The following is a 57,671-nucleotide window of genomic DNA, read 5'->3' on the forward strand; positions in this document are numbered from 1 at the left end:
ATTATTACCATTTGTAAGAAGTCAGAAGATATTACTGCCCAAGATCCTCCTATTACTGATATAATCATTACAACTAGACCGGTTATAATAATAGTACTAGACATAGAGATACCGGTTACAGCACTTGCAAATACAGCTAGTCCATTTAACCATACACCTGCTTGTAAAACGCTTGATGGTACACTTGCCCAAGTAAATATCTGTTCATTTACTTTACCGAATCTCATTCGTATACCTTCCATTGGTGTTATTACTCTCATTTGTCTTGCTCTTGAAGCAGTAAAAAAGTAGTTACAAAGATAACCTACTGCATTTCCTAAAAAGAGAATTACGACTGCCATACCATCTTGAAATGCTTTTCCAGCAGCTCCTGTAAAGGACCAAGCACTAAATTGAGTCATAAATGCTGTAGAACCAACCATCCACCACAGCATTTTTCCTCCACCTCTAAAATAATCACTAGTAGAAGAAGTAAATTTTCTAAATAGCCATCCAACAACTATTAAGATTGCAAAATAAACAAATACCACAAGTAAATCCATATATTTACACTCCTTATTTTAAATAATTCTTATATAGCAATTAGAAATTATGATGATAAATATGTTTCACTTTTTCTGATATAATACATCCCTCCTATTTTTATAAATTAAAATTTAATGTAAGTATAAATTTTAAGGTATGTCTTATAATTAAATTGGGAAAAGATAAATTATACTTTTGATCTTCTAAATAATAAAATAGTAAAAACTTATTTTGCCTAATAATTGATTAATCAACTGTTTTTCTGTTAAAATTATTTATAGAAATATAGAAAAATATTTTTATAGGAGATATACTTCACTATTGTCATTAAATTTATTGTGGTAAATGATTTATACAATTAAATGTGAAGTGTATCTCTATTTTTTTAATGAAAACCTTATTAATTTAAAGTATGTTTTATTTCTTTTCTCAATCATGTTAATAGTTTACAACATTTAATTTTTTTAGTCAATAGTTATTGTTTCATAATTCAAAATGATATTTTAAATAATTATATAAATTGAGATATAAAAACGAATTACATTGAAAATTTTTCATATGATTAGTAGATTACATGAAATAGTGTCTTGACATACGAAACAATGATTTATATAATGGAACATATAAGAGGCATGTTCAATATTCTTTAAACGGGGAGATATATTATGATTGAGAAAATTGAAACGTTAAAAAAAATTGAAGAAGTTGGAGTTGTGGCTGTTGTAAGAGCTGAGAATTCAGAAGTTGCAGAAAAAATTTCTAAAGCATGTATAGATGGAGGTATTCCTGCAATAGAAGTTACATTTACAGTTCCAGGAGCCGATAAAGTAATAAATTCACTAAAAAATAAATTTTCAAAAAAAGAATTGATAGTTGGAGCAGGGACTGTACTAGATAGTGAAACAGCTAGAATAGCTATACTTGCAGGTGCAAAGTATATAGTAAGTCCTGATTTCGATTTAGATACAGCAAAATTGTGTAATAGGTATCAAGTACCTTATATGGCTGGTTGTATGACTATAACAGAAATGGTAAAGGCCATGGAAGCTGGTACTGATGTTATAAAATTATTTCCAGGAAGTGCATATGGTCCAAGTGTTGTAAAAGCAATAAAGGGTCCACTTCCTCAAGTTCCTATAATGCCAACTGGAGGAGTAAGTTTGGATAATGTAGATCAGTGGATAAAAAATGGATGTATTGCAGTAGGAGTAGGAGGAAAGTTAACAGATGGAGCAAAAACTGGTGACTATAATAAGATAACTAAAACTGCAATGGAATTTGTTCGCAAAGTAAAAGAAGCCAGAAATTAATATAAATATAGAAAATGTACAAATATTAATAAATAGGAGTAGTGAAAATGGTAAAGAGAAAATATTTATTTATTTCTCATGATATTGATGTATTAAGAGAAGAAATAAAAACAATACGAAAACCTTTTTTTAAGCGTTTATATGACATGTGCCGTGTTTATGCAAATGAGCAATTACCAGAAAAACATCCATCACAAAGTACAACATTTATGGGAATTGCTTCTCTTAATTTAAGTTTAGCTTATCTTTTAACTAATCAAAAACATTATTTAGATGAAGCAAAAAGATGGATTTTTACAGCTGTTAAATATCCACATTGGGGAAATGCACATTTAGTAGATGTAGATTTAAGTGCAGCATGGTTGCTGTTTGGTCTTGGATTATCCTATGATTGGCTAAAAGATGAATTGACACCAGAAGAGAGAACAATGCTTAAAGATAAATTAATTTTACAATCAGATAGAATGTATGATTTTAAATTAAAAACAGAAGGAGAAGGTTGGTCCACAGCATTTTGGCAAAATCATAACTGGATTAATTTAACTGGTTTAGCAGCATCGGCATATGCTTTAAGAGGAGAATATGAAAGGTCACAAGAAATTATTGACACATCAAAAGCAAATTTTCATATTGTATATAATGCTTTAGCTGATGATGGAAGTGATTATGAGGGTGTCGTATATTGGCGTTATGGTGTCATATGGTTGTTTATATATGCACATTTATTAAAAGATACTGAAAATATTGATTATTTTAAAAAGTGTAATTTTATGAGAAATACTTTTTATTATAGACTCTATCAAGCGGCTCCAAATTTAGAAGAAATTATTAATTTTGGAGATTGCCATGATAGAAGAAGTGGTCATTCTTGTGCTATGTATTATAAAATTGCTTCTGAATATAATAATGGACATGCACAGTATTTAGGAAATTTAGTTAGAGAAAATTTCTTGTATAGAGAACAATATGAAAGTGGTGTTAAGCCAGGTATTTTACCAGAGGCGGGTTTAGAGTTGCTTTGGTATGATCCTAAAGTAAAAGAAAAAACATTTGAAGATTTACCTTTAGTAAAATATTTTGATGATTTAGGATTAATTGTAATTAGATCTAGCTGGAAAAGAGATGCTATTCATTTTTCATTTAAATCAGGTTATCCAGGTGGTAAAAAACAATGGAAAAAATCTTTTGATTTGTTCAGAAAAAAAGGTTGGAAAACTAGAGGATTATCACACCAACATCCAGACAATAACAGTTTTATTATAAATGCTTATGATGCTTATTTGGCAATAGATGAAGGATATAATAGGACAGTTAAGGCTTGCGAACACAATGTTATTACTGTAGATGGATTAGGGTATCCTAATGAAGGTCAAAATAATATTTGGAAAGAAACAAAGGAAGATAATGTTGCTGAAATTGAAGAGTTTGTAAATGAAAAGGGTATAGTTTATTTTGTAGGTGAAGCACATAAGATGTATGAACCTAGTTTACAATTAACTCGTTTTGCTAGAAATGTGTTTTATACTGGAAAAGAATATTTTGTAATGATAGATGAATTAGAAAGTAACTTAGATCATACTTATACATGGACTATGCATGCTGATACAAAGCCTAATGTAAATGATAATAGAGTATTTGAATATGAAAATGGTCCAGCGAAAATGAACTTATATTCAATTATGCCAGAGAAAATAAATTGGAATTTAAAAAATACTAATGTACGAGCTATTATGACAACTCAAGAACCAGATAAATTTAGAGAAACTAATATGAAAACTATAAATATTGAAAATGAAACTAAAGCAAAAGATATGTGTTTTATAAATGTTTTTTCAATAAGAAATGCTTTTGATGAAGAAAAAATTAAAGTTAAACAAATTAAAAATAATAATACACAAGGTGTTATTGTTGAAAAAGATGAAAATAGAGAAGTATATCTATTCTCAAAATTAAAAAATATTGAGTTTGATACAGTAAAAGCTGATGCCAAAATAGTATTGTTACAATATAAAAATGATAACTTAATTAAGTTTATGGCTAAAGAGTGCAATAAACTCACAGTTGATGGACATGAATTATTAAATAATGGTTTTTATAAAAGGATAATTGAGGAGGTATAAAATTGGACTATTTTAGTGACTTAGACCTTACTAAGAAGTTATGTCAGCCTGGAGAAAAGTATTATTCTATGATAAATAAGATGGATGAAGAAGTCACTGAATTTGCTTGTAATTTTAAAGATGATTCTAGCAAAATGAGTGAATGGGGTCATAACTATTTTTGTGAACAAGATGGGGGAAGACTTATATTTGATTTAAATAAGCCACATTCTCATGTGTGTGAAATATGTGGAAAAGAATATAAGAGTAAAACTCTTGATAATGTATGGGTATATTTTTATAGAAATACTGCTATTGTTACATTACTAAAATCTGCTGCCCTCTATAACATTAGGGGAGAAGAAAGATATTTAGATTACATAAAAAAGATATTATCATTTTATGCAGATCATTATGAAGAATTTGTTATACATGCTAAAGACAAAATTGTAAAAGACTTAACGTATGATGTTGGTGGCGGTGCAAGGATAATGCCACAAGCATTAAATGAAGCAATAATGTTAGTGCGTATTATCAATGCCTTAGAAATGGTAAAAGATAAAATAGGGGAAGATTTTTTAGATAGAGTAAATAAAGAATTATTTATTCCTGCAACAAAATTACTTGAAGTTCAATTAATAAGAATTCACAATATTCCATGTTGGATAAATAGTGCTTTAGGAATGATTGGATTATTTACAAAAAATGAAGAATTATTGGACAGAATTTTTCATGGGGAATTTGGGATCAGAAATCAGCTAAAAAAAGGAGTTACAGAAGATGGATTCTGGTATGAAGGATCTATTCATTACAATTTCTTTTTGTTAGAAGGAGTAACAAATTTACTGTTATTTACTAAACTTTATGATTATGATTTTGGAAAAGAAGAAAATATTGTAAAAAAGATGTTTATTTCTGCATATTATTATGCTTTTGATAATGATGTATTACCTAATCCTAACGATGGGTGGCCAAATGTTAATTTAAAAACATATAGTTATATTTATAATACAGCAACTAAAATTTTTGGTGAAGATAGTGAAGTAGGGAATTTATTGAAAAATATTGAAAATGGTAAATTAGAACGTGGAATTATTCCTCTATCAAGACCATATTATTTTGATAATAAAATACCACTGGAGAGATTAATTTTCAATCCAAACTTAAATCTTGATAATGCAAAACCAATCAAACGTAAATCAAATAATTATCCATCATCTTATTATGGCATTCTTAGGAATAATAAGATAAATGTGTTTTATAAATATGGACACAAAGGTCCTTCACATGCACATCCAGATAAAATGAATATTGAAGTCATGGTAGGAAACTCAATATTAACAAGGGATTTATCAAATGCAGGTTATGCTTCACGTTTGTGTAATCAATGGCATCGAATGTCTGTATCTCATAATACGGTAGTTGTTGATGGAAAGAATCATGTTTCTAGTGCTGGTGGTAAAGTCTTGAAATTTACAGATACAAGTTTACATGCAACTTCAGAAAATGTTTATGATGGTGTAGATTATACAAGAAAGATAGATATACTTCCAGCTGGATTTAAAGATGAGTTCGATGTAAATTCATCAGATATTCACACATATGATTGGTTCTTTCACAGTCAAGCTAAGCTTTTATCAGAACTAAAATATGAAAAAGCTGAGTTAGGCTTTACAGAAAATGGATATCAACACATACAGGATATAAAAAGAGTAATTACTGATAATGATAGTGTAGTACTAAAATGGGATTTGAATGGAAAAATTATAAAAAGTGAGATAGACACTAAAGATAAAGAAATTTATATAGCTAAAACCTATGATAATCCAGCATCTCTTTTGCGTACTTCAATTATTTTAAGAGAGAAGAATAATAATTCTACATTTAGAATTATATGGACATTAGATTAAATATAAAATAGGAGGTAAGTTTTAATGAAGGAACAGTACTTTTTTCATAACAAAGATATTAAATTAGAGAAGTTAGAGGATAAAATCCAAAGAAAAATTGTAGCACATGGTGGAAAAATGATGATAGCAGAGGTTCATTTTAAAGAAGGAGCTGTAGGGTCACTTCATAAGCATTTTCATGAACAAGTTACTTATTGCGTAAAGGGAAAGTTAGAATTCTATGTTGAAGGTGAGAAAACTATTATTGAAGCAGGAGATTCAATATATATGCCACCTAATAGTATGCATGGATGCAAGGTATTACAAGATGATACTGTTTTACTAGATATATTTACACCTCAAAGAGAAGATTTTCTAAATAAGAGTAATAAATAAGTATTTAATATTAAGATTTAATTTTGTTAAATTTTATTACTAAATTATATAAAAATATAAGGAGGAAATTCAAATGTCAAAAATTGCATTAATTACAGGAGCTACTTCAGGTATAGGACTTGCAACTGCAAAGGAGCTTGGAAAATCTGGTTATGATATTCTTATAAATGGAATTGTTGAAAAAGAAGCAGAAAAAGCAGTAAAAGATTTAAAAGCAGAAGGTATAAATGTTGAGTTTTTCAAAGCTGATGTAACAGATGAAAATTGCGTAAATGATATGTTTAAGAAAATTGGAGAAAAGTATGATAAACTTGATGTATTAGTAAATTGTGCTGGAGGATTAGGTGGAAGATCTCGTTTTGAAAATATGACTACTGAATTCTATAGAAAAGTTATGGGATTAAACCTAGATAGTGTATTCTTTGTATCCCGTGCAGCTATACCATTTTTAAAGAAAGGTGAAAATCCTTCTATAATTAATTTTGCATCTATTGCATCTTATAATGCAGGTGGTCCAGGAGCAGGAATATATGGTACTGCAAAAGCTGGAGTTTTAACTATGACTCGTGCTTTAGCTAAGGATTTAGTTGAATACGGTATAAGAGTAAATGCTGTTTCACCTGGAACTATAGATACACCATTCCATGCAGCTACAAAGAGAGAAATAATGGAAACTTGGAAAAATGGAATTTTAATGAAGAGATTTGGAGAAGCTTCAGAAGTTGCTACAGTCATCGAATTTCTAGTTTCTGATAAAGCATCATATTTGACTGGTGAAGTTATTCAAATAAATGGTGGACAAGATTTTAGATAAATTGAAAAATGATTAGTTAAACATAAATTATTATAACCACAGGAATCCTGTGGTTATAATAATTTAATATTGATGTCTAATATTATCTATAAAATGCTAGTAAATTATAAAATACTAGTAAAAAGGAGTGTTATTATGAGTGAATTTTTGACTATTGGAGAGCCGCTAACTTTATTCGGAGCCAGTGGAGAAAGTGAAATGGATAAGGAATTAAAAGATGTAAAATTTTTTGAGAAATTTTTAGCAGGTGCTGAAGTAAATATTTGTGTAGGGTTGTCAAGGCTAGGACATTCAACACAATATATTACAAAACTTGGTAGTGACCCTTTTGGAGATTTTATAAAGGAAAGTTTGCATAAAAATAATATAGGTATTGATTATGTAAGTTCAACTGAAGAGTATTTCACTGGATATGAATTGAAGTCTAAAGTTAGCTCAGGAGATCCTAAAATTTACTATTTTAGAAAGAATTCTGCTGCTTCACATTTTTCAAAACATGATCTAAACAAATTGAATTTGGATCAAGTTAAATATGCTCATTTAACAGGTATATTTCCTGCTTTATCTAAGGAATGTAGAGAGGCTGTATATGAACTCATAAAATTATTGAAAGAAAAGAATATAAATATTACTTTTGACCCTAATTTGCGCCCTCAACTTTGGGAATCAAAAGAAAAGATGATAAGTGTAATTAATGATATTGCATTTAAAAGTGATATTGTACTTCCGGGTATAAGTGAAGGATTAATTTTAACTGGAAGTGAAGATCCAAATAAAATTGCAGATTTTTATTTAGATAAAGGCGTTAAAATTGTAATTGTAAAGTTGGGAAGCAAAGGAGCTTTTGTTAAATCAAAAGAAACATCTTATGAAGTTAAAGGTTTTAAAGTTGATAAGGTTGAAGATACTGTTGGTGCAGGAGATGGGTTTGCAGTAGGAGTTATAAGTGGACTTTTAGAAGGGTTATCAGTTAAGGATTCAGTAAAAAGAGGTACTGCAATAGGGGCACTTGCTGTAATGTCTGCAGGAGATAGCGATGGATATCCAAATAGACAGGAACTTGAAAGATTTATGAATGGAAAAGTTGATGCTAATATTATATGAAATATTTATATAATTTGAATATTTCATAATATTATTAATTTATTTTAACATAATTTTTATATATGTCATTAGATAGTTAAATTATGTAAAATATATATCATGGGAGATGTTTTTTGCATCTCCCTTTATTAGTAATACCTTATTTACTAAAATATTAAGTTATAAAGTTATGTTATTTTTGAGTAACTGTTGTTTTATCTTTAGGTATAGATTTTACTAACACAATTCCAATAAGAGAAACTATAGCACTTACTGCAACAAATATTAATCTTCCAGACAGGTTGTTAGGTATTAATGTGAGAGTAAATATGCATATTCCAACAACTATAATAAGTTTTCCTAATATTTTTCTTTGGTGATTATCTGTTGCTACCTCGTTTTCATGATCAGCTATTACCTTAGTGGATACATTATTAAAGAATAAATTAACTTCTTTTTCTCTCTCTTCTGAATATCCTTTGTAAAATAATTGTGAAATTAAGTAGAATGGAAGAGTTATTGTAAGATGAAGAATTATTGGTAAAGTCATGGAATGCATATCACCCCATTCTCTATCTGTAAGTGGATTAGGAAGTCCTAATAAATGTTGAATCATCTGAGGATTAGCTATAAATGCAACAAAATAAGACACACAAGCACCAACTAATATAGTTCCCCAACCTGCCCAATCTGGAGTTTTTTTCACAAAGAAACCTAGCAGAGAAGGAATTAATACTGGGAATGTAACCAAAGTACCAACCATCATCATTTTATTAAATAAGCTTGTATTTTGCATTGAATTCAATAATAAACCTGAAAAAATTATTAAAGATCCAAAAACTAATGTTGAGATTTTACTTACAATCATCAATCTTTTTTCATTAGCAGTAGTATTTATAATAGCTTTATAAAAACTTCTAACAAATATTCCCGTATTTGTATTAAGACCTGTATCCATAGATGGCATTGTTGAAGCAAACATAGCTGCAAGCATTAAGCCTACCATACCATTTGGCAATTCATTTCTAACAAATACAAAGTAAGTTGCATCTTTAATATTTTTCCCAAGTGTGTTAAGTCCCCAAGTCGATGGATTTGGAAAATTACCTGCAACAAACCAATCTGGAATAAACCATATAACTGGACCTATAAGCATTAAAATGCAGGCTAATAAGGCAGCCTTTTTGGCATTTTTACTATCTTTTGCACTTATGTATCTATAAGAAGTTGTAATACTGTTTGTACTAAAGAATTGTTTTGCAAATACAGCTAAAGTCCAAGCAACGAATAAGAACATGTAATTAATATCATGACCTGCAATAGGCATAGGAGGTAATCCTTTTTGAAACAGTGGAACAACACCACCGGATTTCCAAATGGCTATAATACTTGCAATAATAGATACGGACATAACTATGACCATTTGCAAAAAATTAGATGATATTATTGCCCAAGAACCACCGCTTACTGCTATAAGAATAACAATTATTCCAGTTACAATAATAGTAGTAGACATAGGTATATTAGTGACAGCACTAACAAAAATAGCTAATGCATTTAGAGCTATTCCCGATGATAAAATACTTGATGGTACAGTTGCCCAAGTAAATACTTGTTCATTTAATTTTCCATATCTTAGCCTTATGCCTTCCATTGGGGTTACTACTCTCATTTGTCTTGCTTTTTCAGCAAAAAACAAATAGTTACCAAAATAACCTATAGCATTTCCTAAAAATATAATTAGAACTGCTAGTCCATCCGTGAAAGCCTTTCCAGCAGCTCCTGTAAAGGACCATGCACTAAATTGTGTCATAAATGCAGTTGCCCCTACCATCCACCATAGCATTTTACCACTTCCTCTAAAATAATCACTAGTAGAAGATGTGAATTTTCTAAAAAACCATCCAATTAATATTAGAAAGGTAAAATAAACAATTACTATAAAAATATCCATATATTTACACTTCCCTGTTTTAAATATTTAATGTATAGTAAAGAAAAGTTGATTTATATTTTAGTTGATTTTTGTGACGATAAATTATATATAAATATGATAGAAATTTTTTATAAAGAAATAAAATATGGAGAAAAACTCAATTAATAAAAATTGATTTATCCATAATTTTTTTGTTAAAATATTTTTATGAAAGATATTTTTCACTATTTTTATTAAAGTTGTTCTGGTAAATGGTTTGTTATACAATTAAAAGTTAATTTTATCTATATTTTTATGAAATTTTATTGTAAACTTTTCTCAACTATATTGATAGTTTACAGCATTTTATTTTTTTAGTCAATAATATTGTTTCACAATATAAAACTATATTTTGTTTAAGTAAATAGGATAAAGTGATATAATTAACTTAAAATTATATTTTAAAATTGGAGGATAGCGCTATAATTATGAATAATAATTCAGAAAACTCAAATTTCGTACAATCAGTGGATAAAGCATTAGAAATATTAAATGCTTTAGCTGAATATCCAAAAGGATGTGGAATTGCAGAACTTTCAAAACAGCTGGGATTGAATAAAAGTACTATACATAGAATACTTTCTACTTTAAAAAATAAAGAATATGTAATAAAAAATGATGAGAACAGCAAATATATGTTAGGTACTCAAATATTATACCTTGCATCCAGCTTAAAAAGTGGAATTGATCTAGTAAATATAGCTAAACCATACATAACTAAATTAGTTAATAAAATTGGTGAAGTTGCTCACTTGTGTATTCCAGAGGAATCATTTAAAAATATTATTTACATAGATAAAATAACACCTAATTACGAAAATAGAGGTATAAATATGGCATCAAAAATAGGTAAAAAGGCACCTATTTATTGTACAGCATCGGGGAAATTGCTTCTTTCTCAATTTTCTGATGAAAAAATAGAGGGTATACTTGAAGGAATTAATTTTATAAAGCGTACTAAAAATACAATTGTAGATAAAGAGAGTATGCTCGAAGAAATAAAAAAAATTCGCATTAATAAGTATGCACTTGATAGAATTGAAAATGAGGATGGAATAATATGTATTGCAGTTCCTATTTTTAATTCAAAGGGGGAGATGTGTGCAACTATAAGTATATCATCAGTAATATTATTTAATTCTATTGAAGATTTGTTAGGTTATAAAGATGAACTATTTAAAATTTCTAGTACGATAAGTAAGCTGCTTGGATTTATGCCTTAACATATGAAATTATATTTTGCATAGCGAAATATATATAAAATTCTTTGAGTGAATTATTAAGTTTGGAGATGGTTAAATATGGCTAACGCTAATAAAAAATTGATGGGATATATCGGAACATATACAACAGGAGAAAGTAAAGGCATATATAAGTTTAAATTAAACGTAAGCAATGGAAAAATAGAAGATGTGGATTTAGCAGCGCATATTGAAAATCCTACATATCTCTGTATTGATAATGATAATAAATATCTGTATTCTGTAGCAAAATCATGTAAAAGAGGTGGAGTTGCATCATTTTTAATTGAAAATTCTACAGGAAAACTTAAATTTTTAAACTCTCAACTATCAACTGGTAAACCTCCTTGTTATGTAAGTATTGATAATAATAGAAAATATCTGTTTTCTGCAAACTATCATAAAGGGAATATTGAAACTTTTCCAATAGATGAAGATGGAAGCCTCAAATTAAGAACATCTGTTGTAATCCATAAGGGATCAGGACCACATAAAAATCAAGAAAGTGCACATTTGCATTATGTTTCACCTACTCCAGATCAAAAGAATTTATATGCAATTGACCTTGGATGTGATACTTTATCCGTATATAACATAGAAAATGGTATTTTAAAAGAAAATAGAAAAGCCTTGTTTAAATTTCAGCCTGGCTCAGGTCCTAGACACTTGGTAGTTCATCCAAAACTTAATTACATATATGTAATAACTGAGTTAACATCTGAAATAGTGGTATTAAAATATAATGAAATAAATAGTGAATTTGAATTTATTCAAAAAGTATCAACTCTTCCCGAAAATTATACTGAAAGTAGTGCAGGTGGTGCTATACATATATCATATGATGGTAAATATTTGTATGCTTCAAATAGGGGACATGACAGTATAGCAGTATTTGAAATTAATACTTGCTCAGGTAAAGTGAAACCTATTCAATATATTTCAACATATGGAAGTTTTCCAAGAGATTTTGAGATTGATCCTACAGGAGAATTTATAGTGGCAGCAAATCAAAATTCTAATAATATAGTACTATTTAAAAGAGATGTGGAAAATGGAAAACTTGACTTAATTGATAAAAATATAAGTGTGCCTAATCCTGTGTGTATAAAATTTATATATGAGTAGATGGCCAAAGTAATAAAAGATATATGGAGTACGGTGGATAAATTCCAAATCTTTGACATTGCATTTATATGGAGTTAAAATTAATAATTAAATATATGAAACATTAGGGGGCTAAAAATGTCGTATACAAGAGTTAAATATGATGGGTTAAAAAAGATGTGTGACCTTGTTTTTGAAAAGTTTGGATTCAGCAGTGAAGATAGTAAAACAATAACAGATGTTTTACTTCTTTCAGACTTATTTGGGATAGAATCTCATGGAATTCAAAGACTTGTAAAATACTATAGTGAAATAAAAAAAGGACTTATATTAGTAGATTCAAAACCTAAGATAGTTAAAGAAACACCAGTATCTGTAACTTTAGATGGACAAGCTGGTATGGGGCAACTAATAGGAAGAGAAGCTATGAATATGGCAATTAAAAAAGCTAAAACTGTAGGAATAGGAATGGTAACTGTTAGAAATTCAAATCATTATGGAATAGCTGGATACTATGCAAGAATGGCTGAAAAGCAAGGACTAATTGGAATATCAATGACAAATTCACCAGCAGTTATAGTTCCTACTTTTGGGAAAGAAGCTATGTTAGGTACAAATCCTATTGCTATATCCATACCTGCAGAACCTTATCCATTTTTGATGGACATGGCTACAAGTGTTGTTACAAGAGGAAAGGTAGAGGTTTACAATAAGAGAGGAGAGCCTCTTCCAGAAGGCTGGGCCTTAAATGCTGATGGACAGGATACTACAGATCCACAAGATATTTTGTATAATGTGCCAAGACATCTTGGAGGTGGAATAGTTCCACTTGGAGGTTCTAAAGAACTTACAGGAGGACATAAGGGATATGGCTTCGCTCTTGCAGTAGAAATATTTACTGCAATTTTATCTGGTGGACTTACAGGAAACTATGTTCATTTAGATGGAAAAAATGGATCCGGTACTTGTCATTATTTTTGTGCTATAGATCATAGCATATTTGGAGATAAAAAATCTATAGAGAAGGGACTTTCTAAATATTTAAATGAATTGAGAAATTCTAAAAAAGCAAAAGATGCTGTTAGAATATATACTCATGGAGAAAAAGAAGTTGAAGCTTATAATGACAAGATGAAAAATGGAATTCCAATGAATGATAATACACTTAATGAAATATATGATATATGTAAGTATTTTGATATAAATCCTAAAGATTATATAATAAAATTAGATTAATTATGTGTTGACAATATAAGATTCATATTTTATCATAAAATGTGAATCTTATATTAATAAAATACTAAGAAGAGGACTAGTAAAAATATATGCTTTTTTAGAGAGGAAACTATTTGGTGAAAAGTTTCTATGGCAATTATTTTGAACCTACCTTGGAGTTCTGTAATTAAAGTTACAGCGGCATACGTCGTTAAAATAAAGAGTGAATGTGTTTAGTAATATATTAATCAGGGTGGCACCGCCGATATAACCTCGGTCCCAGTATTGGGATGGGGGAGTTTTTATTTAGTAAAAAATAGGAGGAAAGTTGTAATGACAAAATCAAAAAAAAGAGTTAAAGAGATAACATCTAGAGATGAGGATTTTGCTCAGTGGTACACTGATATAGTAAAAAAAGCTGAATTAGCTGATTATTCAAGTGTAAAAGGATGTATGATAATAAGGCCATATGCATATGCAATGTGGGAGAGAATACAGAGATATCTTGATGATAGATTTAAAGAAACAGGACATGAAAATGTATATATGCCAATATTTATACCAGAGAGTCTTCTTCAAAAAGAGAAGGATCATGTTGAAGGATTTGCACCAGAAGTTGCATGGGTTACCCATGGTGGAGAGGAAGAGTTAACTGAGAAGCTTTGTGTAAGGCCTACTTCAGAAACTTTATTTTGTGAACACTATGCTAAGATAATTCAATCCTACAAAGATCTTCCTAAGCTATATAATCAATGGTGTTCCGTAGTTAGGTGGGAGAAAACAACTCGTCCATTTTTAAGAACTACAGAATTTTTGTGGCAAGAAGGTCATACTATACACGAAACAAAAGAAGAAGCGGAAAATGAAACTATAAGAATGCTTAACATATATGCTGAATTATGTGAGGATATACTTGCAATACCTGTTTTAAAGGGTAAAAAAACAGAAAAGGAGAAATTTGCAGGAGGAGATAGTACTTATACAATAGAAGCTCTTATGCATGATGGAAAAGCACTTCAAGCAGGTACATCTCATTTCTTGGGACAAAATTTTGCTAAATCCTTTGGAATACAGTACTCAGATAGAGAAGGAAAGCTTCAATACATATATCAGACTTCATGGGGAGTAACAACTCGTCTTATAGGTGCTATTATAATGGTACATGGAGATGACAATGGACTTGTAATTCCACCTAAAATAGCTCCAATTCAAGTAGTTGTTGTACCTATAGCACAACATAAAGAGGGAGTACTTGAAAAGGCAAATGAACTTAAAGAAAGAATTGCAAAAGTTGCTAGAGTAAAATTAGATGACAGCGATAAAATGCCAGGATGGAAATTCAGTGAATATGAAATGAAGGGAATTCCAATTCGTCTTGAAGTTGGTCCTAAAGATATTGAAAAGAATCAAGTTGTACTTGCAAGAAGAGATACAGGAGAAAAGATATTTGTTCCAATGGATGAATTGGAAGAAAAGATACCTGAACTTTTAGATGATATCCACAAGAATATGCTTCAGACTGCAAGAGAATCTGTTAAAAATAAAACTCATGAAGCTCGTAATATGGATGAATTTAAGGATATAGTAGAAAATAAGACCGGATTTGTAAAGGCAATGTGGTGTGGTGATAGAGCTTGTGAGGATAAGATAAGAGAAGAAACAGGAGCTACTTCAAGATGTATACCATTTGAGCAAGATCATATTTCAGATACATGTGTATGTTGTGGTAAAAAGGCAAAACATCTTGTATACTGGGGTAGAGCATATTAATTATTTTTTAATATAGGAGGTTCATTATGGAAATAAATAAAAGAGCAGATGAGCTTAAAGATGATATGATAAAATCTATTCAAGAAGTTGTAAAGATAAAAAGTGTATTAGACGAGCCAAAGCCAGGAAAACCTTTTGGCGAAGGAGTTAATAAGGCCCTTGAAAAAGCTCTTGAAATTGCAGAAGAATTAGGATTTAAAACTGTTAATCTAGATGGTTATATGGGATACGCAGAGTACGGAGAAGGAGAAGATTATGTTGGAGTACTTGGACACCTCGATGTTGTACCTGAAGGGGAAGGATGGAAATTTCCACCTTATGGAGCTGAAATACATGATGGTAAAATGTATGGAAGAGGTACAATGGATGACAAAGGACCTATTATTACAACACTTTATTCTCTGAAAATATTAAAGGATTTAAAATTGCCACTTTCAAAAAAAGTTAGAATTATATTTGGTACAAATGAAGAAAGTGGATGTTCTGAAGTAGAGTATTACAACAACAGAGAAAAGCCTCCTGTATATGGATTTACTCCAGATGGAGAATATCCTATTATATATGGAGAAAAGGGAATAACTGTATTTAATTTAGTAAAAGATATTAACATAAATCATAATGGAAATATTGTTGTAGAATATATAAAAGGCGGAGAGAGAGCAAATGTAGTTCCAAACTATTGTGAAGCTGGTCTAAAAGCTAAAAATGTAAGTGAGGTTGTGAAATCATTAAAAGAACTAGCTAGTAAAAATGGATTTGATTCAGATATAGAATTGAAAGATGAAACGATTGTAGTAAAGGTCAAGGGACTTGCAGCTCATGGCAGCACACCTGAACTTGGCAAAAATGCGGTTATGCAGATGTTTAAACTACTAGGAGATATTAATGCTGATAAGTCAGATATAATGGATGTAGTAAACTTCTTTAATAAGTATGTAGGATTTGAAACTGATGGAAAATCTTTTGGAGTAGCTCTTGAAGATAAGGAGTCTGGAAAACTTACATTTAATGTAGGAGCTGTAAATACTGAATCAAATAAGATATCAATAGCACTTAATTTAAGATATCCTGTAACTTGTAAGTACGATGATATGATGAATCCATTTAAGGCAAGAATAGATGGAAAGGGATTTAGAATTGAAGATATGATGCATCAAAAACCACTATTTTTCCCAGAAGATCATCCACTTATAAAGATTCTTCAGAAAGTATATACTGAACAAACTGGAGAAAAAGCTGAGCTTCTTGCAATTGGAGGAGGAACTTATGCAAAAGATATGCCTAATATGGTAGCTTTTGGTCCAATGGTTCCAGGTGAACCTGAAACAATTCACAATGCCAACGAATATATAAAGATTGATCAGATAGTGAGAAATGCTAAAATATATGCACATGCCATATATGAATTAGCTAAGTAATATAAATTATTCATCTGATATTAAAATCTCTGAGGGCCTTATTAATTTGTTGATAAGACTTTTGGAGATTTTATTTTAGTTATATGTATTAAAATAATATGAAAAATTTTATTTAGGTATTAGGAAAAATCATATTTATTGTTATAATATTAAGTATAGATGAATAAGATGGAGGACAGATATGTTCAATAATAAAAAGCTCAACAAGAAAAAAACTAGTAATAGAAGGTTTAAAAATAATAAATTCAATGATAATAAGTGGAAGTACACTATATACTATGTTTTACTTATAATTATGATAATGTTTTTCTTTAATGATTATCTAACCGAATTAAAGTCAAAGCATATAGAATATAGTGAATTTATAAATTATATCAATGAAAATAAAATTTCTCAAGTTGATATAGGCAAAGATAAATTAGTTATAGTACCAAAAGAAAATAGTGATGGAAAAGTTCTATATACTGAGAAAATTGATGATCCTAATTTGGTAGAACGATTAAATGAAGCTAAAGTAAAATATGGAGGAGTACCTCAGGAAAGTCCATTAATAAAAAACTTGTTTACAATACTAATTTCTACTATAATACTTATACTGGTATGGAAGTTTCTATTTGGAATATTTGGTAAAAAAATGGGCGGAGGAGTTATGTCCTTTGGCAAAAATACAGCAAAGATATATGCAGAAAATGAAACAGGAGTTAATTTTACAGATGTGGCAGGACAGGAAGAAGCAAAAGAATCACTAGTTGAAATAGTGGATTTTTTACATAATTCTCAAAGATATGTGGATATAGGAGCAAGACTGCCTAAAGGAGCTCTTTTAGTTGGCCCTCCTGGAACAGGAAAAACCCTTCTTGCAAAAGCAGTAGCAGGAGAAGCTAAAGTACCTTTTTTTTCTATATCAGGATCGGCTTTTGTAGAGATGTTTGTAGGTATGGGTGCAGCTAGAGTTAGAGATTTATTTAAACAGGCTCAAGAAAAAGCACCTTGTATAGTATTTATTGATGAAATAGATGCTATAGGAAAAAGTAGAGATGGAAATATATCTGGAAATGATGAAAGAGAACAGACATTAAATCAATTGCTTGCAGAGATGGATGGTTTTGATTCTTCAAAAGGAGTTGTTATACTTGCAGCTACAAACAGACCAGAAGTTTTAGATAAGGCACTTTTAAGACCTGGACGTTTTGATAGAAGAGTTATAGTTGATAGACCTGATTTAAAGGGAAGAGAAGAAATACTTAAAGTTCATATAAAAGGAGTTAAAGTTTCAGAAGATGTAGATTTAAATTCAATAGCTAAATCTACTCCTGGTGCAGTAGGTGCAGATCTTGCAAATATAATAAATGAGGCTGCTCTAAGAGCTGTAAAAAATGGGAGAAGTTCTGTAAAACAAGAGGACTTAGAAGAAGCAGTTGAAGTAATTATTGCCGGTAAAGAAAAGAAAGATAGGATACTTTCTCCAGAGGAAAAAAGACAAGTGGCATTTCATGAAGTTGGTCATGCGTTAATAGCTGCTCTTTTAAAACACACGGATCCGGTTCATAAAATAACTATAGTGCCAAGAACAATGGGAGCACTTGGATATACAATGCAGCTTCCAGAAGAAGAAAAATACCTTAATACAAAAGAAGAAATGTTAGATCAGATTTGTGTAATGTTAGGTGGAAGGTCAGCTGAAGAAGTAAAGTTCAACAGCATATCAACAGGAGCAGCAAATGATATAGAAAGGGCTACTCAAACAGCTAGAAACATGGTTACTATTTATGGCATGACAGATAGGTTTGATATGATGGGACTTGAATCTATGCAAAATAGATATTTGAATGGAAAACCAGTTAAAAATTGTAGTATTGAAACAGAAACTATAATTGACCAGGAAATATTGAATATAATAAAGAAAGCTCATAATAGAGCTAAAAATATACTTTTGAATAATATAGATCTTTTAAATTATATATCAAATACTCTTGTTGAGAAAGAAACACTTATGGGAAGTGAATTTATGGATATGATACATGAGTATAATAATAAAAAAAATAAACAAAATAATGAAAAAGTAGAAGATAAATCTGATAATAAAGAAAATAATTTTGTGAATGATTAATATATAATACAATGATTTTATAAAAATGGAGATAATTTTATGGAGAATGAGGAACTTAAAAAAGAGCTTTTAAAAGAAATTGAATTAAATAAGGAAAAAGATAAATTAAAACAAGTGATTCGTGAAATAAATAATCAAATGCTTTACTTCGTGGATGAGAGAAAAAAGGTAATAGATTTTATTTTGAAGTACCGAGAAAAAAATCTAGAAGAGTATAGAGATGACGAAGATAAAGGTATTGAGTATTTTAATCATGAGCTTTATGTAAAAGAAGAACAGTTTAAACTTATAGAAAAAAGACTTAGAGAATTTACTATACTTAAAAAATCACCTTACTTTGGAAAGGTATGTTTTGAGGATAGATATGGAGAAATGAATATATATATAGGGAGATTTGGACTCACAAATAAGGAAGAATATGAACCTCTAATTGTGGATTGGAGATCTCCTGTAAGTTCCCTTTTTTATCAAGGTAAGTTAGGTGAATGTGAGTATACTACACCTGAAGGAAAAGAAAAAGCAAATATTTTATCTAAAAGACAGTTCATTATAAAAAATGGTGAACTTCAGGGAATGTTTGATTCAAAATTGAATGTTAAAGATGAGATACTTCAATTTATTTTAAGTCAGAATACAAGCGAAAAATTAAAAGATATAGTTATGACAATACAAAAAGAGCAAGATGATCTTATAAGACAGCCTAGAGATTCTGTCATAGTGGTAAATGGAGTTGCTGGAAGTGGAAAGACTACTATAGCTCTTCATAGAGTAGCATATCTTTTATATAACTATAGAGCTGAATTGGAAGATAAAGTTCTCATACTTGGTCCTAATAGTATATTTATGGATTATATTTCAATGGTACTTCCAACTCTTGGAGAAGAAGGAGTAAAGCAGACAACTTTTAAAGAATTTGCATCTGAAATAATAGATCAAACTGGGGATATAATGGATTTTGGGGGATATATGGAAAATATATTGGAAGATAAAGCTGAATTCATACAGGATATAAAATATAAAAGATCAGCTCAATATATAAAAGATATGGATAGTTTAGTTGAAGACTTAGAAGAAAATTATTTTAAAATTAAAGATGTAAAGTTTTATGGAAAAGTAATAGCTAAAAAATCTGACATAGAAGATATGATGAACATATATTTTAAATCCATGCCTCTTTTTAAAAGGACAAGAAGAATATTGAGGATAATATTTTCTAAAATAAATGATGAAAGAAATAATATAGTAAAAAAGATACAAGAAGATTATGAAAATATGATATCAAATATGGGTGAAGAGGAACTCAATGATGTTGGAACTAATTTAGAATTTATACGAAGAAATAAAATAAGAGAAGTAATAGAAGAAGTAATAAGAATTAAAAAAGATACATTAGAATGGATTAAAAATCCTAATGTAATTGATGTGTACAATAAGTATAATGGAAATAAGAGAATAATATACGAAGATCTTGCCCCAATACTGTATTTAAAAATAAAATTAGAGGGATTAAAATATAAAAAGCATCTGAAGCATATAGTAATAGATGAGGCACAGGATTATTCAATTCTTCAGTTTAAAGTGCTTCGAGAGCTTACTGGATGTAATTCATTTACTATTGTAGGAGATGTTAATCAAAAAATTATACCAATAGATGAAGATTGTGCTATGATAAATCTTCATAAGGTATTTCCAGATTTAAATGTGAAGTATTTCCCACTTAATACAAGTTATAGATCTACAAGTGAGATTATGAACTATGCAAGTAGATATATTAAAAACAATAATGTAGTTGGAGTTAGAAATGGTGAATGCGTTGAAGAACATAAGTATGTTAATGATCATGATATAGTAGATGCTATAATTAATGATATTATGAAATTTAAGGAGTCTGGATATGAAAGTATTGCAGTTGTGTGTAGATCTTTGAGGGAAACTAAGACATTAGGTAAACTAATCTCACAAAAAATGCACATAACTTTATTTGATAGTGAGAATATAATATATTCAAAAGGTGAAGTAATTCTACCTAGTTATTTTGCAAAAGGACTTGAATTTGATGCAGTTATAATGATAGATAATTTCAAAGATTCATGTGAAAGTTTAAATAAGATAAAATATATAATGGCAACTAGAGCTCTTCATAAGTTATGTGTGTATAAAGTTTGATATATGAAATTTTATAAATCTTTCAGAAAGGATTTGAATTGTTATGAAAAGTTTACTTGATGTAATAGAATACGCTGAAAAATATCATAGTATGAGTAAAGAAGATATAGTAAGATTGTTTGAAGACAGTAAATATAACAATGAATTATTTAGAGCTGCAGATAGGACAAGGGAAAAGTATGTTGGGAATCCAGTTCATTTAAGAGGCCTTATAGAATTTTCTAATATATGCAAGAGAAATTGCATGTATTGTGGCCTTAGACGCGATAATAAAAATATAGAGAGATATAGAATAGATCCGGATGAAATTATAGAATTGGCTAGAAAGGCTGTTGGATATGGGTATAAAACTGTTGTAATGCAATCTGGAGAAGATGATTATTATACAGTAGATAAAATGAAATATATTATATCGAATATAAAAAAGATGGATGTTGCTATAACTTTAAGTATAGGTGAAAAGAGTTTTGAAGAATATAAAGCCTATAAAGAAGCAGGAGCAGATAGATATCTTTTGAGAATAGAAACTACTGATCCAAAACTCTATGAAGAGATGGATCCTGGAATGAGTCATGAAAATAGAAAAAGGTGTCTTAGAGATTTGAGAACTTTGGGTTATGAAGTGGGAACTGGATGTCTTATAGGACTTCCAGGGCAAACTATAGAATCCCTTGCTGATGACATATTGTTCTTTAAAAATATTGATGCTGACATGATTGGAGTTGGACCATTTATTCCTAATCAAGATACTCCTCTTAAAGATGCAACTGGTGGAGATTTTGAAACTGCAAGAAAAGTAGTTGCAATAACAAGACTTTTGATTCCAGATGCAAATATTCCAGCTACAACGGCTATGGAAACATTGAATCCTAAAGGAAGAGTTATAGCTTTGCAAAGTGGATCAAATGTAGTTATGCCAAATGTAACTGAGGGTATATATAGAAAATTGTATGCACTGTATCCTGGAAAAATATGTACAGGTGATACTCCAGCACATTGCGTAAATTGTATAACCGGTAAAATAGTAACAATAGGTAGAAAAGTTGCATCAACTAAAGGGTTTAGAATTAAAGTAGGATGCTAATTATATAGTTTTATAGGAGGAAAATTTATGACATATATGGAAGATGAAGAGAATGAAATTAAAAAAGCAAATCAGCTTATAGATTATATTTATGAAAGTCCAACGTCATTTCATGCAGTAAAAAATGCATCAAGACTTCTTAAATCACGTGGATTTACAGAAATTTTTGAAGGGGATAAATGGAATCTTAAAAAAGGTGGTAAGTATTTTGTAACAAAAAATCAATCTGCACTAATTGCGTTTACTATTGGAGATGGAGAAATAGAAGATATAGGGTTTAAAATAATAGCAGCTCATACGGATTCTCCTGGATTTAGATTAAAGCCTAATTCTGATATAGAAGTTGAAGGATCATATATAAAGTTCAATACTGAAGTATATGGTGAACCAATTTTAAATACATGGATGGATAGACCACTATCACTAGCAGGTAGAGTTTGTTTAAGAGGGAAAGATCCACTTCATCCTGATATAAGACTTGTAAATGTAAAAAGGCCTTTAATGGTAATACCTAATTTGGCAATACATTTAAATAGAAATATAAATTCAGGAATAAAGTTAAATAGACAGACTCATATGCTACCTCTAGTGGCTCTTGTAAATGAGAATTATAAAGGTCACAAATATATAAATGAGATAATTGCATCTGAAATTTCAGTTTCTCCTGATGAAATACTTGACTTTGATCTTTTTTTATATGAATTTGAAAAGGGAAGTATAGTTGGACAAAATAGAGAATTTATATCATCTGGAAGATTGGATGATTTAAGCATGGTATATCCTGGAATTGAAGCTATTTCAAGTTGTGAAGTAAAGCATGGAATAAATGTAATGGTGTGCTTTGACAATGAAGAAGTAGGAAGTACAACAAAACAAGGAGCAGATTCACCAATGCTTCTTTCAGTTTTAAGGAGAATAGCATTTAATTTTGGAAAAGATATAGAAGAATTTTATAGAGCAATATCTAAGTCGTTTATAATATCCTGTGACTTAGGCCATGCACTTCATCCAAATTACTTGGAAAAGTCAGATCCTGTAAACAGACCTATAATTAATAAAGGACCTGTTATAAAAATAAGTGCTAGCCAGAGTTACACAACAGATAGTGTATCAAGTGCTATATACAGAGAAATATGTAAAAATGCAAAAATACCTGTTCAAGTGTTTGTAAATCGTTCAGATGAAAGAGGAGGTTCAACTATAGGACCTATATCCTCAAGCCATGTAAATATTACATCTGTTGATATGGGAAATCCTATATTGTCTATGCATTCTATAAGAGAACTTGGTGGTGTAAAGGACTATTGTTATGCTGAAAGGTCATTTAAAAAATTTTACGATTTATAAAAATTTATAGTTGAAATATAAAAATATTTATGTTAAACTTAGAGCAATTTAATAAAAAAATACCTATGGTAGAGGTGCTGTAATTAAGAGTATTTGTTTTTAGCTGGCAGGCGTTTAGATTCAAAGAAAGGAATTACAGCCGAAGAAAGTAACTTGGCAAAGATACTTTCTGGGTTTGCACATAATATGTGTAAATCTGTCACTTGATTTAATTAGTGGAGAGCTACAAAGGTACACAAGATTGCATATTTATGCAGTAGAGGTGTCCCTTTACTGTATTTATTTTTATAAATTTTTAGGGAGTGATATTGTGGCAATAGTTGTTCAAAAGTATGGAGGAAGTTCTGTTAGTACAGTTGAGAAAATAAAAAATATAGCTAAAACTGTAATAAATAGAAAAAAAGCCGGTAACAGTATGATAATAGTAGTATCTGCTATGGGAGATACTACAGATGAACTTATAGACCTTGCTAATAAAGTTACGGATACTCCAGATAAGAGAGAACTTGATGCGTTACTGTCAACAGGTGAGATGAAGTCAGCAGCACTTCTTGCTATGGCTATTAAATCATTTGGTTTTGATGCTATAAGTTATACTGCATACCAAATAGGGATAAAAACTAGTGGTCAATATGGAAAATCTCTTATAGATGATATTGATGCAAACAAAATAAAAGATAGACTAGATGAAGGAAAAATAGTAATTGCAGCTGGATTTCAGGGCATAAATAAAGATGGAGATATAACTACACTTGGTCGGGGAGGATCTGACACAACTGCAGTAGCTATAGCAGCAAAATTAAACGGGATTTGTGAAATATATACTGATGTAGATGGGATATACAGCATTGATCCAAGGGATTATAAAGATGCAAAAAAATTATATGAGATAGATTATGAAGAAATGCTGGAACTTTCAAGTCTTGGTGCACAAGTAATGCATCCAAGGTCAATAGAACTTGGCCAAAAATATAATATACCAATATATGTTGGGCTTAGTAATAGTAAGATAAGAGGAACAGTTATAAAGGGGGATAAAAATATGAATATGGAAAATAAACCTGTAACAGGAGTTGCAACTAGCGATGAGGATATAGCAATAACAATAAAAAATGTGGATGAAAATATAAATTTAATATCTAATTTATTTGAAAGTATAGCTAGTAAGAAAATAAATATAGATATGATAAGTCAAACTGCACCTATAAATAATAAGATAAATATATCATTTACAATACCTAAAGTGGATGTAAATGAATGTTTGGATATATTGAAAGAGCATTGTGATATAAAGACACAGGTAGATATAGATGAAGATATAACTAAATTTTCTATAGTTGGTATAGGAATGAAGACAACTTCTGGAGTAGCTGCAAGGATGTTTAAGCTATTTAAGGAAAATAATATACAAGTAAAAATGATAACTACATCAGAAATAAGAGTTACATGTGCAATAAAACATGAAGATAAATTAAAGACTATTAAACTTGTAGCAAAAGAATTTAATCTTTAATTAATACTTAGGAGGAAACTTTTGTGAAATTATTCGACAATATGAAAGTTAAAAATAACATACTATATATAAATGATGTAAGTACAGTAGACTTGGTTGAGAAATTTGGAACGCCTCTTTATGTTATAGATGAAAAACTTACAAGAGAAAAATGTAATAGATATTACAGAGCATTTAAAGCAAATGAAGGGAAAAATAAAGTTGCATATGCAGGAAAGGCTTTTTTAACACTAGCCATGTGTCAATTGATTAATAGTGAGGGGCTCTATCTTGATGTTGTTTCAGCAGGAGAATTATATACTGCATATAAGAGCAATTTCCCTATGGAAAAGATTTATTTTCATGGAAATAACAAGACAATTGAAGAAATTAAAATGGCTATAAGGCTTGGAATAGGAAATTTTGTAGTGGATAATGTAGAAGAAATGAAAAATATAGATTCTATTGCAAGACAGGAAAACAAAGTTCAAAGTGTACTTCTTAGAGTTACTCCTGGAATAGAAGCACATACCCATGAGTATATAAAAACAGGTCAGATAGACTCTAAATTTGGATTTAATATAGAGAATAATGGAGTAATGAAAGCTGTAAAACAAGCTCTTGAATTCCCTAATATAAAGCTTTCAGGGCTTCACTGTCATATAGGATCACAGATATTTGAAGTAGAACCTTATTGTGAAGAAGTAGATGTAATGCTATCTTTAATTAAAGATATAAAGGATAAGTTTTCAATAGACATTTGTGAACTTGATCTTGGTGGAGGATTTGGAATATACTATGTTGAAGGTGATTCTCCAAAGCCAATAGAGGAGTTCTGTTCTGTTATTTTAGAGAAGGCGGAAAAGAAAGCCAGTGAACTTGGAATAGAATTACCTGCACTTGTAATTGAACCTGGAAGATCAATAATAGGAAATTCAGGCACTACACTTTATACTATAGGATCAATAAAGGATATACCTAATGTTAGAAAATATGTATCTGTAAATGGAGGAATGGCAGACAACATAAGACCTTCATTGTATAAAGCTAAATATGAATGTGCAATTGCAAATAGAGTGTATTCTGAAGAGAAAGAGAAAGTTACAATAGCAGGTAAGTTTTGTGAATCTGGTGATATACTTATAAAAGACGCAGAACTTGCTAAAGTTAGAATTGGGGATATTTTAGCTGTATTTACAACTGGAGCATACGGGTATTCTATGGCAAGCAATTACAATAAAGCTGAAAAACCTGCTGTAGTATTTGTAAATGGAAGCAACGCTTCCTTGGTATGTAAAAGACAAAGCCTTGAGGATGTAATACAGGGAGAACTTATGATTTAATTAATTTTATCATCCTTCTTGTGAGTTAATATTTTGTGATTTATTGGGAACAATAATCAGAGCGAAACTATTCTTCACAAGAAAGGATGAATTTTTTATGCTTTATATTATTATTGTTATGGGAGTTAGTTTGATTTTACTATTATTATATGTAGTTATAGATATAGAAAAAGAAAAACAAAAAAACGTAATGGAATATATGTATTTTAAGGATGAAGATAGGGAAGAATTAAAAAAACATGCTGAAAAGATATCATCCATTTCTTCAGAAGTTAAGATAAAAAGTTGTAGAAGAAAGCTGATAAAGAATTTAAACATGTTTTACAATAAAATAATTGAAAATTATAATTTCCTAAATGTAGAGTTAAAAAATAATAGGGAAGTAATACCATGTGCAAGATGGCTCCTAGACAATATGTATTTAATTGAAAGGGAATATTCTGATATAAGATATAATATGCCTAGAAAGTATTATAGAAGCTTGCCTGTAATACATAAAGGACATATGAAAGGTTATCCAAGAATATATTTTATTGCAGTTGAGATGATTTCTGGAACTTACGGAAAAATAAATGAGGAAAATATAGAATTATTTATAAAGTCATATCAGAAGAATACTGTTCTTACAACTGGAGAACTTTGGGCATTTCCTATAATGATAAGAATAGCATTAATTCAAAATATAAGTGGAATAGTTGAAAATATAGTTTATGAACAAAAAGAGAAGAATAGAGCAGAAATTTATGCAGATAAAATAATAGATCTCTATGATACTGAAGGTTCAGTAGATGAATTTAAGTTAAGAGAAAAAATAGAAGAACTTAAAAAAATGAAAATTAACTTTACTCCTTCTTTTACTGAAAGATTTGTAAAAGTATTAAGAGATAATTTTATAGAAAATTCTAATATATATAAATGGATAGATGAAGAACTTTCAAAAAAGGGTACTACATTTGATTCTACCATAAATTTAGATCACCAAAGGCAGAGTAATTATCAGTTTGAAATGAGCAATTGTATAAATGGAATAAGAGAAATAACATCACTTGATTGGAAAAAGAATTTTGAAAAGTTGAGTTATGTGGAAGATGTGTTAAGAAAAGATCCTATTAATGTATATGAAAATATGGATTTTCAATCACGAGATTATTATAGACACCAAATAGAGAGAATATCAAAAAAGACAGGCTTTTCAGAAGTTTTCATAGCCAAACAAGCTCTAAAGTGTGCTGAAGATGAATTTAAGATTAAAGAGGGAAAAAATATAGAAGAAGAATATAAATTCCATGTAGGATATTACATAGTTGATGATGGATTTAAGTGTCTTATTAATCGTATAAATAATGATATAGAAGAGAATAAATATAAAAATTCATCAATATATAATTTAAAATTAACTGAAAATATATATATAACTACAATAATTATTTCCACTATAGTATTAAGCATAATTGTAAGTTATACAGATATATACAATGGATCCTATGATACAATATGGAAATACGTTATAACATTCTTATTAATGCTTATTCCAATAAGTGAGATATTTATATCTATTTTTAATTGGAGCATAAATAGGTTGACTTATCCAAAATTTATACCAAAACTGGAACTGAAAGATGATATACCTGAGAATAGCAGTACTATAGTTGTTATACCTGCTATATTTAATACTAAAGATAGAATTATAAGTCTTATAAAGAAAATGGAAGTATATTACCTTTCTAATGAAGAAAAAAATTTATACTTTGCAATTCTTGGAGATTTTTCTGATAGTAGTTTGGAAGTTGAGCCAAATGATAGGATTATTATAGAAACTGCTATTAAAAAGATAAAAAAGTTAAATAAAAAATACTGTCAAGATGGAAAAGACAAGTTTTACTTCTTATGTAGATATAGGAAATACAATGAATGTGAAAAAAAGTGGATGGGTTGGGAAAGAAAACGTGGAAAACTCATGGAATTTAACTATCTCATAAGAGGAAGTGATTCTACAAGCTATAATGTAATAAGTGGAGATATAAAGGAATTGTATAAAATAAAATATGTTATAACTCTTGATGCAGATACACAACTTCCAAGAGGAGCTGCAAAAAAGCTAATAGGAGCTATGGATCATATTTTGAATGTACCTCATATATTAAATGGGAAAATAGTAAGAGGTCACGGACTCATGCAGCCAAGAGTAAGTGTGGGAATAACAAGTGCAAATAAAACACTATATTCTAGTATTTTTTCAGGAGATACTGGAATAGATTTATATACTAGTGCAATATCAAATGTGTATGAGGATCTTTTTGATGAAGGAATATTTACAGGAAAGGGAATATATAATGTTGATACTTTTATAACTATGCTTAAGGAGAATATACCTGAGAACTCTGTATTAAGTCACGATCTTTTGGAAGGATCCTATGTAAGAACAGCACTTATTACAGATGTGGAACTTATAGATGGCTATCCTGCTTATTATAATTCAAGCTCCAAAAGGATACATAGGTGGGTTAGAGGAGATTGGCAGCTTATTCCGTGGTTGTTTGGTAAGAATGGATTAAATAAACTATCAAAGTGGAAAATATTTGACAATTTAAGAAGAAGTCTTGTATCTCCTTTTATAATGATGCTTGTTTTTTGGTCAATTATCATATTTAAGAATCCAGATGAAGGTCTTGTTATAGCACTTTTGACTCTTATATGTCCTGTGTTTTTTAATGTATCAGATTCTGTAGTTCTTCCAACAAAAGGAGTAAGTCTTTCTGGAAAAATTAATAATTTCAAATTGGCTTTGGAACAATTCTTACTCATATTTGTGTTCTTGCCCCATAAAGCATGCTTAATGGTAGATGCTATAGTAAGGACATTATATAGAGTATATATAAGCAAACATAATTTGCTTCAATGGCAAACTGCAGAAGATGTAGAAAGAAGATCTGGAAAAAAACTTATAGATTATATAAAGTTTATGTATACTGCAAGCCTTATAGGAATTATAATTGAGATTTTGGGGTTTTACAATTCCAAAACTACAGGAATTTTGCTTATGCCATCATCTATTCTGTGGGTTTTATCTCCTTATATTGCATATAAAATAAGTGTTGATAGAAAAGATAGAGAGGATTATATTGAAAATGACGAAAAGAAATTACTAAGAGAAGTTGAAAGGCGTACTTGGGCATATTTTGAAGATTTTATTACAGAAGATACAAATTGGCTTGCTCCAGATAATTATCAAGAATATCCATTTAAAGGATTGGCATATAGAACATCGCCAACTAATATGGCAATGGGCATAACTTCTAATATAGTTGCATATGACTTAGGATATATAAGTATAGATATATTTAATTTCAGATTAAATAATATAATTTCAACTATGGAAACATTAGATAGATATAAAGGTCATTTCTATAATTGGTACGATATAAAGACGAAAAAGCCATTGAATCACTATGTATCTACTGTGGACAGTGGAAATTTAATTTGTTATTTATGGCTTACAGAGGCAACTATTAGTGAGTATTTGAAATCACCTATTATAAACGAGAATTTAATATACGGATTAGAAGATACAATAAAATTAGCTGATTCTGAGATTGAGGATAAGTATGAAGTAAAATCTATTTATGGAGAAAATATGGGAAAACTACATCATGGTGATATATATTCAATACAATATTTTCTGAAAAGGTTAAAGGATAAATCTTCTGAAATTATTGGAAGATATAGTGACTTGTATTGGAGCAGGAAAGTTAAATCTATTTCAGAAGATTTTATAAATACTTTAAATAAGTATTTACCATGGATAAATGATACTTTCTACAATATACTTTGTAATAATTATGATGTATATCATGATATTTGTGATGAATTAAATGAAATTATATATAACATACCTATTTTAGATATACCTGAAAGCATTACCAAAGTAGTTGAGTATTTGGATAATAAGTTACCAAAAAACAATGATGTATCTAAATTTAGAGAGAGTATGTTATCTGCATTTAAAAATATAAATGATTTAATATACGAGCTCAAGAATCTTTTAGAGAGAATTAATGCTATGGAGGCTTCTCATGATTTTTCTATATTGTATGATAGCAAAAGGGAATTGTTCTCTATAGGATATAGTGTTGATAATAATTGTCAAGATAAGAGCCACTATGATCTATTAGCTTCTGAGGCAAGACAGGCAAGTTTTGTAGCTATAGCTAGAGGTGAAGTAAATCAAAATCATTGGTTTAAGTTGAGTAGATCAATGGCACTTGTCCATAATAAGAGACTGATTATTTCTTGGTCTGGTACTATGTTTGAATATCTTATGCCTCTCATTATAATGAAGAGTTTTCCTAATACTCTTTTTAGTGAAACATATAAAAATGTAGTTAGAGTTCATAAAATTTATGGTGAAAAAAATAAAGTGCCTTGGGGAATATCTGAGTGTGCATATTATAAATTTGATGCCAATTCACTATATCAGTATAAAGCTATGGGAGTTCCAGATATAGCACTTGATAGTAATACAGGTAATGAATTGGTAATAGCCCCTTATGCTTCTGCTATGGCATTGCAAGTTGATAGAAATGCAGCTATGGACAATATAAAAAAGCTAATAAAAATTGGTGCAAAGGGAAAGTATGGATTTTATGAATCTGTAGATTGTAGTGAAAACAAATTGGTTAAGTGTTTTATGGTTCATCATCAGGGAATGAGCTTTATGTCTATTGACAACGTATTAAAATCAAAAGTACTTCAAAATAGATTTCACAGTATACCTAGGGTGAAGGCAGTTGAGCTTCTTCTTCAGGAAAAGATTCCAAGGGTAATAATTTATGATAGAAAAAAAGGTAGTAAAGTTTCATATAATCATGAAACGGATAGAATTTCTATGCCAAAGAGAAAATATAATACTGCAAATACAAAATATCCTGAAGTTAGTATGATGTCTAATGGAAACTACTCTATTATGATAACGAATAGTGGAAGCGGATATAGTAAAAATAATGAAATGTATGTATATAGATGGAGAGAAGATTTAACACAAGATAATACAGGTATGTTTTTCTATATAAAAAATATAAATTCCAATGAATACTGGAGTGCAGCATATGAACCTTGTAGATATCATGGGGAAAATTATAAGGTGACATTTTCAGAAGATAGGGCAGAATTTGAAAGAAAAGATGGAAATATAAAAACATACACTGAAGTTATAGTGTCCCAGGAAGATGATGCTGAGATAAGGAGCATATCACTTACAAATAGCAGTAGTCATACTAGAGATATTGAGATCACTAGCTATATGGAGGTTACACTAGCACCATACAGTTCAGATTTAGTTCATCCAGCCTTTGGAAATTTATTTATACAGACGGAGTTTTTAGAAGATCCACTATGTGTTATTGCAAGTAGAAGGCCTAGGAGGAAAGAATATGAACAGGATTGGGTAATGCAGACAGTTGCAGTTAATGGAAGTCAGATAGGCCCTGTGCAATACGAAACAAATAGGGAAGAATTTATAGGTAGGGATAGGGATTTACAAAATCCTAAGGCAATGGACAGTGATGTTGAACTTACAGGATCTGTAGGTTCAGTAATTGATCCTATAATAAGTTTGAGAGTAAGAGTGAGAATAGATCCAGGAGAAACATGTAAAGTTGCATATACTATATCTGTAGCAAAATCTAAAGATAAAATAATAGAGATGGCTGAAAAGTATAGGTATATTGATAACGTAAATCGGGAATTTCAAATATCTACAAATGAAGCCTATATGAGGATGAAATATCTAGGATTAAAGGTATCTACAGTAAATATATACCAGGTAATAGCATCTAGAATATTGTTTTTAAATGAATCTATGAAAAAAAGAAGTAATTATATTATGAATATAAATAAGGGACAGTCTGCATTATGGTCTTATGGTATTTCTGGAGATTTACCTATAATTCTTGTTGTAATAAGAGATCAAAAAGATATTTCCATTTTAAGGAGGACTTTAAATGCCCATGAATATCTTAAAATAAAGGGATTAAAAATAGATCTTGTAGTATTTAACTTAGAAGAGGATTCCTATATTCAGCCTATCCAAGGACAGATAAGTGAACTTATATATTCAAGCCATCTTAGAAATAAAGAAAATCAACCTGGTGGAGTGTTTGTTTATAATAAAGGGAATATGCCAGAGGAAGATATGGATCTTGTAAAAGCTATAGCAAGGCTTGTTTTTGATAGCAAAGATGGAAATATATTTAAGCAATTAGGGGAAAATACAATTTTAAAAGATGAATATGATAGCTTCTCAATTAAACAAAAGATAAATGAATCATTTACCTATGGAATAGATACTGAAAATCTTCAGTATTTTAATGGGTTTGGAGGATTTTCACAGGAGGGTAAATCATATATTATAATACTTAGAAATTACAATAACACTCCAGCTCCATGGATAAATGTAATTTCAAATAAATCATTTGGATTTCATGTGTCAGAATCGGGAATGGCATATACCTGGAATAAAAATAGTAGAGAAAATAAATTGACTTCATGGACCAATGATGCTGTAGTTGACGGAGAATGTGAAGCTTTGTATATAAAAGATAAAGATAGTGGAAGACTGTGGAGTATAACTCCTAATCCTATAAGGGATTCAGGAGAGTATGTAATAGAACATGGTTTTGGCTATTCTACATTTAAACACACAGCTTATGGAATATCAGGAAAAATTACAATGTTTGCATCATACAGTGACAGCGTGAAGTTTTGCAGTATAAAGTTAAAAAATAATAGTAAAAATACAAGAAGGCTGTCTGTATCTTACTATGCAAAATTAGTTTTAGGTGTTGTACACGAGAATACAGCCCAATATATAGGAACTTATGCAGATAGTAAAAATAACTATATTTATGCTAAAAATCCTTACAGTGAACATTTTGGAAAACTTATATGTTATTTGAAAATAATAGGCGGAAAGAATTTTTCATATACTGGAGATAGAGCTGAGTTTATAGGAAGATGTGGAAGTGTAAAAGATCCACATGGACTTAAAAAAGAAAAACTCTCAAATACAGTAGGTGCAGGTATTGACCCATGTCTTGCTGAAGAGATTGACGTAACAATATCACCTAATTCAGAAAAGAGAATAATCGTTATGCTTGGGCAAGATGAGAATTTACAAAAGATAAATAAGATTATAGAAAAGTATGGAACTGTTGAAAAGGTAGATAATGAGCTTAAAAGATGTAGAGATTTTTGGAATGGCTTTCTTGGAACTATACAAGTGCATACTCCCAATAAATCTATGGATATTATGCTAAATGGGTGGCTTATGTATCAAGTTGTAAGTTGTAGGTATTGGGCAAGAAGTGCTTTTTATCAATCAGGTGGTGCATATGGATTTAGAGATCAACTGCAAGACGTCATGTCAATTTGCTATCTTGATTCAAAGATAACCAGAGAGTATATATTATATAGCTCTACAAGACAATACTTAGAAGGTGATGTACAGCATTGGTGGCATCCTGTTGTAGAAAGTGGTATAAGAACTAAGTTTTCCGATGATTTGTTGTGGCTTCCATATGTTGTATCAGATTATATTAAGAATACAGGTGATTACAGCATATTAGAAGAGAAAACATCATATCTTGAAGATAGTGAACTTAAAAAAGATGAAGATGAAAGATATAGTGTATCTAAGGTATCTTCACAGAGCGGAACTATTTATGAACATTGTAATAAAGCAATAGAGCATGCCTTAAAGTTTGGAGAACATAATATTCCACTTATGGGTTCAGGAGATTGGAATGATGGAATGAGTACTGTAGGGAACCAAGGAAGAGGAGAGAGTGTATGGCTTGGTTGGTTCCTGTATAGTATACTTGATAGATTTATACCAATTTGTAAATATATGAATGATGAAGATAGATTAAATAACTACAGTAAAGTTAAAAAATTTATAATAGATAATTTAGAGAAAAATGCATGGGATGGAAGCTGGTATAAAAGGGCATACTTTGATGATGGCACACCACTTGGATCAATACAAAATGAAGAATGTAGAATCGATTGCATAGCTCAAGCATGGTCTGTAATATCTAAAGGAGCCAGGAAGTCAAGAGCAATAGAAGCAATGGAAGCTTTAGATAAGAATTTGGTAAAGAGAGATAGAGGTATGGTTTTGCTTTTGACACCTGCTTTTGATAAGTCACATTTGGAACCAGGTTATATAAAGGGATATTTACCCGGCATAAGAGAAAATGGAGCACAATATACTCATGGTGCTATATGGGCAATAATTGCTTTTGCAGAACTTGGATATAACAATAAGGCATATGATATATTTAATATGCTAAATCCTATAAACCATAGTAAATCATATTTGAATTGTAGAACTTACAAGCTTGAACCTTATGTCATTGCTGCAGATATATATGCTTCTAAGAATAATGAAGGTAGAGGTGGATGGAGCTGGTATACAGGTTCAGCTGGTTGGATGTATAGAGCTGGAATTGAAAGCATATTAGGGCTTAAATTTAAAGAAAATCATGGATTTACTGTAAATCCATGTATTCCAGATGAATGGAATGGATATAATATTAGTTATAGAAGAGAAAAATGTGTATATAATATAAGCGTTAAGAGAGATTCAAATAAAGGTATATGGATAGATAATAATAAATTGGAACAAAATATAATACCTTATTTTAAAGATGGAATTCACGAAGTAATTGTAAATATATAATTTTTATTTCTAAGTATTAGAATACTGGAAGGAATTTTAAATATTATCTAGAATTCTATTAATATGCAATAAAATTAATAGGGATATACAAGGAGGAATTAATAAAATGACAGAGGTTAAACAAGTGTATAAGTGTGAAGTGTGTGGAAATATAGTTGAAGTTGTTAATGCAGGCGGTGGAACTTTAGTATGTTGTGGAAAACCAATGAAGCTTTTAACTGAAAATACAGTAGATGCGGCACAAGAGAAACATGTACCTGTAATTGAAAATGCAGCTGATGGTGTAACTGTAAAAGTAGGAGCTGTTGAACATCCTATGACAGAAGAGCATTATATACAATGGATAGAAGTTCATACTGACAATAACAAGATATACAGAAAATGTTTAAATCCTGGGGATAAACCACAGGCAGAATTTAAAGTTGATGGAAAAGTTGAATTTGCAAGAGCATATTGCAATCTCCATGGATTGTGGAAGAGTAAATAAAGTTAAATTTGTTTAAGAATACTTTTAGGCTTAATATTTACTAAATATTAAGCCTAAAAGTAAAATATACGTTAAAAATTTTTAGCAAAGTATAGAAACTTATGCATAATTATAGTATAATACATAATAATAATACCAGTTGTTTAAAGATTAACTATTATGTGATAAAACTGCATATATTCTTATGATAGAAATAAGTAAGTTTAAAAACAGGCTTTTAGAGAATTGTGAATTTATGGTGAGATCACATGAGTTATGTTTAAACTGAATGGAATTCTTGAGGAAATAAATGGAATTTATAATGAGGAAAAGATGTAATATTTTTTTAAACTTAGGTGGCACAGTGTTAATACACCCTATGATTTTATAAAATCATAGGATTTTTTTGATTGTTTTATAATTAAGATTTATTATAAACTATAGATGAAAGGTAGGTGAAGCCTGATTTATAATTTCTTTAATGTAAAAGTCAGGCGTAATATGGAAAAGAATAAGAAAGTAATATTTAGTGGTATCCAGCCTTCAGGAAATTTGACAATAGGAAATTATCTGGGAGCTTTAAAAAACTGGGTTAAGCTTCAAGATGAGTATGATTGTTATTTTTGTGTTGTAGATTTACATGCTATAACTGTTAGACAGGAACCAAAAGATTTGAGAAGAAGGACTTTAGAGGTTCTTGCAATATATCTTGCTGCTGGAATAGATCCTGATAAAAATACTATATTTATTCAATCTCATGTACCAACCCATTCAGAGGCAGCGTGGATTTTGAATTGTTATACATATGTAGGGGAACTTTCAAGAATGACACAGTATAAGAGTAAATCTAAGAAGTATGGTAACTCTGGAGAATCTATAAGTGCAGGACTTTTAAATTACCCTGTACTTATGGCTGCTGATATACTTTTATACAATGCAGATCTTGTACCTGTAGGTAAAGATCAAACTCAACATATAGAAATCACCCGTGACATAGCTGAAAGATTTAATAATTTATATAGCCCTACTTTTACTATTCCAGAAGGTTATATTCCTGAAAGTGGAGCAAAAATTATGGATCTTCAAGATCCAAGCAAAAAGATGTCAAAATCATCAACTAATCCAAATAGTTATATACTTATAATGGATCCTCCAGAGGTTATAAGAAAAAAAATAAATAGGTGTGTTACAGATAGCATAGGAAAAGTGAAATATACAGATGATCAGCCAGGAATAAAGAACCTTATGAATATACTTATAGCAATAAAGGGAACTACACCTGAAGAAATAGAGAAAGAGTATGAAAATTGCGGCTATGCTAAATTTAAAAATGATGTAGCTGAGGCTATAATAGATGAACTTACTCCAATTCAAAATAAAGTAAATGAATATTTAAAAAATAAGGATTATCTTGAAAAAATTTATAAAAAAGGTGCTGAAAAAGCATATTATGTATCCAGTAAAGTGTTAAGAAAAATGCAAAAAAAGGTAGGCTTTATACCAAGATAAAATTATGTTTTAAGGGGCTATAGTACTAAAAAATAAGTGCTATAACCCCTTTAGTATACTATCTAATATAAACAGATTGTTTTTTTATTTGTTTAAAACAAATTTTTCTATAACATGGGCAACTCCATCTTCTTCATTTGTTTTTGTTATATAACTTGCTATTTTCTTAATTTCAGGAATAGCATTTCCCATAGCAACACCAAGTCCAGCATGTTTTATCATAGCTACGTCATTTCCTGAGTCACCTATGCAGAGTATTTCATCTTTTTTTATGCCAAAATGGTTAGCAACAGCTTTTATACCATTCCATTTATTTGAATCTTTGTTTATAAACTCAAGAAAGCAGGGTTCACTTTTTAGTGCCGTGTATTTTTTGTATATTGAATTTGGAAGCTTTTTTATACTCTTTGATAGTATTTCAGGATCTTGCATAAACATTACTTTGAAAATATGTTCTGAAGAATCAATAGTATCTATATCCTGTACATTAAATTTTACTCCAGTTAAACGGGAATCTTCAATGCTATATTCATTTAAGATAGGGGTTATATTGGATTCTTTAAGGGCTATTTGTACATTTACATTTATTTTTTCACCTAGATTATAAATGTATTTTGCATCTTCTATTTTCAATAGTTTTTCATATATAGAATCATGAGTTTTTGTGTTTTGAACTATGGAACCATTAAGACAAACAGCATATACAGAATTGGAAATTAAATCTAGCTGATTTAAGTATTTTTCTATTCCTTTGAGATGTCGTCCTGTGGAAATAACTATTTTTATTCCTTGTTTTATTGCCTTTTTTATAGTTTCAATGTTCTTAGCTGATATAGTTTTGTCATCTTTTAAAAGAGTCCCATCCATATCTATTCCGATTAATTTATACATATTTACCTCCATAAAATATAATCTAATTTCAAATTATATCATTAGCATATTTAAATATCAAAAATATTAGTTTCAAAATTGAAGTATAGATGATGATTAACGTAGTATTTAAACGTTTAGTTATTTGAATACATTGATAAACCTATAACATTTAAGATAAATAAATTATATTTATTATATAATGCTAGCTTAGTGCTTAAGTTGACATACTTATATAATAAAGTTAAAATCATTGATGTGAATAAAAAAGAAGAAGAGAGGGAGATTTGTGGCAGATTTAAGAAAGGAAATAGAGCGCAGGAGGACATTTGCAATAATATCCCATCCAGATGCAGGTAAAACCACATTGACGGAAAAACTGTTGCTTTATGGAGGTGCTATAAGACTTGCAGGTTCAGTAAAGGCAAGAAAAACTTCAAAACATGCAGTTTCAGATTGGATGGATATAGAAAAAAAGAGAGGAATCTCTGTCACATCATCAGTTATGCAGTTTAATTATGATAATTATTGCATAAATATACTAGATACACCAGGTCATCAAGATTTTAGTGAAGATACCTATAGAACTTTAATGGCAGCGGATAGTGCTGTAATGGTAATAGATGCAGCTAAAGGAGTAGAGGAGCAGACTAAAAAATTATTTCATGTATGTAGTTTAAGGGGAATTCCAATTTTTACTTTTATAAATAAAATGGATAGAGAAAGTAAGGATCCATTTGAACTTATGGAAGATATTGAAAATGTTCTTGGAATAAAATCTTATCCTGTAAACTGGCCTATAGGTTCTGGTTCAAATTTCAAAGGTGTATATGATAGGAATAGAAAGAGAATAGAGTTGTTTAATGGAGGAGATCATGGACAAAAAACGGTAAATTCTTTAGAAGGTTCATTAGATGATGATGCATTTAAAGATTTGCTTGATGAATCACTTAATATGAAATTAAAAGAAGATATTGAACTTCTAGATATAGCAGGAGATGAATTTGACATAGATAAAGTTAGTACTGGGGAGCTTACACCGGTATTTTTTGGAAGTGCACTTACGAATTTTGGAGTTGAACCTTTTTTGAAAGAATTTTTGAAAATGACTACGCCTCCTACTCCTCGAGTATCTGATAAAGGTAAGATAGATGTATTTGAAGAAAAATTTTCTGCATTTGTATTTAAGATACAGGCTAATATGAATCCATCTCATAGAGATAGAATTGCATTTATGAGAATATGTTCTGGTAAATTTGAAAAGGGAATGGAAGTATTTCATGTACAGGGAAAAAGTAAGGTAAAGCTTGCACAACCTCAGCAATTTCTTGCACAAGACAGGGAAATTGTAGAAGAGGCCTATGCTGGTGATATAATAGGAGTGTTTGATCCAGGTATTTTTAATATAGGAGATACCTTATGTGTATCTAAGGAAAAATTTAAATTTGAAGGCATACCTACTTTCGCTCCAGAACATTTTGCAAGAGTTAGAACTGTAGACACAATGAAGAGAAAACAATTTATAAAAGGAATGAATGAAATATCTGAAGAAGGTGCAATTCAAGTATTTAAAGAGTTACATATTGGTATTGAGGAAATAATTGTTGGAGTAGTTGGAGTTTTGCAATTTGAAGTATTGGAATATAGAATGAAAAATGAATACAATGTAGATATAAAAGTTGAAAATCTTCCTTACAGGGCAATAAGGTGGATAGAAAGTTCTGATAAGGATATTGAAGATCTTGTTCTTACAAGCGACACTAAAAGGGTTAAAGACTTAAAAGATAGGGATCTTTTAATATTTCAAAATGAATGGTCTATAAGTTGGGCACTTGAACATAATGAAAATTTGGTACTTTCAGATATAGGTAAGTCAGAGTAATTTTTTATTTATATAAATTGCAAGGTAATAAATATACCCCTTGCAATTTTAATTTTACAGTTGTATATCCAATAAGTATTCTTGTTAATATATTTTCTAAGTCTATCTGGATGTCCAAGTATATATCACACTTATTGAAGATAAAAATCAATATCTATGAATATTTCTTGCCTATAAAAAGCATGTCAATTAATAGTAGAATAAATACTGCGAAAATTACAATGTTTATTAATAGACTTCCTAATTTAAGAGCAATTGTAATTAGAAATAGTATAAGTATTAAACTTAAAAGCCATTTTAAAATAATCATCTAGTTTTTTACTGCATAATATAAAAAATCAGCAGTAGTCCTCCTTTTCAAATATTCATTTTAATAAGTATAGTATTGCCTCTATTTTTTAAAGTTATTATATTAATTGTATTAATACATTTTGATATTTTTATATTTACAAATATAATGTATGGTAATTAATAATTACAGGGGGGCAACTTGCATGGAAGAAAATAAATTGAATTTAACTAGAATTAAGGTAAGGGACGTAATACAAATATCACTTATGGCAGCTATAACATATATTGCTACAGCTGTAATAAACATACCAAGTGGTGTTATTTTTAGGGGTGTAGTTCACTTGGGAGATAGTATGGTACTTTTAGCAGCTATTTTATTAGGAAGAAAAAAAGCATTTTTTTCTGCAGCAATAGGTATGAGCTTATTTGATATTTTATCGCCTTATGCAATATGGGCACCATTCACTTTTTTTATAAAGGGGATTATGGCATATATTGCAGCAACAATTGCCTATAGAAAGGACTATAATGGGGAAAATTTCGTAAATAATATAGTTGCATGTGTTGCCGCAGGTATATGGATGATATTTGCATATTACATTGCTGGAGTTTTGCTTATGCATTTTGTAACTAATATAGAATTTTCCAAGGCATTTATTTTATCTGCAGCAGAAATACCAGGAAATATTGCTCAATCTATAGTAGGTGCAGCTATTGCTCTTCCTCTTGGGAAGACTTTGAAAAAGGTTAATTTAACTAGAAATAAATAATTAGAAATAAATGAAGAGGCTTAAAGCCTCTTCATTTTAATATCTTCTTGATCTATTTCTTTCAGCTTTCCTTTTTCTCCTACAATCAGGACATCTTACAGGATCATTTTCAAAACCTTTCTCTTTATAGAATTCTTGTTCACCTTCTGTAAATATGAATTCTTTCCCACAGTCCTTGCATACAATAGTTTTATCTGCCATTAAAAAAACCTCCTTAAAATCAATAGGACTAATTTTATTCTTGATAACTACTCCCTTGAATTTAAGGAGAAATTAATACCTTGAAAAAATTTGGCCTACTTATATATTTAATTATAATTAGAGTAAAACTCTAACAATATTATATCATACAGTATTAAAAAAACAATATTGAAAGGTACAGGAAAAACTCATATATCATATATTCATAAGATCAATAATTAATATTGAGAATATAGATATTTCTGATTAAATTAAAGGTTTATACAAATTTGTATTTTAGAGTAGTTGATAAAACTGGGCTTTAATTATATACTAATAATTATGATAATATATAAATTGGTTAATTGGTTAATTTATATATATAATGGATATAATGTTTTATAGATATGTTTAAATTAAGGAAACGGTATTTTTAATTATAACACTTAACTATTGGATAAAATATTGAAAGGTGGAGCAAAAATTGACTAATGTTTATGATACTCTTTTAGAGAGAGGTTATATTAAGCAAACTACTCATGATGAAGAGATAAGGGAATTATTAGGAAAAGAGAGTGTAACTTTTTATATAGGATTTGATCCAACAGCGGATAGCCTCCATGTAGGACATTTCTTGCAGATGATGGTTATGGCACATATGCAAAAGGCTGGACATAGACCTATAGCACTCCTTGGAGGCGGAACTGCAATGATAGGTGATCCAACTGGAAAAACTGATATGAGAAAAATGCTTACTAAAGAACAAATTGATCACAATGCCCAATGTTTTAAAAAACAGTTTTCTAGATTGGTGGATTTTAGTGATGGTAAAGCTATAATGGAGAACAATGCTAATTGGTTGTTAGATTTAAATTATGTAGAATTTTTGCGCGAAATTGGGATAAATTTTTCAGTTAATAAAATGCTTACAGCAGAATGTTATAAGCAAAGAATGGAAAAGGGATTAACATTTTTAGAGTTCAATTACATGCTTATGCAGTCCTATGATTTTTTAGAGCTTAATAGGAGATATAATTGTAAGTTAGAAATGGGTGGAGATGATCAGTGGTCAAATATACTTGGTGGAGTTGATCTCATAAGAAGAAAAGAAAAAAAGCAAGTATATGGTATGACTTTTACTTTGCTCACAAAAAGTGATGGAAAGAAAATGGGTAAAACTGAAGGAGGAGCTATATGGCTTGATAAAGAAAAAACAAGTCCATATGATTTTTATCAATATTGGAGAAATGTAGATGATGCAGATGTTGAAAAATGTTTAGCTCTACTTACTTTTCTACCTATGGATGAGGTTAAAAGACTTGGTTCTTTAAAGGATTCTGAAATAAATAAGGCTAAGGAAGTTCTTGCTTATGAAGTTACTAAATTAATACATGGAAAAGAAGAAGCTGATAAAGCAAAAGAAGCTTCACAGGCACTGTTTGCAGGTGGAAATAGTATGGATAATGTTCCAACTGTTGAAATAACAAAAGAGGATTCAAATTGCAGTGTAGTTGATCTTCTTGTAAAGACAAATATATTGCCTTCAAAAAGTGAAGCTAGAAGACTCATAAAACAAGGTGGACTTAGAGTGAATAATAAGAAAGTTGAAGATATAAATGCAAGTATAAGCGAAAATGATTTTAAGGATGGAAGTTTGCTTGTAAGACGAGGAAAGAAGAAGTACAATAAAATAGTTATAAAATAGAAATTATTTACATAGAGGGAAACTTAAAAATAAGTTTCCCTTATATATTAAAATATCTCCATATTATTAGTCTTAGCATAGTTTCTGTATATTAAGTAGGTATATACAAAAAAATTTGCACAATGTACACAATTCTAGCATTTAATAGTATTAGGGCCTTTGTATTGAGGCATTATAATAAACATATATTTCATTGAAGTAATAATGAATTATTAATTTTAGTATATGGGGAGATGATTATATGAAAGGAGAATTGCTTAAATTTGATGATGTTAAAAACTTAGGAACTAATAGTAAAGTATGGGTTATATGGAAAGAAGAGAGTTCAGATATTTATATAATTAAAAAGCTTAAATATGGTATTGATTTTGTTAAATATTATTCACCAAGCAATTGGATTAGTTTTTTTATGACTTATACAGCTTTAGAATATAGTATGGAAAACGGAATTGTTGAAATTTATAAATGGGTGTCTAACAAGGAATATATAGAAAATGGATTGATGGTAATAAAGAGTGCCATAGATAATTCTTTGGATATGAATAATAAGGATGAGTTTATGAGATTAACTAAAAAATATAATAAGTTTCTAGAGGAAAGTTTTCTAGAAGAAAGTGAACTGAGAAAATAGACGTAATAAGTAAAATTAATAGGATCAACATCTATATGATGTTGATCCTAATTGTTTACTCAGATGCTTTAATTAATGCATTTTTAACTGCTTCAATTAGTCCATTGCTGCTGTAAGTGGCTCCGGACACTGTATCAACTGAAGTTGATTGGTTTGAAATTATTTCATTTGGTATAGTGTTTTCAACATATTGATAAAATCTTGGAGTATCTTCTGTAGATACAGTTTCTATATTTGTAATTTTGCCATTATCTATAGTAACAGAAACTTCTGTAGTGCCTCCTCTAAACCCTGTACCTTCTCCCATATAAGTTCCATCTTTGTACTTTGTATCTTGTGATTTTTCCAAGTTAGAATTTGATACTATTTTATTTGTATTTGCCGATTCTGATTGATTTATTGTTGGCTGTATAAAAGTGCTAAGTCCATACATTACTGCAAAAATAGCTATAGCAAAAGAAATTATAATCTTTTTTGGTATACCATGATCTAATATAGTTGTAGATGGATTTTCTCTAGGGCAGTTTTCTACACATTTCAAACAACTTATACATTCTCCTCCATGAACATTAGTCATATCATAAAGCTTTAGTCCCATTGGGCAGTTGTTAGTACATATTCTGCATTTGCCACATTTATTTACTGGTTTTTTGATTTTAAATAAACTTATTCTAGATATTAAAGAGAATAAAGCACCTAGGGGACATAGATATCTGCAAAAGAATCTTTCAATAAAAATGCTTCCTATAACTATTAAAATTAATAATATAAATCCTACAGTAAAAGAAGATATTACAGTTTTAAAATCAATTATTTGTGCAAAGGCATTCCATGGGCTAAAACTATTTAAAGAAATTCCACCTTTAAATATTAAAATCAATGTTAAAAATAGAATTATATATTTGACATATTTTAGTGTGTTATCAATTTTGCTATTGATTTTAAAATTAATTTTAAAAAATTTTTTAGATATAATATAAATCCAGTCAGTAAAAGTTCCAAAGGCACACATCCATCCACAAAAGAATCTTCCCATAAGTATAGTGAAAATCACGGTTAATGTGAGCTCTGTAAGTTGTGGAAAAGATTGAATAAAGCTGAAATTGCCATTTGCAATCATTTCAAAGATCAATTTTAATTCACTAAAAGCTAATATATACATTCCAGGTAAAAGAATAAATAAAGCTATTTGTACGATACGCCTGAAAATTTCTATTCTTTTTAAAGAATTTTTCATTATTTAACCTCCTTGTGTGTTTTAAGTATTTACATTATAGAATTAAAACCTTAATATATGCTTAAAATTAGAGGGGAATTTCTGTACAGAAATGTTAAATAATTTTGAACATAATTATGCTAGAAAAAAGATTTGAGTAGGTCAAGAATTAAGCAGGTTCTTTCTTATTCACAAAAAAATTCAGTAAAGCATTGACTTTACTGAATTTTTTCATGGCAGGGGAAGTAGGACTTGAACCCACAACCAATGGTTTTGGAGACCACTACTCTACCAATTGAGCTATACCCCTATAATATTTTACTTAGTAGCAATTAACAAAAAATATTATATTACAGAAAACAGCTTTCGTCAATAGTAAATTTTACAATTTATCTATTCAGGTTCATATATCTTTTTTAGTACGTTTATATTGTATTTTATAACATCTTCATAACTTTCTGTGCCGTCAAATAATTTTATTTTTGCAGTTTTCATATTATGATCTTTTATTATAGTATAATTATTTTTTAATTCAGAGTTATCAGTATAAATAAATACTACATATTTATTTAATTTGGATTCTATAGCTTTACGTTCTTCAGTATCAACAGGAAGTATTGTATTATCAGAAGATGAATCTATATCTAACATATTTAAATCGTTATAGTTTATAAAATAGTTTAATCTTTCATTTAATGTTAAAAAAGTATAGTTTGACAGATTGTTATCTATGGTTTTTAGTTCCTTTTCATAAGATGATAATTTTTTTAACTCATCAGAAAAATTTTTCTCATAAAAAGATCTATTTTTGGGATCTTTATCTTCTATTGAATTTTTTATATTTAAAAGCATTACTTTATAATTGTCGATATCCATAAAATAATATGGGTTCTGACTCACCTCTATATTTGCATATTTTAAAGGAGATTTATAAGATAGAAGTTTAGCACCTCTTGATGAATTTATTATACTCACTTTGTTTTTATTTAGTTTTTCTATAAAACTATCTATCCATGGTTCATAGCTCGATCCTGTATATATAAAAAGATCTTTTTTGGAAATATTATTTAAACTATCATATGTAAATTTAAAGTTAACTTCACTTTCTCTATCTTTAAACATATAATTTACAGTATGCTTAGTTTTTACTATAGTTTTAACTATAGAATATGTTAATTTATCAGTAGTCATTATTTGAAGGTTAACACTTTTATCGATATCAGGACTATATGTACTGTTATTTTTTTTATCATTAACTGTTGTATTATTGCAGCCAGTGGTAAAAATTATAATTATAAGCATTAATGCTTCCAAAAATTTTTTCAACTTGGTCACCTCGGTACCATTTTATAGGATCTAATAGAAAATATACTTTAATAAAATATAACTCTAGTAAATATATTTTACATAATGTATTTTAACATTGCAAATAATATATAATTTATATATAATATACAATTTAAATGAAGTATATTATTTTTACTAATGCAATAAAAATATTTTTAATAAATTGCTATATTGTGATAAAATTAAAATTGATTATAATGATAAGGAGTTTAAATATGAATATAAGTATGGATAAAGTGATAAGAGCTATGTCTGCAGCTCTTGATCTAGCTCAAATGAGTTCTAGAAAGAACAATGATGACACTCCTATTATAGAACGTGTAAGCAATATAAATTATTCTGATCATAAATTTCTAAATCATTCTCAGAGAACGGCATATATTGCCATTGAAATTGCAAATTATCTTAATTTATCTGAAAATGAGAAGAAGAGGATATATTTGGTTGCACTTCTCCATGATATTGGAGCAGCAAACTCCTTTAAGGAAAGCCATTCATCTGATGTATTTATAAAGAAACATTGCATAACAGGAGCAGATATAACAAAGAATTTTCCAAAATTTCATGATATATCTAAAATAATATTATATCATCATGAAAATTTTAATGGCAGTGGAGTTCATGGATTAAAGAAAGATGAAATACCAATTGAGAGCCAAATAGTTAGAATTTCTGATTCAATAGAACTTTTATATAGAGAAGACAGAGAAACTTTTAAACAAAAAGAAGTTGTTCGTAATTGGGTTAAGAAAAAAGAGAATATTATATTTTCCAAAGATATTGTAGATGCATTTCTTGCAATATCATCTAAAGATATGTTTTGGCTAGACATGGCAAACATAGCTTTTATGGATGTGGTTATGAATAGGGTAAAGCCTAAATTGGATTTATATCTTAATTTAGAAGAACTTGAAATTATAGCGGAGATATTTGCAAATATTATAGATGATAAGAGTAAATTTACAGCTACACATTCTAAGGGAATTGCAAAGCTTGCATACATGGTTTCAACTCACATAGGATATGATGAGGAAAAGTGTATTAAAATGAAAATATCAGGACTTTTGCATGACATAGGTAAGGTAGCTATACCAACTAATATATTAGATAAGAAAGGTAAACTAACTTCTGAGGAATTTGATATAATAAAATCACATGTCTATTATACAAGAATAATATTGGATAAAATTGAAGATATACCTGATATAAGTGAATGGGCATATAATCATCATGAAAAATTAAATGGGCATGGATATCCTGCAGGTTTAACAGCAAAAGATCTATCAGAGGAATCTAGAATTTTGGCAGTGTGTGATATATATCAAGCATTAACTGAGGATAGACCTTATAGAAAAGGTCTAAAAATTGATAAGACATTTTCTATAATGAATGATATGGTAGAACAAGGATTTATATGTGAACATGCCTTTGAAAATTTAAAAGCTACTATTGAATCCTCAAACAAATCTGATTTTGAACAGTTATAGTAATGAGGTGAATTCTGATGGTATTTTATTCAAATTGTGTAAATGATACTATGTGTTTGGGAAGAAAGTTAGGGGAACTTTTAAAACCTGGTGATATAATATGTTTAAATGGAGATCTTGGAACTGGAAAGACACATTTTGTAAAAGGATTGGCTAAAGGACTTGAAATAGTGGATACTATAACAAGTCCTACATTTGCAATAGTAAATGAGTATAATGGGAGGTTAAAATTTTACCACTTTGATGTGTATAGGGTAAATGATCCAGATGAGATAGAAGCTATAGGATTTGATGAATATATATTTAGTGAGGCTGTAAGTGTTATAGAATGGTCAGATTATATAGATGAACTTATACCGAAAGAACATATTGATGTAAGAATTGAAAAAGATAATTTAAAAGATTACAATTGCAGAATTATAAAAATAAATTATTGTGGAAGTAGATATGATTATATAAAGGAGTTAAGTAAAATATGAATATATTGAGTTTGGATTCTTCAACAGAATCTGCAACCTGTTCAGTTATTTCAGAAGATAAACTATATGGCGAAATAACATTTAATTATAAAAAGCAGCATTCAAAGGTACTGATGCCTATGGTAGATGAGCTTCTTAAGAATATTAATATGGATATAAATTCAATTGATGGATTTGTAGTTTCAAAGGGACCTGGATCTTTTACTGGTCTTAGAATTGGTGCTGCACTAATAAAAGGATTAAGTCAGGGAACAGGAAAGCCATTTGTTGGTGTGTCTTCTTTAGATGCATTGGCATATGGATTGAGTTATACATCTGGTGTAATATGTCCTATAATTGATGCACTTAGAGGAAATGTTTATACGGCTTTGTATAGATTTGAAAAATCTACTTTGATAAAAATAAGTGATTATATGATAATATCAGTAAAAGAACTTGTTGATAAATTAAATAAAACAGGAGATAGGGTTTGTTTTGTAGGTGATGCACTTAAAAAACATAAAAATTATATTTCGGAAAATATTCAAACTGAACATATATTTGCACCTATTAGTTTAAATATTGTAAAAGCTTCTTCATTAGGTGAGTTGGGAATAAAGTTGATGAAAAATAATATATACGATGATATATATAACTTTGCACCTTTTTATCTTAGAAAATCTCAAGCTGAGAGAGAATATGAGAAGAAAGTGAAGTTAACAGGTGATGAATAATATAGATATAGTTCCTCTAAAATTAGAGCATATTGATAGTGTTTTAGAAATAGACAGACTTTCTTTTAAAACACCTTGGAGCAGAGAATCACTTGTGAAGGAAGTCGATGGCAACAAGTTTTCAAGGTATGTAGCTGCAGTTATCTATGGAAATGTTATAGGATATGCAGGTATGTGGATAATTATTGATGAAGCTCACATTACTAATATAGCTGTGCATCCACAATACCGAGGTATAGGTGTTGGAAATATGTTAATGGAAAAGCTTATAGAAATATGTAAACGTGAAGGTATAGGTGATATGACTCTTGAAGTTAGGAAATCCAATATAATAGCTCAAAGTTTATATAAAAAATATGGATTTTTAGCAGAAGGTATGCGAAAGAATTATTATATTGATAATAAAGAGGATGCTATAATAATGTGGAATCATAAAATTCTATAAAATTTAAATTATATGAAGGAAATAAACATATTTTCATAGAATATTTAATTAATATAGAAAGGATGTGTTATTATGGAAAAGAAAAAATTATTGGTACCACTTGATGGGACAGACAGAAGTATGCATTCTCTTGATTGGCTAAAGAACGTATTTAAAAAAGATGAAGTAAAAATAACATTAATGAACGTTAAAGAAATAGTTATAGCAAACGACATGGTAGTTACAAATGATGAAATTAAGAGAGTTCAGCTGGAAAGTGAAAATATTTTGAATGAAGCAGAAAAAAAACTTGAAGGTTATGAAATTGAAAAATATTGTGCATTCGGTTATGCTGCGGATGAAATATTGTTAAAGGCTAAAAGAGATGATTTTGATGCTGTAATAATGACAAAATCAACCAAAAAAGGTTTAGCTAGAATGATTGGATCTGTAACTAGTAAGGTGCTTAGAAATATTCAAACGATTCTTATAATTGTTCCAGAATAAAGTTTATAATTTAGTCCGTAAAACCACTGTGCCTTGCGCCTGTGGATGTAAGGACTTTAAAAGAGTAGGATTAAATGTCCTACTCTTTTAACTATACAAACTTTATAATAACCTTTACTCCATAACCCACTACCCCTTTCAATATTTTCACTAGTTATAACAAAAAAATATTATGTTAAAATAAACATATGTAACTATGCAAGGAGGTGAGAATAAATACAAACTTCTTACAAAGAAGAAACATCCACTTGTGGGTGTGGTAGTTCACAATGACAAAATAAACTATAAGATTATATATTTATTAAATTATTATGGAGGGAATATAATGAATCTAAAGTCAGATATAGAGATAGCTCAGCAATGCCATATGCAGAATATAACTGATATTGCAAAAAAATTGAATATACCAGAAGAAAATGTAGAACTATATGGAAAATATAAAGCGAAGATAGATTATAATGTTTTGAAAAAAACTTCTGGTAAAGAGGGAAAATTAATATTGTGTACTGCTATAAATCCTACTCCTGCAGGAGAGGGGAAGACCACAACTTCTATAGGACTTGCAGATGCACTTTCAAAGCTTGGAAAATCAACTGTTGTTGCACTTAGAGAACCTTCAATGGGACCTGTATTTGGAATAAAAGGTGGTGCAGCTGGTGGTGGATATGCGCAAGTTGTTCCTATGGAAGACATAAATCTTCACTTTACAGGAGATATACATGCGCTTACATCAGCTAATAATTTGCTTGCTGCCATGATAGATAACCATATTCAACATGGTAACTCTCTTGATATAGATCCAAAGAGAATAACTTGGAGAAGATGTGTTGATATGAATGATAGACAGCTTAGATTTATAGTAGATGGACTGGGTGGTAAGGTAAATGGAACTCCAAGAGAAGATGGATTTGATATAACAGTTGCATCTGAGATTATGGCTATATTTTGCCTCGCAAAAAATATAAAAGATCTTAAAGAAAGAATCTCAAAAATAATCATAGGATATAATAGAAGTGGAGAACCTGTAACAGCCCATGATTTAAAAGCAGAAGGTGCTATGGCAGCACTTTTAAAAGATGCTCTTAAGCCGAATTTAGTTCAGACTCTTGAAGGTACACCTGCATTTATTCATGGAGGACCTTTTGCAAATATTGCACATGGATGTAATTCAATAATGGCAACTAAAATGGCAAGACACTTTGGAGATTATGCTGTAACTGAGGCAGGTTTTGGTGCTGATCTTGGAGCTGAGAAATTCTTAGATATAAAATGTAGAATGGCTGGATTGAAGCCTGATGCTGTAGTTATAGTAGCTACTGTTAGAGCCCTTAAATACAATGGTGGTGTGGAAAAATCAAATCTTGGAGAGGAAAATTTAGAAGCTCTAAAGGCAGGAATACCAAATTTACTTAAACATGTTGAAAATATAACAAAAGTGTTTAAATTGCCAGCAGTAGTTGCCCTTAATAAGTTCCCTACAGATACTGAAGCTGAACTTAAGCTAGTAGAAACTGAATGTAAAAAGCTTGGAGTAAATGTAAAGCTATCTGAAGTTTGGGAAAAAGGTGGAGAAGGTGGAATAGAACTTGCAAAAGAAGTTCTTAGAATTATAGATGAGGAAGAAAATAACTTTGAATTTGCCTATAGCTTGGATCTTTCTATTAGAGATAAGATAAGAACAATAGCAAGAAGGATATATGGTGCAAAAGATGTAAACTTTACTAAAGAAGCGGATAAAGAGATAAATAATTTAGAAAAATTAGGATTTACAAATATACCTGTATGTATAGCAAAAACTCAGTATTCACTGACAGATGATCAGACAAAGCTTGGAAGACCAACTGATTTTACAATTACAGTAAGACAGGTGTCAATATCTGCAGGAGCTGGTTTTTTAGTTGCAATGACAGGTTCAATAATGAAAATGCCAGGGCTTCCAAAGGTACCTTCTGCAGAAAAAATAGATGTTGATGAAAATGGAGTAATAAGTGGACTATTTTAGAATAGTTATGATATAGGAGGTAAGAGTATGAAAATTATAGATAATCCATGTAGGGATTTTATAGAGGAGTTATCATCTAAAAAAGCAATACCAGGAGGCGGTGGAGCGGCTGCTTTGGATGGTGCAATGGGTTCTGCTCTTTTAAGCATGGTCTGTAATTTGACTCTAGGAAAGAAAAATTATATGCAATATACGGAAAAACTGACCCAGGTATTAAAAAGTGCAGGAGATCTAAAAGAGGAATTTTTGAATATGGTAGATGAGGATGCTGAAAATTTCATACCACTTTCAAAAGCCTATGGACTTCCATGTAGTACTGAAGATGAAAAAGAGAAAAAGAAAGAAATTATGGATAAATGTTTAAAATCAGCATGTAACGTTCCTATTAAGATAATGAGGAAGTGTTATGATACTATACTTTTGCACAATTCCATAGTTGATATTTGCTCAAAGCTTGTGCTTAGTGATGTAGGAGTAGGAGTTCAATGTCTTAAATCATCAGTTGCAAGTGCATATCTCAATGTTCTCATTAATATTAAACTTATAGAAGATGAGAGCTATGTATCCAAAGTTAAAGAAGAGATTGATCCTTTATTAAAGGATTCGCTTAAAATAGCTGATGATGTTTATAAAAAAGTAGTGGAAAAACTTTCAGAGTAAAATTTTTAAAGTAAAATGATATAATTTGAATTTTAGATAGGAGATACATAAATGGGAAGGATAATTAAAGGAAAACCTGTAGCAGATGAAATAACTAATAATTTAATCTGTGAAGTAAAAAAATTAAAGTTAAAAGATATCAATCCCAAGCTTGCAGTGGTAAGAGTTGGTGAAAATGAGGATGCTATTTCTTATGAAAGAGGAATTTTAAATAGATTTAGCCGTATTGGAATAGATGTGCAAGTTGAGAAGTTACCTGAAGATATTAGTGAAAAGAGCTTTATATCCACTATAGAGAAGATGAATGTAGATGATAGTATAAACGGAATAATGGTATTTAGGCCACTTCCAAAGCAGTTAAATGAGAATACTATAAAATATGTAATAGATCCTAAAAAGGATGTGGATTGTTTTAATCCAATAAATATGTCTAAAATACTGGAGAATGATATTTCTGGATTTTTGCCATGTACTCCTGCAGCCGTAATTTCAATTTTAAACTACTATAAAATTGAAGTTTCAGGAAAAAAAGTAGTTGTAATTGGGAGATCTATGGTAGTTGGAAAACCTCTTTCACTTCTTCTTCTAAATAAAAATGCTACAATTACAATTTGTCATTCTAAAACGAAAAATTTACAATCGGAGGTTTCTAAGGCGGATATAGTCATAGCTTGCATAGGAAAGGCTAAAATGATAGATTCAAGTTATATTAAAGATGGTGCTGTTATAATAGATGTTGGAATAAATACTGACGAAAGTGGAAATTTATGTGGAGATGTTGATACAGAAGATTGCATGAAAAGTTGCGAAATGATAACACCTGTGCCAGGTGGAGTTGGATCAGTTACTACATCAATACTTGCACAGCAACTTATAAAAGCATGTAAATTTCAAAATAACTTTAATGGATTTTAATAAGACTTGAATATTTATTAGATTTGTGTTAAACTTTTATTGTAATAAAAAACTGTAATTAAAAAATAAAATTTGGCAGAGTTTATGAGAGCCAATTTTAAGGTGTATTTTTATACCTTAAAATTGGCTTTTTTTATTGACTTAATAACTGAATATAGTGTGTATATTAGTATATAAATTGTATGTATTAATATTCTAAATTCAGTATATAAAATAAGAGGAGGCATATTCAATGTTTGATGTAACAATTATAGGTAGTGGGGTTGTTGGAAGTGTAATTGCAAGGGAACTATCAAGGTATAAATTGAATATATGTGTACTTGAAGCAGATTCAGATGTGGCAAATGGAACAAGTAAAGCAAATAGTGCTATAGTCCACGCTGGATTTGATGCAAAACCTAACACGCTTAAAGCTGAATTGAATGTAAAAGGAAATACTATGTTTGATAATCTTTCTAAGGAGCTGGATTTTCCATTTAAGAGAATAGGATCCTTTGTATTATGCTTTAATGAAAACGAATTAGAAAATTTGGACAAGTTAAAAGAACAAGGCGAAAAAAATGGAGTGCCAAATCTTCAAATAATAAGTGGTAATGAGGCAAGAAAAATGGAGCCAAATTTATCAGATAATGTAGTAGCTGCACTTTATGCACCAACTAGTGGCATTGTCTGTCCTTATGAAATGACTATAGCATTAGCTGAAAATGCAGCAGACAATGGAGTTGAATTTAGATTTAATAGCAGAGTTGTTTCTGTAAAAAAATGCGATGATATATACAAAATAAAGACTGATAAAGATGAAATAGAAACTAAATTAGTTATAAATGCTGCAGGTGTATTTGCAGATGTAATAAATAATATGGTAAGTTCAAATAAAATTCATATAATTCCAAGAAAAGGACAATATTGTTTATTTGATAAGGCTGTAGGAAATATGGTTTCAAGAACTATATTCCAGCTTCCAACTAAAATGGGTAAAGGAGTACTTGTTACTCCAACAGTAGATGGAAATTTGCTTGTAGGACCTAATGCAGAAGATATTGAGGATAAAACTGATGTAACAACTACAAGTGAAGGATTGGATTTTGTAACTAAAAAAGCAAGTCTTAGCATAAAACAAATTCCTATGAGGCAAGTTATAACGTCATTTTCAGGACTTAGAGCTCATAGTACTGCAGGAGATTTTATAATAGGTGAGGCAGAAGATGCAAAAGGTTTCATAAATGCTGCAGGTATAGAGTCACCTGGACTTTCAAGTGCACCAGCTATAGGAGAGATGGTAAAAAATATAGTAGTTGAAATATTGAATCCGGAAAAAGATGAAAAATTTAATCCTATAAGAAAAGGAATACCTAAATTTAGAGAGATGAACAATGAGGAAAGGAAAAAACTTATAGCAAGTGATAAAAGGTATGGAAGAATAGTATGTAGATGTGAAACTGTTACAGAAGGAGAAATAGTAAATTCCATAAATAGAACTCTTGGAGCAAAAACTTTAGATGGAGTTAAGAGAAGAACTAGAGCAGGAATGGGAAGATGTCAATCTGGATTCTGTTCACCTAAGGTAGTTGAAATAATATCAAGAGAACTTGGAATATCACCTGAAGAGGTAACTAAATTTGGTAATCACTCGAATATATTGGTTGGAAAAGATAAAGAAGATATTTAATTATTTAATTAAAAAATCCTGTTTTTGAATATAATTTAGAATAGTTGGAGGTTAGAAATATGGAAAAGCATGATATAGTTATAATTGGTGGAGGCCCTGCAGGCCTTGCAGCTGCTATCTCCGCACGAGAAAATGGAATAGATGATATATTGATATTAGAAAGAGATAATCAATTAGGTGGAATATTGAATCAGTGCATTCATAATGGTTTTGGACTTCACACTTTTAAAGAAGAATTAACAGGCCCAGAATATGCTCAGAGATTTATAGATAAAGTAAAAGAGATGGAGATACCATATAAATTAAATACAATGGTGTTAGATTTAAGTAAAGATAGAAAGATAACAGCTGTAAATGAAGAAGATGGAATAATTGAAATTCAAGCTAGTGCAATTATACTTGCTATGGGATGTAGAGAAAGACCAAGAGGAGCTATAAATATACCTGGAAGTAGATGTGCTGGTATATATACAGCAGGAGCTGCACAAAAATTTGTAAATGTTGAAGGATATATGCCTGGTAAAGAAGTAGTAATACTTGGTTCTGGAGATATAGGCCTTATAATGGCAAGGAGGATGACACTAGAAGGAGCAAAAGTTAAAGCTGTAGTAGAGCTTATGCCTTATTCAAGTGGCCTTAAAAGAAATATTGTTCAGTGTTTAGATGACTTTGGAATACCACTGAAATTAAGTCACACTATTACTAATATAAAAGGAAAAGACAGAGTTGAGGGTGTAACTATTGCTGAAGTAGGAAGTGATAGAAAACCAATTAAGTCAACTGAAGAGTATATATCTTGTGATACAATTTTACTTTCAGTAGGACTTCTTCCTGAAAATGAATTGTCGAGAAAAGCAGATATAAATCTTTCAAACGTTACAGGTGGTCCATTAGTTGATGAAAGTCTTGAAACTAATGCAGAAGGTATATTTGCCTGTGGAAATGTACTTCATGTTCATGATTTAGTTGATAATGTAACTTTAGAGAGTGTAAATGCAGGAAAAAGTGCAGCTGAATTTGTAAATGGAAAAAGATTTGTTGGAGATAAAATAGAAGTTATAGCAACTGATGGAGTTAGATATACTGTTCCAAAGTATATTAATCCAGAGAATGTAGAGAAATTTTTAGATGTAAGATTTAGAGTTGGTCAAGTTTATAAAGATAGCTATATATCCGTTTATTTTGATGATACTAGAGAAGTGCATCTTAAAAAGAGAATACTTACACCTGGTGAAATGGAAACTGCAAAACTTTTGAAAACTCAATTTGACAAACATCCAAATTGCAAGAGTATAACTATAAAGGTTGAGGAGGAATAATAATATGGAAAACAGAGAATTAACTTGTATAGGTTGCCCTATGGGATGCCAGCTTCTAGTTAAATTAGATGGAGATAAGGTTATAGAAGTTACAGGTAACACCTGTAAAAAAGGTGAAATATATGCACAAAAAGAATGTACAAATCCTACAAGGATAGTTACATCTTCAGTATATGTTAAAAATGGTGAAATAGATGTTGTTCCAGTTAAAACTGAAAAAGATATTCCTAAGGGAAAAATATTTGACTGTATAAAGGCATTAAAAGGTGTAGTTGTAGAAGCACCTATAAATATTGGGGATGTAGTTGTAGAAAATATATTAGGTACAGGTGTTAATATAATTGCTACAAGAAAAATAGAAAGAAAAGAAAAAAAGAATAATAAGACTGCTTAAATATCCAATATATATTATTAGCTTTTACATTTGATTATATATAAGTTAGATTTTTAAAATAGCCGGTACACTGTATTGGCTATTTTTATTTGAATTGATGTATAATATTGTTTATAATTATAGATGCTTTAACTTAAACGTTTGAATTTAAAAGGGGAATGTAATATGGACAGTAGCAAACTAAAAAAATTGCTTGAAGAACTCTCATCATTTGAGCAACTGAAATATTATAGTATACCTGATATAGATTTGTATATGGATCAGGTTACTACATTTATTGATGAAAAATTAGGATATTTAAAGAGAAATGAAAAAGATACTGCAATTACAAAGACTATGATTAATAATTATACTAAAGCAGGAATATTAATGCCTCCAAATAAAAAGAAATATTCTAAGCAGCATATGATATTGATTATACTTATTTATTATTTAAAACATATATTATCTATAAGTGATATTCAAAGGTTGTTTTTACCTATAGTGAAATCAATTAATTCAGGAGAAAATAGAGATGAGGATCTTGAATATATCTATAATAGTTTTTTAAAAATAGAAAAAAGGCAGATAGATGAATTTGTTAAAAATTTTTATGACCATAGGAAAGATATATCTGTAAAACAGGATTATAAGGAAAGTTTAAAGGATGACGAAAATTCAAATAATGATGAAGATATAAGAAACTTAGTTGTAACTGTAATTACTTTAATTGTAAAGGCAAATATAGAAAAGAGAATGGCAGAGAAAATAATTGATGAGTTCTTTTAATAGGCTTAAATTAGAATAATTTGTTAAAACAGTTCTTACATATTATAGTTTTACCATTGTTTCCACTAATTGCATCTTTATGGCTTACGGTTTTTCCGCAAATTTCACATTTTAATGTGGAATTTGATGTTTTATTTTTTATAGGTATACTTTTATTTTTTGATAGAAAATTTGGAGCTCTTTTTTTATTTGGAGGAGGTGAATATGTAATTGGCTTTTCACGATTTTCTCTTTTTATTACATTGTAATCTATAAAATATTGACTTTCTCCAAATAATTCTAACTCAAATCTAGGATTGTCCTTATCGTAGAATTCTTCAATAATTAATCGTCTTATTTGAGCATCATT

43 protein-coding genes, 1 tRNA gene, 1 riboswitch and 1 other annotated feature (2 of these 46 cut by a window edge) are annotated in these 57,671 nt (G+C 29.6%); of the genes, 36 read left to right on the forward strand and 8 right to left on the reverse strand.

The annotated features are described in order from the left end of the window. Positions 1-542 carry the 5' end (the start) of a sodium:solute symporter family protein gene (locus H2684_RS05555; RefSeq protein ID WP_182088418.1) on the reverse strand. 1,228 nt of this gene lie to the left of the window's left edge, so the window shows 542 of its 1,770 coding nt (coding positions 1-542); it begins with the start codon at positions 540-542; its stop codon lies beyond the left edge, outside the window. Between the two features lie 648 nt (positions 543-1,190). Between H2684_RS05555 and H2684_RS05560 the strand changes: the two genes are divergently transcribed. The 6 genes from H2684_RS05560 (at position 1,191) to H2684_RS05585 (ending at position 8,137) form a co-directional block, all read left to right on the forward strand. Beyond that, complete coding sequence (locus tag H2684_RS05560) at positions 1,191-1,835, forward strand: bifunctional 2-keto-4-hydroxyglutarate aldolase/2-keto-3-deoxy-6-phosphogluconate aldolase (RefSeq protein ID WP_182088419.1); 645 nt, start codon at positions 1,191-1,193, stop codon at positions 1,833-1,835. A gap of 47 nt (positions 1,836-1,882) precedes the next feature. Continuing rightward, positions 1,883-3,955, forward strand: coding sequence for a DUF4962 domain-containing protein (locus tag H2684_RS05565; protein WP_182088420.1), 2,073 nt, complete (start codon positions 1,883-1,885; stop codon positions 3,953-3,955). A 2-nt stretch (positions 3,956-3,957) separates the two neighbouring features. Beyond that, a complete protein-coding gene (locus H2684_RS05570) occupies positions 3,958-5,844 on the forward strand; it encodes a heparinase II/III family protein (protein ID WP_182088421.1) in 1,887 nt (628 codons plus the stop codon). Positions 5,845-5,868: 24 nt separating this feature from the next. Continuing rightward, positions 5,869-6,219, forward strand: coding sequence for a cupin domain-containing protein (locus H2684_RS05575; protein WP_182088422.1), 351 nt, complete (start codon positions 5,869-5,871; stop codon positions 6,217-6,219). A gap of 73 nt (positions 6,220-6,292) precedes the next feature. Beyond that, positions 6,293-7,033, forward strand: coding sequence for an SDR family NAD(P)-dependent oxidoreductase (locus H2684_RS05580; protein ID WP_182088423.1), 741 nt, complete (start codon positions 6,293-6,295; stop codon positions 7,031-7,033). Positions 7,034-7,168: 135 nt separating this feature from the next. After that, complete coding sequence (locus tag H2684_RS05585; protein ID WP_182088424.1) at positions 7,169-8,137, forward strand: sugar kinase; 969 nt, start codon at positions 7,169-7,171, stop codon at positions 8,135-8,137. Between the two features lie 172 nt (positions 8,138-8,309). On the opposite strand, the gene H2684_RS05590 is transcribed toward H2684_RS05585, so the two are convergent. Then, positions 8,310-10,070, reverse strand: a complete 1,761-nt coding sequence (locus H2684_RS05590; protein ID WP_182088425.1) for a transporter — start codon at positions 10,068-10,070, stop codon at positions 8,310-8,312. Between the two features lie 449 nt (positions 10,071-10,519). Here H2684_RS05590 and H2684_RS05595 point away from each other — a divergent pair, with 449 nt between their 5' ends. From H2684_RS05595 to trpS, 14 genes are all read left to right on the forward strand, one after another. After that, positions 10,520-11,314 (forward strand): IclR family transcriptional regulator, encoded by a 795-nt coding sequence (locus tag H2684_RS05595; protein WP_182088426.1) that lies wholly within the window; start codon positions 10,520-10,522, stop codon positions 11,312-11,314. A 78-nt stretch (positions 11,315-11,392) separates the two neighbouring features. Next, complete coding sequence (locus H2684_RS05600; RefSeq protein WP_182088427.1) at positions 11,393-12,457, forward strand: lactonase family protein; 1,065 nt, start codon at positions 11,393-11,395, stop codon at positions 12,455-12,457. A 117-nt stretch (positions 12,458-12,574) separates the two neighbouring features. Then, positions 12,575-13,672, forward strand: a complete 1,098-nt coding sequence (locus tag H2684_RS05605) for an Ldh family oxidoreductase (RefSeq protein ID WP_182088428.1) — start codon at positions 12,575-12,577, stop codon at positions 13,670-13,672. 57 nt (positions 13,673-13,729) lie between these two features. Next, positions 13,730-13,936, forward strand: a binding site (T-box leader). A gap of 48 nt (positions 13,937-13,984) precedes the next feature. Beyond that, positions 13,985-15,421 (forward strand): proline--tRNA ligase, encoded by a 1,437-nt coding sequence (proS, locus tag H2684_RS05610; RefSeq protein ID WP_182088429.1) that lies wholly within the window; start codon positions 13,985-13,987, stop codon positions 15,419-15,421. Positions 15,422-15,447: 26 nt separating this feature from the next. Continuing rightward, positions 15,448-16,839 carry a dipeptidase PepV gene (gene pepV, locus H2684_RS05615; RefSeq protein WP_182088430.1) on the forward strand — a complete coding sequence of 464 codons (1,392 nt, stop codon included), beginning with the start codon at positions 15,448-15,450 and terminating at the stop codon, positions 16,837-16,839. A gap of 181 nt (positions 16,840-17,020) precedes the next feature. After that, on the forward strand, positions 17,021-18,949 hold the full coding sequence (ftsH, locus tag H2684_RS05620) for an ATP-dependent zinc metalloprotease FtsH (RefSeq protein ID WP_182088431.1): 1,929 nt from the start codon (positions 17,021-17,023) through the stop codon (positions 18,947-18,949). A gap of 39 nt (positions 18,950-18,988) precedes the next feature. After that, entirely contained in the window at positions 18,989-21,115 is a 2,127-nt protein-coding gene (locus H2684_RS05625; protein ID WP_182088432.1) for a UvrD-helicase domain-containing protein, read from the forward strand. A 43-nt stretch (positions 21,116-21,158) separates the two neighbouring features. Then, positions 21,159-22,199 carry a [FeFe] hydrogenase H-cluster radical SAM maturase HydE gene (gene hydE / locus H2684_RS05630; protein WP_182088433.1) on the forward strand — a complete coding sequence of 347 codons (1,041 nt, stop codon included), beginning with the start codon at positions 21,159-21,161 and terminating at the stop codon, positions 22,197-22,199. A 27-nt stretch (positions 22,200-22,226) separates the two neighbouring features. Next, a complete protein-coding gene (locus tag H2684_RS05635; RefSeq protein ID WP_243159289.1) occupies positions 22,227-23,546 on the forward strand; it encodes a M18 family aminopeptidase in 1,320 nt (439 codons plus the stop codon). Positions 23,547-23,607: 61 nt separating this feature from the next. After that, positions 23,608-23,780, forward strand: a riboswitch (Lysine riboswitch). A gap of 76 nt (positions 23,781-23,856) precedes the next feature. Next, the gene (locus H2684_RS05640) at positions 23,857-25,059 is read left to right on the forward strand and encodes an aspartate kinase (protein ID WP_182088434.1); all 1,203 of its coding nucleotides are present in this window, start codon (positions 23,857-23,859) and stop codon (positions 25,057-25,059) included. A 23-nt stretch (positions 25,060-25,082) separates the two neighbouring features. After that, positions 25,083-26,381, forward strand: a complete 1,299-nt coding sequence (gene lysA, locus H2684_RS05645; RefSeq protein ID WP_182088435.1) for a diaminopimelate decarboxylase — start codon at positions 25,083-25,085, stop codon at positions 26,379-26,381. Between the two features lie 97 nt (positions 26,382-26,478). Then, positions 26,479-35,118 carry a glucoamylase family protein gene (locus H2684_RS05650; protein WP_182088436.1) on the forward strand — a complete coding sequence of 2,880 codons (8,640 nt, stop codon included), beginning with the start codon at positions 26,479-26,481 and terminating at the stop codon, positions 35,116-35,118. Positions 35,119-35,224: 106 nt separating this feature from the next. Continuing rightward, positions 35,225-35,605 (forward strand): desulfoferrodoxin, encoded by a 381-nt coding sequence (locus tag H2684_RS05655; protein WP_182088437.1) that lies wholly within the window; start codon positions 35,225-35,227, stop codon positions 35,603-35,605. Positions 35,606-36,085: 480 nt separating this feature from the next. Beyond that, positions 36,086-37,093: a tryptophan--tRNA ligase gene (gene trpS, locus H2684_RS05660; RefSeq protein ID WP_182088438.1), complete on the forward strand. Its 1,008-nt coding sequence runs from the start codon at positions 36,086-36,088 to the stop codon at positions 37,091-37,093. 84 nt (positions 37,094-37,177) lie between these two features. Here the strand turns inward: trpS and H2684_RS05665 are convergent, their stop codons facing one another. Further along, a complete protein-coding gene (locus H2684_RS05665; protein WP_182088439.1) occupies positions 37,178-37,984 on the reverse strand; it encodes a Cof-type HAD-IIB family hydrolase in 807 nt (268 codons plus the stop codon). Between the two features lie 268 nt (positions 37,985-38,252). Here H2684_RS05665 and H2684_RS05670 point away from each other — a divergent pair, with 268 nt between their 5' ends. Both H2684_RS05670 and H2684_RS05675 read left to right on the forward strand, forming a co-directional pair. Then, on the forward strand, positions 38,253-39,845 hold the full coding sequence (locus H2684_RS05670; RefSeq protein ID WP_182088440.1) for a peptide chain release factor 3: 1,593 nt from the start codon (positions 38,253-38,255) through the stop codon (positions 39,843-39,845). Between the two features lie 494 nt (positions 39,846-40,339). Further along, complete coding sequence (locus H2684_RS05675) at positions 40,340-40,906, forward strand: ECF transporter S component (protein ID WP_182088441.1); 567 nt, start codon at positions 40,340-40,342, stop codon at positions 40,904-40,906. Between the two features lie 36 nt (positions 40,907-40,942). On the opposite strand, the gene H2684_RS05680 is transcribed toward H2684_RS05675, so the two are convergent. Next, positions 40,943-41,107: a zinc-ribbon domain-containing protein gene (locus H2684_RS05680; protein WP_182088442.1), complete on the reverse strand. Its 165-nt coding sequence runs from the start codon at positions 41,105-41,107 to the stop codon at positions 40,943-40,945. A gap of 463 nt (positions 41,108-41,570) precedes the next feature. On the opposite strand from H2684_RS05680, the gene tyrS reads away from it, so the two are divergent. Together tyrS and H2684_RS05690 are read left to right on the forward strand one after the other, a co-directional pair. Continuing rightward, a complete protein-coding gene (tyrS, locus tag H2684_RS05685) occupies positions 41,571-42,791 on the forward strand; it encodes a tyrosine--tRNA ligase (RefSeq protein ID WP_182088443.1) in 1,221 nt (406 codons plus the stop codon). Positions 42,792-43,032: 241 nt separating this feature from the next. Further along, positions 43,033-43,422, forward strand: coding sequence for an IDEAL domain-containing protein (locus tag H2684_RS05690; RefSeq protein WP_182088444.1), 390 nt, complete (start codon positions 43,033-43,035; stop codon positions 43,420-43,422). Between the two features lie 55 nt (positions 43,423-43,477). Here H2684_RS05690 and H2684_RS05695 read toward each other — a convergent pair whose 3' ends face one another. From H2684_RS05695 to H2684_RS05705, 3 genes are all read right to left on the reverse strand, one after another. Continuing rightward, positions 43,478-44,659, reverse strand: a complete 1,182-nt coding sequence (locus tag H2684_RS05695; RefSeq protein WP_182088445.1) for a 4Fe-4S binding protein — start codon at positions 44,657-44,659, stop codon at positions 43,478-43,480. Between the two features lie 213 nt (positions 44,660-44,872). Next, positions 44,873-44,948, reverse strand: a tRNA-Trp gene (locus H2684_RS05700). Between the two features lie 83 nt (positions 44,949-45,031). Next, positions 45,032-45,964: a zinc ABC transporter substrate-binding protein gene (locus H2684_RS05705; RefSeq protein ID WP_182088446.1), complete on the reverse strand. Its 933-nt coding sequence runs from the start codon at positions 45,962-45,964 to the stop codon at positions 45,032-45,034. A gap of 236 nt (positions 45,965-46,200) precedes the next feature. Between H2684_RS05705 and H2684_RS05710 the strand changes: the two genes are divergently transcribed. From H2684_RS05710 to H2684_RS05765, 12 genes are all read left to right on the forward strand, one after another. Further along, the gene (locus H2684_RS05710; protein WP_182088447.1) at positions 46,201-47,472 is read left to right on the forward strand and encodes an HD domain-containing phosphohydrolase; all 1,272 of its coding nucleotides are present in this window, start codon (positions 46,201-46,203) and stop codon (positions 47,470-47,472) included. A gap of 17 nt (positions 47,473-47,489) precedes the next feature. Further along, the gene (gene tsaE, locus H2684_RS05715; protein ID WP_182088448.1) at positions 47,490-47,951 is read left to right on the forward strand and encodes a tRNA (adenosine(37)-N6)-threonylcarbamoyltransferase complex ATPase subunit type 1 TsaE; all 462 of its coding nucleotides are present in this window, start codon (positions 47,490-47,492) and stop codon (positions 47,949-47,951) included. Then, entirely contained in the window at positions 47,948-48,664 is a 717-nt protein-coding gene (gene tsaB / locus H2684_RS05720) for a tRNA (adenosine(37)-N6)-threonylcarbamoyltransferase complex dimerization subunit type 1 TsaB (RefSeq protein WP_182088449.1), read from the forward strand. Before tsaE ends, tsaB begins: the two co-directional genes overlap by 4 nt. After that, positions 48,657-49,109: a ribosomal protein S18-alanine N-acetyltransferase gene (gene rimI / locus H2684_RS05725; protein WP_182088450.1), complete on the forward strand. Its 453-nt coding sequence runs from the start codon at positions 48,657-48,659 to the stop codon at positions 49,107-49,109. The genes tsaB and rimI overlap by 8 nt, the downstream gene beginning before the upstream one ends. Before the next feature lie 72 nt (positions 49,110-49,181). After that, positions 49,182-49,595: a universal stress protein gene (locus H2684_RS05730; protein ID WP_182088451.1), complete on the forward strand. Its 414-nt coding sequence runs from the start codon at positions 49,182-49,184 to the stop codon at positions 49,593-49,595. A gap of 325 nt (positions 49,596-49,920) precedes the next feature. After that, positions 49,921-51,597 carry a formate--tetrahydrofolate ligase gene (locus H2684_RS05735; RefSeq protein WP_182088452.1) on the forward strand — a complete coding sequence of 559 codons (1,677 nt, stop codon included), beginning with the start codon at positions 49,921-49,923 and terminating at the stop codon, positions 51,595-51,597. 27 nt (positions 51,598-51,624) lie between these two features. Continuing rightward, entirely contained in the window at positions 51,625-52,257 is a 633-nt protein-coding gene (locus tag H2684_RS05740) for a cyclodeaminase/cyclohydrolase family protein (protein WP_182088453.1), read from the forward strand. A 51-nt stretch (positions 52,258-52,308) separates the two neighbouring features. Continuing rightward, on the forward strand, positions 52,309-53,172 hold the full coding sequence (locus H2684_RS05745) for a bifunctional 5,10-methylenetetrahydrofolate dehydrogenase/5,10-methenyltetrahydrofolate cyclohydrolase (RefSeq protein WP_182088454.1): 864 nt from the start codon (positions 52,309-52,311) through the stop codon (positions 53,170-53,172). A 232-nt stretch (positions 53,173-53,404) separates the two neighbouring features. Then, positions 53,405-54,841, forward strand: coding sequence for an NAD(P)/FAD-dependent oxidoreductase (locus H2684_RS05750; protein ID WP_182088455.1), 1,437 nt, complete (start codon positions 53,405-53,407; stop codon positions 54,839-54,841). 59 nt (positions 54,842-54,900) lie between these two features. Then, entirely contained in the window at positions 54,901-56,160 is a 1,260-nt protein-coding gene (locus H2684_RS05755; RefSeq protein ID WP_182088456.1) for an FAD-dependent oxidoreductase, read from the forward strand. Positions 56,161-56,164: 4 nt separating this feature from the next. After that, a complete protein-coding gene (locus H2684_RS05760) occupies positions 56,165-56,554 on the forward strand; it encodes a DUF1667 domain-containing protein (RefSeq protein WP_182088457.1) in 390 nt (129 codons plus the stop codon). A 165-nt stretch (positions 56,555-56,719) separates the two neighbouring features. Then, complete coding sequence (locus H2684_RS05765) at positions 56,720-57,322, forward strand: DUF1836 domain-containing protein (protein ID WP_182088458.1); 603 nt, start codon at positions 56,720-56,722, stop codon at positions 57,320-57,322. Between the two features lie 10 nt (positions 57,323-57,332). Here the strand turns inward: H2684_RS05765 and H2684_RS05770 are convergent, their stop codons facing one another. Beyond that, positions 57,333-57,671: the 3' portion of a RusA family crossover junction endodeoxyribonuclease gene (locus tag H2684_RS05770; protein ID WP_182088459.1), read on the reverse strand. It continues 303 nt past the right edge of the window; the window shows 339 of its 642 coding nt (coding positions 304-642); its start codon lies off the right edge, out of view; its stop codon occupies positions 57,333-57,335.

Source organism: Clostridium sp. cel8 (assembly GCF_014050525.1).
GTDB lineage: Bacteria > Bacillota > Clostridia > Clostridiales > Clostridiaceae > Clostridium_B.

Bases quoted from the DNA above. Each gene is read 5' to 3' on its own strand.
- H2684_RS05560 (WP_182088419.1), top strand. From the start codon at position 1,191: ATGATTGAGAAAATTGAAACGTTAAAAAAAATTGAAGAAGTTGGAGTT.
- H2684_RS05565 (WP_182088420.1), top strand. From the start codon at position 1,883: ATGGTAAAGAGAAAATATTTATTTATTTCTCATGATATTGATGTATTA.
- H2684_RS05575 (WP_182088422.1), top strand. From the start codon at position 5,869: ATGAAGGAACAGTACTTTTTTCATAACAAAGATATTAAATTAGAGAAG.
- H2684_RS05580 (WP_182088423.1), top strand. From the start codon at position 6,293: ATGTCAAAAATTGCATTAATTACAGGAGCTACTTCAGGTATAGGACTT.
- H2684_RS05585 (WP_182088424.1), top strand. From the start codon at position 7,169: ATGAGTGAATTTTTGACTATTGGAGAGCCGCTAACTTTATTCGGAGCC.
- H2684_RS05590 (WP_182088425.1), bottom strand. From the start codon at position 10,070: ATGGATATTTTTATAGTAATTGTTTATTTTACCTTTCTAATATTAATT.
- H2684_RS05595 (WP_182088426.1), top strand. From the start codon at position 10,520: ATGAATAATAATTCAGAAAACTCAAATTTCGTACAATCAGTGGATAAA.
- H2684_RS05600 (WP_182088427.1), top strand. From the start codon at position 11,393: ATGGCTAACGCTAATAAAAAATTGATGGGATATATCGGAACATATACA.
- H2684_RS05605 (WP_182088428.1), top strand. From the start codon at position 12,575: ATGTCGTATACAAGAGTTAAATATGATGGGTTAAAAAAGATGTGTGAC.
- proS (WP_182088429.1), top strand. From the start codon at position 13,985: ATGACAAAATCAAAAAAAAGAGTTAAAGAGATAACATCTAGAGATGAG.
- pepV (WP_182088430.1), top strand. From the start codon at position 15,448: ATGGAAATAAATAAAAGAGCAGATGAGCTTAAAGATGATATGATAAAA.
- ftsH (WP_182088431.1), top strand. From the start codon at position 17,021: ATGTTCAATAATAAAAAGCTCAACAAGAAAAAAACTAGTAATAGAAGG.
- H2684_RS05625 (WP_182088432.1), top strand. From the start codon at position 18,989: ATGGAGAATGAGGAACTTAAAAAAGAGCTTTTAAAAGAAATTGAATTA.
- hydE (WP_182088433.1), top strand. From the start codon at position 21,159: ATGAAAAGTTTACTTGATGTAATAGAATACGCTGAAAAATATCATAGT.
- H2684_RS05635 (WP_243159289.1), top strand. From the start codon at position 22,227: ATGACATATATGGAAGATGAAGAGAATGAAATTAAAAAAGCAAATCAG.
- H2684_RS05650 (WP_182088436.1), top strand. From the start codon at position 26,479: ATGCTTTATATTATTATTGTTATGGGAGTTAGTTTGATTTTACTATTA.
- H2684_RS05655 (WP_182088437.1), top strand. From the start codon at position 35,225: ATGACAGAGGTTAAACAAGTGTATAAGTGTGAAGTGTGTGGAAATATA.
- trpS (WP_182088438.1), top strand. From the start codon at position 36,086: ATGGAAAAGAATAAGAAAGTAATATTTAGTGGTATCCAGCCTTCAGGA.
- H2684_RS05665 (WP_182088439.1), bottom strand. From the start codon at position 37,984: ATGTATAAATTAATCGGAATAGATATGGATGGGACTCTTTTAAAAGAT.
- H2684_RS05675 (WP_182088441.1), top strand. From the start codon at position 40,340: ATGGAAGAAAATAAATTGAATTTAACTAGAATTAAGGTAAGGGACGTA.
- H2684_RS05680 (WP_182088442.1), bottom strand. From the start codon at position 41,107: ATGGCAGATAAAACTATTGTATGCAAGGACTGTGGGAAAGAATTCATA.
- H2684_RS05690 (WP_182088444.1), top strand. From the start codon at position 43,033: ATGAAAGGAGAATTGCTTAAATTTGATGATGTTAAAAACTTAGGAACT.
- H2684_RS05695 (WP_182088445.1), bottom strand. From the start codon at position 44,659: ATGAAAAATTCTTTAAAAAGAATAGAAATTTTCAGGCGTATCGTACAA.
- H2684_RS05710 (WP_182088447.1), top strand. From the start codon at position 46,201: ATGAATATAAGTATGGATAAAGTGATAAGAGCTATGTCTGCAGCTCTT.
- tsaE (WP_182088448.1), top strand. From the start codon at position 47,490: ATGGTATTTTATTCAAATTGTGTAAATGATACTATGTGTTTGGGAAGA.
- tsaB (WP_182088449.1), top strand. From the start codon at position 47,948: ATGAATATATTGAGTTTGGATTCTTCAACAGAATCTGCAACCTGTTCA.
- rimI (WP_182088450.1), top strand. From the start codon at position 48,657: ATGAATAATATAGATATAGTTCCTCTAAAATTAGAGCATATTGATAGT.
- H2684_RS05730 (WP_182088451.1), top strand. From the start codon at position 49,182: ATGGAAAAGAAAAAATTATTGGTACCACTTGATGGGACAGACAGAAGT.
- H2684_RS05735 (WP_182088452.1), top strand. From the start codon at position 49,921: ATGAATCTAAAGTCAGATATAGAGATAGCTCAGCAATGCCATATGCAG.
- H2684_RS05740 (WP_182088453.1), top strand. From the start codon at position 51,625: ATGAAAATTATAGATAATCCATGTAGGGATTTTATAGAGGAGTTATCA.
- H2684_RS05745 (WP_182088454.1), top strand. From the start codon at position 52,309: ATGGGAAGGATAATTAAAGGAAAACCTGTAGCAGATGAAATAACTAAT.
- H2684_RS05750 (WP_182088455.1), top strand. From the start codon at position 53,405: ATGTTTGATGTAACAATTATAGGTAGTGGGGTTGTTGGAAGTGTAATT.
- H2684_RS05755 (WP_182088456.1), top strand. From the start codon at position 54,901: ATGGAAAAGCATGATATAGTTATAATTGGTGGAGGCCCTGCAGGCCTT.
- H2684_RS05760 (WP_182088457.1), top strand. From the start codon at position 56,165: ATGGAAAACAGAGAATTAACTTGTATAGGTTGCCCTATGGGATGCCAG.
- H2684_RS05765 (WP_182088458.1), top strand. From the start codon at position 56,720: ATGGACAGTAGCAAACTAAAAAAATTGCTTGAAGAACTCTCATCATTT.